The organism is Proteiniphilum saccharofermentans (assembly GCF_900095135.1).
Lineage (GTDB): Bacteria > Bacteroidota > Bacteroidia > Bacteroidales > Dysgonomonadaceae > Proteiniphilum > Proteiniphilum saccharofermentans.
In genome coordinates this window covers 1211098-1268768 of the sequence record NZ_LT605205.1, presented here as the reverse complement: position 1 = coordinate 1268768, position 57671 = coordinate 1211098, and the positions used below count along the sequence as shown (strand labels likewise).

Here is a 57671-nt window from a genome sequence, read left to right as displayed (position 1 = left end):
CCAGATCCATCTCACCCACTATCGCAATCTGCACAATGAACGGGATCAGTTTTTCTCCAATAAAAGTAAACCTATCCCCTATATTATCGGTATTGCCGGAAGTGTGGCAGTCGGGAAAAGCACCACTGCCCGGGTATTACAGAAACTGCTCTCGATGACGCCTGAGCAGCCAAAAGTAGAATTGATTACTACCGACGGATTCCTGTATTCCAATGATGAATTGCAGAAACGGGGGCTGCTGAACAAAAAAGGATTCCCTGAGAGTTATGATGCCAAACAATTGTTGGCATTCCTTGCAAGTGTAAAATCGGGACGTGACATATTTGAGATACCTGTCTATTCGCATCTCTATTATGATGTGATCAAGGGACAGATGCAAATCATTGAACGGCCTGATATCCTTATCGTGGAAGGGATCAACGTGCTGCAAGTCTCACCCGGCAAAAAAATACGGAAGAGAGTCTTTGTCTCCGATTTCTTCGATTTCTCTATTTATGTGGATGCGAGCGAGAAAGATTTGCGGGAATGGTATATCGAACGATTTAAAAAACTACAACAGACTGCCTTTCAGGATCCGGATTCCTATTTTCATCAATATGCTTCTTATTCGGAAAAAAAATTGCTGAAATTTGCCAACGAGGTATGGGATGAGATCAACTTACCCAATCTGCTGCAAAATATTCTTCCAACCCGTTTCCGGGCCGACCTCATTCTTGAGAAGGGAGAATGTCATTTTGTCAGAGGTGTCCGTATCAGGAAAATATAAAACAACTCACATCCGAAATATTAGAAACTAAAAAGATGAACCTCCGGGGAAGCCCATCTTATATTATTGTAGTGTAAATTTACGTTTCAGATCAAAATGCTTTGCGGATCTTTTCTGCAATTTCTTCGAATTCCTCTGCCGACAGTTGCAACTTCGGATTGGCAAGGCTCATATCACCCTCTTTTTGGATAGGAATCAGGTGAATATGCGCGTGAGGCACTTCCAGGCCGATTACCATCATCCCTACCCTTTTACAGGAAACCGCATTCTCTATCGCCTTTGCCACTTTTTTGGCAAAAACAGCCATATCACCCAAAAGGGTATCGTCCAGATCAAAGAGATAATCAATCTCCTGCTTTGGAACAACTAAGGTATGCCCTTTCGACATCGGACGGATATCGAGAAAGGCATAAAACCGGTCGTTTTCGGCGATCTTGTAAGAGGGGATCTCACCTGCGATAATTCTGCTGAAAATAGTCATCTTTTAGTGAAAAATTAAAAGTGAAATCTGCGAGTAAACAAGTGCAAAAACAAACTTGTTTGGATTTGCCGAGCGGGAGCAGATTGCACAAAGTGAAAAATCAAAAATCCACTATCCCTAGTCTTGGTTCTTGAATCCTGGTTCTATTCAAACCGATATTTCAACGACCTCAAACGTCATCGTGCCTGAGGGTACTTTTATTTCGGCTATATCGCCTACTTTCTTACCCATTAAACCCTGGGCAATAGGAGTACTGACAGCAATTTTACCGTTCTTCAGATCAGCTTCGCTTTCCGATACGAGCATATAGGTCATCAACTTTTTCGTTTGCAGATTCCTGATCGTCACCTTGTTCATAATCTGCACTTCATCCGTACCAATAGCACTCTCATCGATAAGGCGGGCATTTGCGATAAGGTTTTTCAACTGGGAAATCTTCGCTTCCAGCATCCCTTGCGCCTCTTTCGCCGCATCATATTCCGCATTTTCCGACAAGTCACCCTTGTCTCTTGCTTCAGCAATCTGGCGAGATATTTCAGGTCTCTGCACAGATTCCAACTCTATCAATTCTTCTTTCAATTTCCGAAGACCTTCTTCGGTCATATACGTTACAGCCATAGTCTCTTTTTTTATACTTTAAACTCGACGTAAAGAAAAAGAATTCCGGCCTTTACTACAAGACCGGAACCCCTTTTTTCCATGTTTATACTTTTACAAAAGTAATGCTTTATTCCAATTATGCAAAATTTTCAGGTATGTTTTACAACACCTTATCCAACTCGCCGGTCAACTGGGCATAGTTCTCGATCCGGGCTACAATGTCTCCTTCACGGTTAATAAGGAACGCCGTCGGTATCTGCCGCACATTATAAGTGGCTAATAATGTGGAGTTAACCGATCGCGAATCTCTGACGGTAAGCCAGGGGAGGTTGGCGGCCGATGTTTTCCAGAAATGTTCATCCGAATCGAACGATATCTGATATATTTCAAACCCTCTCGATTGATAACGGGCATATAGATTATTCAGATCCATATTGTGCTTCGGAGAGAAATCGGCACCATACACCACAAAGTCGAGTAATACTACCTTCCCGGTAAGCGATGACAACGCCATTTTACGTCCGTCCACTCCTGACAAGACTATATCGGGTAAACCCGCCCCCTCTTCCACCGGTATGTTCTCTAACAGTTTCGCCTGTTGTTCCTGCAGCCTCCTTGTCTTCAATGCATTCATAGTAAACTCATACAGATGTTTTGTTCTTTCTGTATCAGGATAATAACGGTTCCATGAAGTAGCTACAGCACCGAACATCGCATAATCCTGCCTGTTATAGGGATCAAAAATCAGGTAATTATTTATTTTTTGGAAAACCGCATAATAAGCCGTCGCACCAGAAGGATTTCCAAGGATCAACCGTGACACCTCTCTCTTATAGTCCTGCAATGCACTATCCAGTTGTTCGATAAAAGCCATTTCATCAATTAATCCGGATTTGTGGTTCTTCTCCAACTCGTCAATCTTACGAGCAGCCGATCTGGTAAGGAGGTCTACCTCTTTCATCTGGTCATTGGTAGGCGAGTCCTCTACAGTAAAAGAATTATACCAATCCGACGCATTAGCACTGATACGGAGCGTCTCTGTGGAATCCACGGCAAAAGCGGCAATCCGCTTCCCGATACGTAATTGATAGAATTCCGGATTTTCGGGAGCGGATTGCTTGAAAGCAAAAGCCCCGTCTTTTTTCAAGACTGTGGAATCAAGCGCTCTGACACCCGCCAGGGCCCGATGTTCCAGATACAATGTATCTCCTTCCGCAGATCCGATATTCCCTGTCACTTTAAATGTCTCTCCCTGTTTACAGGAGAAAAGTACTGCACCGACCAACAAGACCGGTAGCCATTTTCTCAATAAATTCTTCATATATATTTCCAAAAATTCGCAGCAAATTTACGTGATTTTCTTTTTAAACCGGCATGATTCGGATAAATTATTATTTTAAGTGTTTAATAATTGACCAGTCCAACATAGTTAATATTAGTTAAATTATTTCTCTCCGACCTGTCAGCGATATGATATGATTTTTTAACATAAAAAAACTATGGAATAAATGCAAAAAAAAGTCTTATCATTGTACTCGATTTTGACGCGTATTTCAATGAAACTATATATTTAAACTACCCGCCTCCACAGTCAGGGGGCTCTTTGTAGTGTCCACAGGCAATGCGCATGACTGAACTATTAAATATAAACTAAATTCACAATCAAAACTAAAACTAAATTGAATTGCATTATGGAGACAAAAAGACAATCAAAAAGTAAAGGAGTTTCAGCCGGTTTAATTATCCTTGGAAGTGCGATTATCGCTTCGGTTTTCTTCTTCTGGGTGTGTGGTCATCCAAGCCATTTCGACGACAAAGGCCATCCGCTGCAAGGGGACGTGTTCGGTATCCTTTACCAGGGAGGTTATGTAATTCCCCTGGTCATCACCCTGTTATTAACCGTACTGACCCTCTCCATCGAGCGTTTGTTTGCAATGAACAGGGCCAGCGGAAAGGACAAGAACGAACGGTTCGTATTACAGGCAAAGAAATTGATCGACAAGGGAGATATCAATGGGGCAACCGAACTCTGTGACGATCAGAAAGGCTCCATCGCCAATATCGTGAGGGAAGGACTGGTACGCTACAAGGACGTGGAAGACATCCCCAACATCACCAACGCCGACAAGGCCGAACTCATCCAGAAGGAGATCGACGAGGCCACCACCCTCGAGTTGCCATACCTCGAGAAGAACCTCAACATCATCGCAGCCATTTCCACGCTGGGGACGCTCTTCGGCCTGTTCGGTACCGTATTGGGGATGATCAGGGCCTTCTCGGCGATGGGACACGAGGGCGCGCCCGACTCAACTGCCCTGGCCGTCGGTATCTCGGAAGCACTGATGAACACCGCACTGGGTATCGGTACCGGCGCCCTGGCAATCATCACCTACACCTATTTCTCGGGAAGGATCCAACAAATGACCAATGCAATCGATGAAATAGGATTCGCCATAGGACAGTCGTTCGTCAAAACCCACGGGGGCTTGATTAAATAACATGGCTGTTTTATTTCGGGTTAAGTAATTAAAAAAACAACAATGGCTAAAGTAAAGAAACATAGCGTCTATATCGACATGACCGCCATGAGCGATGTGACGGTGCTCCTGCTCACGTTCTTCATGCTTACTTCAACCTTCCTCCCCCTGGAACCGGTAAGGGTCACCGCCCCGGCTTCCGTGATGGAGATAAAGGTCCCGGATTACAACGTGATCAATATACTGGTGGACCTGCGGGGAAAGGTATTCGTGAACATCGACCGCCCCGAGGTACGCCTCGAGGCACTGGAGAAGATGTCGGCAGAATATGGCGTGGCGCTGGACGACAGGCAGAAGAAGGCTTTCCTGGAACAGCCTTATATCGGGGTCCCGATGAACCGCCTGCCGGCTTTCCTGGACCTGCCTTTCGCGGAACAGGACGCGGCCATGAGGGAGTACGGCATTCCAAACGACAGCACCGACAACCAGTTCATCAACTGGGTACGGAAGGCAAGGGAAATAGACAGTGAAATGAAGATAACGATAAAGGCCGACCAGACCACCCCCTACCCCCTCGTGGAGGGCGTGATGAAGGACCTGGTGAAGATAAAGGCCAACCGTTACAGCCTGGTGACCGTCCTCAGGGGCGCGCCGGAAGGGTTTTAACTTTTATTTGAAAAGATATGGCAAGTATTGATACAGGCGGGGGAGAAGTAAAGAAAGGAAAACCCAAACAGGAGACCCTACGGGTCGATTTCACCCCCATGGTGGACATGAACATGTTGCTAATCACGTTCTTCATGCTCGTCACCACGCTTTCAAAACCGCAGGTGATGGAGATAGCGATGCCCTCCGACCAGAAAGTGGAGGACGAAGAGGCGCCAAAGGTGAAGGAATCGAAGGCGGTCACCCTTTTGTTGGGGGAAGACGACAAGGTATATTATTACTTCGGGAAGCTCAACGAGAGCGCCTACAGCGATTATACGGTCCTGAAGGAAACCACCTATTCGTCCAACACCTCCAATGAAGGGCTCAGGAGCATCCTGCTGGAAAGGAACGCGGATGCGGTGACCAAGATTCGCGACCTGAAACTCGAACGGGCGGAAAAGGGAAACAGGATGACGGAAGAGGAGTTCCGCGAACGCTCAAAGGAGATAAAAGGCGATGTGGACGCGCTCACGGTGATCATCAAGCCGATGGAGACGTCCAACTACAAGAACTTGGTGGACGCGCTGGACGAGATGCAGATATGCAGCGTCGGGAAATACGCCATCGTGGATGTGACCGAAGGGGACCTTTTCCTTGTGGAGAACTACAGGACCCAGGGGGCATTCGGCGACGCGAATTTAGCGCCCAGCAACCAATAAAAAAAGACACGATATGGATAAATTCATAAACTTAAACTCTCAGGAATGGTGCGACCTGGTATTCGAGGGGAGGAACAAACGGTACGGGGCGTACAGGCTGCGCCAGACTTCCTCCAAAAGGTACGCCTACGCATTTTTTGTTGTATTGGTCATTACGGCTATCGTCGCCATGCTGCCCCGACTGTACGGGGTGGTGGAGGACTTGACAAAAAAAGACCTCGGCCCCATGGAAGAAACGGTCGAGTTGTCGGTACTCCCGATTGAAGAGCAGGTTCCCGAGGAAAGCATTATCAAACAGGAAGATGCTCCCCCACCCCCTCCGATGAAGTCGACCATCCAGTTCGTACCGCCCGTGATCGCCAAAGACGAAGAAGTAACGGACAATGATTTTATGAAAACCCAGGAAGAATTGAAGTCTTCCACCCTCCAGATTTCCATCGCGGATGTCATGGGTACGGATGAGCAGCACGGGATCGATATCAGCGACTTGCGACAGACCAAAGTGGTAGTGGAGGAAAAGATCCAAGATGATAAACCGCTTGAATTTGCAGAGCAGGCGCCCTCCTTTCCGGGCGGACTGGAAGCTTTAAGTAAATTTTTGTCAGAAAATATCAGATATCCGGTCATGGCCCAGGAGAACGGTATCCAGGGCAAGGTAATCGTAAAATTCGTGGTCTCCAAGACCGGGGACATATCGAATATCCAGATCTTTCGCGGCGTTGATACTTCGCTTGACAGTGAAGCGGTCAGGGTAGTACAGGCAATGCCGAAATGGATCCCGGGGAAACAGAAAGGGAAAGCGGTTGCGGTCTATTTTACCCTTCCGGTAGAATTCAGGCTGCATAGTTAGCTTTTCATTGTCTGTTCAAAATTGATCAAAGGGTAAAGAACAAAATAATGCAAAACAGGAAACAGTCCGGTAATTTTAAGAGAGGCTTTTCACTGGTCCGGGGCATAATGATGGTCATCGTCTATGTATCGGTTGCTTATTTATTGGTCTTTACCCCTTTGTTCCGGGGAAGCATTCCTGCAGGGATAAGGATTGCATTTGGAGTAATCTTTACAGCTTATGGGATATTAAGAGGTTACAGGTTATGGAAAGAGCAATGAATCGCATAAAACCGGCACTTCTATTATTCTTAATTACCGGTACGCTTATTCTATCATCTTGCTATCAAAAGAATAGCAGATCCGATACGCCGACGTCAGGCATTGCCCAGATAGCGGTAGACGAGAGTTTTGCTCCCATTATTGAGGCAGGGATCAATGTGTTTGAGTCGCTGAACAGTGATGCTACGATCATCCCCGTTTATACTTCCGAATGGAATGCGTATGATTTGCTGATGCAAGACAGCATCCGGCTGGTCATTGGGACCCGTTTGTTAACGGAGCAGGAGCAAGCCATCCTCAAGGAACGGAAACAGCGGGTACGCAGCCAGAAAATCGCGATTGATGCTATTGCCCTGGTCACCCACAAAGAGAACAAAGACACTCTTTTGACGATCAACGATATAAGGGATATCTTGACAGGTAAGATCAAGAGCTGGAAACAGATAAATCCGGATTCCCCATTAGATTCTCTGACCGTAATGTTCGACACCCCTTATTCGGGTATGGTCCGCTACATACAGGACTCGTTTTGCGACAACCGTCCCTTCGGAAAGAATGTGAAGGCGTTGTCGTCAGACAGTTCGTCAGTCGATATAACCCGGGTACACTCACATGACAAAGTGATCGAATATGTCGCTTCGCACCCGGACGCGCTGGGATTTGTGGGTGTGAACTGGATCGCCAATCCTGTCGATACCACAAACCTCAGTTTTATCGATAACGTGAACGTCGTATCCGTGAGCGGTTCGGCGCAGGCTACTCCCGGCAACAGCCATAAGCCCTATCCTTACCAGCTGGCGCTGGAATTGGCGCACCGGGAATCCCCGCTTGAATTCCCGTCAGGCGGTTACCCGTTGATCCGCGATATATATATTATCATCACGGATGCTACCGGCGGCTTACCGTCCGGATTCTTTAACTTTATTGCCGGTGACCGGGGACAACGGATCATATTGAAATCGGGCATCCTGCCCGCAAACCGGCCAATCAGATTAATTCAGGTAACACAAGACTAAAATCCGCGACTAAATAGCGGTAAACATGCGCTATGGATCTATTTTTCTTTCATTTATCCGGTATATTGCCGGATAACTCTTTATTATTCCAGGTTCCGGCTGCGGCCATTACCCTGCCCACATTAAGCATATTTCCTTTTGAGACTTATTCAGAAAGAACAGGCTTATATATCGGGGCGCTCCTACTGTTGGTCATCACAATGATATTGCTACGTTTTTTTGAACGGATAAAGAGTAACCGCATGCTGCAACAAACAGAGCAGCGGCACAACGATATTTTCAAGAAGATCACCCATGAGTTCCGTGCTCCGCTCACCATTATCCTCGGATTAAGCAAACAGCTCCAGGAGCAGAAAGATTTCTCCAACAACAACTCGCTCACCTATCTTAATGCAATTGAGCGACAAGGGAGGTATCTCTCCGAGATGGTCAACCAGTTGCTCGATGTGGCCAATCTGTATGCGGCCGAAAAGACAGAAGAATGGAAAACCGGCAATATCGTCGCTTTTGTTGAGATGGTATCGGAAACCTTCCGTCTCTATGCCGGACAGAAGGAGATCGACCTGTACTTCTTCAGCGATGAAAAGGAGATCCAGACTGATTTTGTACCCGATTATCTCAATAAGATACTGCACAACCTTCTCTCTAACGCCGTCAAGTACAGCGACGAGGGTAGCCGTATCTATCTTATTCTGGAAAGGAACAAAAAAGACCGGAAAAAGGTAATCATCAAAGTGGTCGATCATGGAAAAGGGATCAGTAAGGAGATGCTGCCCCATATCTTTAAACTGCATTACACACGCCCGAACGTGGGCACGGAAACGCCCGCCGGCGAAGGAATAGGACTCGCCATTGCCAAACAGCTGACGGAAATCTCAGGCGGAACCATCCGTGTGGAGAGTGAAGAAGGGAAAGGGACGACATTTACGGTTGAAATGCCTGTCCGGAGAAACGAAAAGCAGCTATTCCCCCACTGGAAACCCGAAAAGGATACTCCTGCGACCATGGCCATTGTGAAGCCCCCGGTAAAGACGGAACACAAGGAACTTATCACACCCGAAGCCAATGAAAATGATCCCCGTCCTACCATCTTATTGGTGGAAGACAATAAGGATACTGCACTCTATATCCGATCCATGTTCCATCAGGAGCAATACAACATAATTTATGCCTCAAACGGGGAAAAAGCATGGAATATTCTGAATAAACAACTCCCCGATATCGTGATTACCGATGCAGTCATGCCGAAAAAAAGCGGTATTGAATTATGCAAAGAGATGAAGGCGTCGCCGCTGCTCAACCATATCCCCGTTATCATTATCTCCGCAAAAAACAGGGAATCCGATCTGATCGAAGGGTTAAAAAGCGGCGCCGACAGTTATATCCGAAAGCCTTTTCATCTGGAAGAGTTACAGGTACGTGTGGAAAATTTATTGGAGAATCGTCAACTGTTAAGGGAGAAATACCGCAGGACCGTGCTGAAAGAGGAGAAAGCAGCATCGTGCGACAATATCAATTCAGACTTCCTGATCCATGTTACCGATATCATCCACCGGGAAATGAAGAATCCGGACTTCACTTCCGTGAAATTGGCGCAGGAACTGGCCATCAGTGTTTCCCAACTGAATAGGAAACTGAACGCCGCCACAGGATATTCTTCCTCGGTTTACATCCTGCAGGTGAAGCTGAACCACGCCAGGAAACTCCTTTCCACGCAAAACAAGACCATCGGAGAAGTAGCGACGGAATGCGGCATCTACGATGTGAATTATTTCTCCCGGGTATTCAAAAGGCATATCGGAGTTACCCCCTCCCAATTCAAACGTTTGCCTCAAAATTAATGCATCAATAAACATTCACATTTATTATAAAAAACAGACAAAAAAGATTTTTATCGCTTAAAACGTTTTTTTCAAACAAAAGGGAAGATAGCACAAACATACAGTTAAATATCAATATATTATATTAAATAAATGCGCAAATCATGCTATAAACATTAAATGTTAAAGCGCATTCCGTCCTATATTTAACAAAATTAATCCTAACAATAAGCTATATAAAAATGTAAGTTTGCCATTGAATTATCAAGGCGCGGGTCAAGAGTAAATTTTGCCCCCCAACATTCGAAACATACAAAAAAACTATGTGGATAGCCGGGGAAAACGGTCTGAGTACAGAAAAAACCGGTTTTAACTTAACAAAAATGAAACATAAGTTAAAATAGGAGGCCATTATTATGCAATCTATTCGGGATTTGAGCATCTTATTTTTTAATATTTTTAAGACATTTATTAAAAATAAAAAGACAAATGAAGAGTAATCAAAGAAGCACTTCCAATCTGGATTTTTTTCGTCCGGGTCTGGTAATGATTATATCTGACAACAAATTACATAAATAAAGAGATCTATGAAGTACAAACTAATTCAAAAGCCCAATCCGCTTGAACCGAAAGTACAACGCAAGTGGTACGCCAGCCCTGTAAAAGTGGGTACGGTAAACAACTACCAGTTGAGCAAGGATATCGCCGCCAGGTCGCCCCTTACGCGAAGCGTGGTAATGAATGTGATAGAGAAGATGGGGGATGAAATTCCTCGTTATTTAACGAAAGGGTACAGTGTGAATCTGAGCGATCTCGGCACATTACGGCTTTCGCTCTCCAGTGAAGGTGTAGATACTCCTGAAAAATTCTCAAAAGAAAACATTGAGAACGTACGTATAATATTTACGCCCTCTCCCGAGTTAAAACGTACCCTGTTGAACGTGCAATACGAAAGGACGGAATAAGAAAAGCCGATTCAAAATGTCATACTAAGGAGATAAGAGGTATTTCATCCGGAACTTCCTACAAATTATGGAGTACTACACACTTTTAATACATAGAGGTTCAATATTTTAAATTAAATTCATCACTACAAAATGAAAAAAATCTATTTTAGTCTGATAACAATAACCATATTGTTATTTACGGCCTGCAACAACAATGATGTGCCGGGCAATGAGGAAACAAAGGAGACAGGAACGTTGAGGGCGACGATCTCCTTCGGAGGGGAAAGCGTCACACCCAATGCGCAAGCGACAACCAGAGCCGCTTCATCGACCGCGATTCCCACGGTCAGTTGGGCCAATGTGAACCAGATACAGCTGTTCCTGTATAAAGAGGACGGGGCAATCACATTTACCAAAACCCTGATACCGGGCGATGCTACAAATCCGGAAGCAAATGATGGGCGGGTTTTCGATATCCCCAACATCCCATTAGGAGACTATAAGCTGGCTTTGATTGCCAATGCCAGTAACAGCAAAGACAACGTGACAACGTCAATTAACGGGGGACAAACCTGGGGAACCGAATTTAACAGTAGTAATATCAATCAGGCCACAAAAATCGGCGACCTTCTTGTGGATTTGAAAGAAAAACAGTTGCCCTACCTGCCTGATACCCTTGTGGGTTTTACTGATCGAAAGGGATATGAAAAGCCATCAGAGATATTTACGGTTATTGACGTGCCAGTAAGTATTAAAGGAGGGCAGACGGCGGACGTGAAGCCCGGGGCACTCAAACGAGAGATATCATTGATGCGCACCCGTTTCGATATCACCACCGTACTTGATGGAACACCTGAAGAAGTGGCTTTCTATAAAGCCAACAGGGAAAAGGTTGATTTCGACACCGATAGCAGTTTTATTGTTGTACAGTGCCTGCCCAAATATTTCAGTTTGGCAAACGGCATGTCGGCCGAGTCGGATACCACAAGGATACTTGTGGCCGCTACCGGGGATAAGACTTATATGGATGCCGATCCTCAGGAAGGGTACAAGTCGAATGGCGATGGTACTCCTAAGATAATCGATGGTCTGTTCACCCGTTGGAATGACATCCGTATTTTCCCGAATGTAGCAGGTAGAGGCGAAAGTACGGACATAACGGACAAAGAATATTTCATCATTATCTCTGCCTGGGTTGACCTTGAGGAAGGCGAGACTTACACATACGCCGATGGCAAAAGAGCTTCCAAACCGCAACGTGTATTTTGGTGGGCAAAAATAAATGACCCATTTACCAGGAATGTGATCCGTGAAGTCAATTTAACGCTGAAATCGGCAGGGTATCTCGAATTCCCCGATGGACCGACTGAACAAGGTGGCCTTACTATCGAAATTGGCGCTCCCGAAGAATGGAATCCTATCATCGAAGATACCAATATGGATATCTGATCTTTTTATCGGAAGCGATAAAAAGCAGCGACAATTAACAATCAGCCTTTTCCTCTGCCCAGCCCGCCACCGCGCAGGTGGCTACCGTGCGGGGGAAAAGGATTTCACCAAGCCCTGGTCTGTCTCTAAATAAAACATTAGGAATGAATACGATAAAAGGGATCATCCTCATAACCAGCCTTATTTTCTTCGCATCGTGTACCTTCGACTATTTCGAAGATGAGACCAATTATATGATATATGCCCCCAAGGCATGCGCCGAACTGAGAACCGATGACTACAGGATAGAGGATATACATATCTATATTTATAAAGAAATGCTGGAGAAACAAAAGACAGCCTGTTTCCCCTTTCAGGAGAATCCCCGGATGAAAATGGGATATTTCAATTTCAGGCTGTACCCGGGATCGTATTTGAGTTATTGTTTTGCCGACACAGAGGGTCTCAGTTTCAATGATGTGGAATCTTACCGGAGCGCTGTATTCGGCCTGCCGGAATCCGATAACGGCGAGTACCACTATCCCGGTTCCCTTACCGAGTTTTCAGTAAATGTCATCAATTCGGAAATCGAATATCCGGCGCCAATAAAAACAGATACCGTCCTTTTCAACAAACGTTATAGCGGAAGAATTTGCATAGCATTCGAAAAATTGACGGATATCAATCCCCTATTGACGTATAATAATATAAGCAGCATAAAGATCGAAGCGACCGGAGTAGGCACCTACCAGAACCTTGCCTTATTGACCGATTCGATCCATACGCGTTCGGGCAGATATACCCCGTCGGATAAAGTGATGATGGAATGCATCCCCTACGAAAATCCGCTGGAAGGATATCTGGAAAGATATGATTTCGGCATAGACGGCTACTTTTTTCCCTCGCTGAACGATGAAGAGGAAGGCAGTAGCATCACTCTGTGGATGGATTTCATCGACCACGACGGGAATTCTATACATGCGTTCCCCTTAGGCGTTTCGGAAACACTCCACATGAATCAAACTATATATATAGGAACTGACGGAGTCAGCACCGTGGTATTGGAAATAGACGGTCCCGAACAATGGGATCCTGGAATAGAGCATGGCGATGGAGGCATGGGGATTTAAACAACAAATAACTAAATAAACATATACTTGGAGATGAAACATTTTTTACGATACGCTATATTATCGGGGCTTTTTCTTCTTCCGGTTTTAGCCGGTCAAACTATCCGTGCGCAAGCCATCAAAACCAACATCCCGCTCACCCTGACAGGTAATCCCAATATAGGCTTTGAGTGGTCGGTAGGACGGCAAATGACCGTCAATGCCGACGTCTTATGGGCTCCTTACATGTTCAAGAAAAACGAAGAAGTTTTCCGGGCATTGATAGGAAGCGTCGATTTCAGGTATTACATCAATCCCAGGTATTACTATACGAACGACCTGTGGGATGGATTTTATGTCGGTCCTTATGCTATGGCGGGCAATTTCAATATTGGGTTGAAAAGAAAGGATGAAAGCAAAACCAACTACCGCCATAAGGGATGGGGCGTATCGAGCGGGATTACCTGCGGATACAAGTTCTACCTGTCCGCCCGGTTCAGGCTCGATGTGAACATAGGAGCGGGTTACGCGCATCTTCAATATGATAAGTACCAATTGGGTGGTGAATACGCCAATTTTCCCCTTGAAATAAAAAAGACAAGAGGCTACGTCGGCCCTACCAAGGCCGGAGTACATATTATTTATAATATTTTTAAGTAAAGAAGCCGTATGTCTAACTATTATAGAACAATATCCGTCAGTAACGCTGTCTTAGTGGTCCTCCTTATGGTCATTTTCACCGCCAAGGTTCTGTCGCAGGACGAAAGAATGGCGGCAGAGGGAGACCGGAGAGCCCGTGGCATTGAAGCCAAAGCCGACCGCGGATTCGCCCGGCAGGATTTCGACAAAGCCATGCAGATCTATGAGACGGCATTCAAAGACAATATACTGAGCCCGGACTATTCGGCAAAATTGCACCTGAAAACGGCCCGCCTATACCTGACCCTGCTCGAGTATGTATCGGCAATACCTCACTACGATGCCGCCATGGCATTAAACGACGATCTGTTCGACACGTCCGATGTATGCAATTATCTGGATGCCTTGCGCTTTTCCGGACAAAAAATGAAAGCGATCGGAGTAGCCAGGAAATACGCTTATCGCGACGCGTATCATTCCGACCGGCGTTTCCAGAATATTTTACATGCGTTCGATTACGAAGAAGGATTCCTGCCTATCGGCGCACCCGAATTCAATGTGGAAGCGCTGGAAGAAATAAATACGGCCAACTCCGAATTCTGGGTCGGCGAAGTGAATGGCGAATATTTCTATGCGACCAGCAACAGCCGCTTCCATGATCCCCACAAAAAGTTTTACCATCGCACCCGGTATTTCCCGTTGGGCTCCAAAGCGTCAGGCGGTCCGGAAACAGGGAAAAGAGGTGAAAACTCACTGTTGGACAGGATCCCCCAGGCCATGCAAAACGGCGCGCTTTCTCTGTCGAACGACCTGGCGAGCATGATCATCACCGGCGTTCGTTACGAAAAAGGGGGAAGTATCGCTATCACCGATGAGGGAATTAACACCTTTCAGACAAAACTCTATTCCTCACGCTACAATACCAGGCGCAAGGGATGGTCATCGTTTACGGAACTCTTCCCCGGCGGCGAAAAACATTCTTATTCGCACCCGTTCCTGTTCAATAACGACCAATCGTTCCTGTTCGCCTCCGATATGCCGGGAGGATACGGAGGATACGACATTTACGTTATCCACTGGGATGAAGAAAAAAACGACTGGGGATTGCCGGTAAACCTGGGAGCCCACGTGAATACCGCAGGAGATGAAATTACACCCTCATTTTTTGAGAATTCACTCATTTTCGCCTCTAACGGCCACACCGGATTCGGAGGATATGACCTCTACGCCATAGAATATATGGACGGAAAGGTTACCGTAGGCAGTTTAATGCATTTCAGCTATCCGGTCAATACGGTTTTCAACGATTTCAACATGCTCAGGATCGATGAAAACAGCGGTTATATTATTTCAGATCGCAATCCTGCGAACAAAGATGACATCTATTATTTTGAGCGGAACATCAATTTCGGGACCTCAACCTCATCGTCCGCAATGTCGGATAGTAAGTTGATTTTAAGCAATCTGATCAATCTCCCGACCAACAACCTGCCTTCGGCCGCTCCCCGCGTGGAGGTATTGCCCAGGCATACCATTTCAGAGCTTGCGCTAAGCCTGTTCTTCGATTTTGACTCTTTTGAACTGAACAACAGGGCGCTGGTACAACTCAACGACTGGATTGCCCATGTGGACACCAGCCGTATAGACTCTCTTCTAATGGAAGGGTATGCCGATGAGTTCGGGGAAGAGAAATACAATGTGGAATTGTCGGAAAAAAGGGCAAACACAGTCGCCGCTTACCTGAATTCAGCCGGGATCAATGTCGACCTGAAGACTGTAGGAAAAGGCATGATACCCCTGTTGGACGATTTAAAGAAAGAAGAGGGGGAAACTTTCGATAATATCCCTCTGTCAATCGCATTGAAAAAACCGGTGTGGCTGACCAAAGAAGCAAGACGTGTAGATATAATAGCAACAATCAAATAAAAAGAAAAAAGCGATGAACTACAAAAAGAATGTGATCAGAGTAGCGTTTTCGGCAATCCTGTTTCTGTTTCTCTGCGGAAATGCCCGGGCGCAATACATGCCGATTGTTTACGACAGAACGTACGGCAATGATATGGAGTATCAACATACCTGTCCTGTTTCGCAGGGGGAAGTAGCGCTTGTCGGGAACAGCGACCGGCAAACGACCGTCACATGGGTGAAGAGAGACGGTGAGGTTTTATTTTCCCAGGCGCTTCCCAAAAGGTTTACCATCGTAAACAATGTTTACCATATCGGCGACAATAAATTGCTTATTATCGGACAGTCGCAGGATTGGACATCCCGCAGGACCGAAAAGAATATCTGCGGAAGAGCGGTCATTGTAGACAATACCGGTACCGTCCTGAATGATGTGTACGCTGGGAGCAACGGCAGTGAGTTCTTTTGTGGAGGCCAGCTCAAAGACGGGAACCTTATTTTAGGCGGCTATGAACCAAATGCCGCAGGCGTACGTCTGGGGATGCTGACCAAGGTCGATACGACAGGCCAGTCAATCTATAAATATGTTTCTGAAGAGAGCGGCCCGTGCATCGGGTTTGAAGTGCTGGGCAGTATGACCGAATATGTGCATGCCGTATTCACCTCCGCCGAAAGCACGGTCTCTTCGGTTGCAAGCCTCGACAGCAAAGGGAAAGTGGTTTTCGTCACCAAATTCCCCGAAGAAGGGCTTGCGGTCAACAGGATGATCACAACCCAGGATGATTTCCTCTTTCTTATCGGGAACAGCTATGTGAGCGGTGGGCGTGTCATCAAGATACGGCCGGAAGGGGATATCGTATTCAACAAGGAGATCGTTCCTTCCTCATCCAATACCACGATCGACCACCTGTTTATGACAAACAACGGCAACTTATTGGTAGGAGGCAACGGTGGCGACGGCAAAAGTTACTATTCCCTTTTACGTAACGACGGTACGGAACTGCAGAAATACATCGTTTCCGGTTCTATTTCCGGTATGGGGATCAATGCCGTTACGGGAGAATCGGTAATCGCGAGCTTCGACAACGCAACCGGAAGAGGCACCATCACCGGCCTGTCGAAAGACGGACGGCAGACATACCAGAAATCCACGGACGGGAACTTCGATGAAGTACATTTCACATCCAACGGCATCTTTCTGGCCGAAAGCCTTTCGGGACGGCTTTGCATGTTATCACCGTCAGGCGAGTTATTATTCGACCGTCATGCCACGGAAGAAGGTAAGACCACCTTCGAAGAGGTCATATTTGTTTCCAACGGAGATATTCTCTTTAAAGGGGTAAAGAACAGGCTCGTCAAATTAAGCCACGGGTTATATGTATCCGATATAAAGATCAATAAACCTGTTGATGGATATATCACCGCGCTGTTCAGCGTGACCCTCACGGGCTATCCCACTTCAGACCAGGGCGCACCAATGCCGGTACGCGTGGAATATTTCACGAAAGACGGGACGGCAAACCAAAAGGACCATTACAGCCCGGTAAAGGGAAGCCTCTCCTTTATCCCTGCAAGCGACGGCGCAGGACGCTATATGACCAAACAGGATATTGAAGTGCCCATCAAGACCAACAACCTGTTTGAAGGACAAAAGATGTTCGAATTGAACTTGGCCAATGTAGAACATAGCTATTTGGTAAAGCCGGTCGGCGTAGCCACGATAGAAGACCAGGAAGCTGTGATAAAACAGATAAACACGCAGAACGGACTGGAAGGACAAAAGGATGTGGTATATGAATTGGGAATATTCAAAACCAACGGCCAAAAACTGATCAATGCAACCGGGTCGGATATCATCATTGAAGGTAATTACGGGAAAGGTACAGCCGACAAACTAGACTTCGACATGGGCGTCGCCCCGAGGCTTGTCATCGGGAAAGGCGCTTCCAGCGGCTCGTTCCATGTAAACACGCTTATCGATACCCGGTACGAATTACCCAAATCGGTAGTAGTTGATTTCAACAATATACTCACGATCAATAATGTAACAATAGGGTTTGAAGGAACTGTGCTCAGTTGCCGGGGAATGATCATCGACCAGCCGGCCACCATCGGCATTACCTCGTTGGGAGACCACGGACGTATGAACAATATCGTTTCGGGATTTTTCAAACTCGCCCTCCTGCGGGCATCCGACGGGCACCCCCTGACCAATACGACAGGAGGAGATATCGGCATTGCATGTTCTATCCTGCCCCAAACAACGGCTGGGGAAGGAAAAGACTTCGTCCTTACCAATATGCATAATTTAAGGGTATTGGGTGACGGGAACCGCAGTGCGATCAATCTGGACGGTATCGTGTTGTTCAATCAGGAGAGTTCGGGTGTGAAGAAAATTGTGATAGGGATCGATTCCATCACCAAACCCGACAATGCGCCTGATATCATTGTAGCACCGAAAATGGCATCCGCCGAATTTTCGATTATTGAATAAATCAAAGAGGTAGAGCAAAACGAGTGGGGCGCCTCCCACAGAGGGAGCCCCCACTTATTTTTATCGGTACGCTCGTGTTCTATATGACTATTTTATTTTTTTGAAACCAAAACGTATTGCAATAATGAAACAACCCGGTAAATATATCATATATCTGCTTTTCGGCCTGTTTACCGCCTCAGCGCTCATGCCCTCCTGCACCGATGGAAACGGACCGGATGACCTCAAGCCGACGGATAGAGTTTCGCTATCCATCTCTTTTCATTCTGCGCAAACAAGGGCTGAAAACGGAGTAAGAGGGACTGAAATTGACGTAGAAAGCGAAAGCAAGATCTACAGCCTGGCAGTACTGGTTTTCAAAAGCGGGAGCGATGAATTGGATGGAAGCAAATTCATCAATCGGGAACTGAAAGACACGCAAGACGCCCAGGATAGGGAAGATTACAAGGAATTAGAAGAAATAAAGGAAATCGAGCTTACTCCCGGCGTACGGGATATCTATATCATCGCCAATGCCCCGGACGGGCATTTTAGTGGTGTTACCGACCGGACCTCTTTCAAGGCGAAACTCGAGGATCTGAGTGCCCAGAAAGTATATGGCTTTCAGGAAGGTGAATCATCCGGCGATACCCCAATAGGGGGTGAGGATCCGGTGGATCGCTATACCAATCTTGTGATGTCCCAATCGTTTATTGGGTTGACTATCGAAGGAGGCGAAAAGCAATATCTGGGTTACACTGAAGAAGAACTGCCTGAAGGCGCAACACCTCTCAACGAGGGGAAACCCGTTGAACTGGTACGCCTTGTGGCAAGGGTGGCCATCCAGAAAATAGCGTTCGAACTCCCGGCAGAATTGACATTTGACGGGATCAAGACAACTGATTACAACCAGTATGTGGATACCGTTTTCATGATAAATGCAAAAACTTCTTCCACCTATTTCCCGGGAGAAACCGGGTTCACAGGGCCGGACGGTTCTTTCGTGCACGGGAATATCCCTGGATATAATTTTCTGAAGGGTAAACTCTCCAATATTTCTGGCGAAAGTACCTATGCCGACTACCTCAGTAAGCCTGTCAATTTTCCGGAGTACGATATAGAAAATAATCAGGTGCCTCTGTGGTTCTATGCCTTTGAGAACAGCCAAAGCAACACATACCCTACCGGTTTTGTGATTGGTGTGAAATACCAGTACAAGAACACGCAGGATAGTGAATTGGAGGTAAAGAAAGCCTATTACGTGGTGACTGTCAACCGTGCAGGAGCAGGGTCTGCCAATCATAACTTTATCAAGCGGAACAACCAGTATGGCATCAAAGTAACGATAAAAGGGTTGGGAAGTTACGTGGGCGATTATCCGAGATCGGCAGGAATTGGCGCGCTTCGTGCGACGGGTTTTCTTTCGTCGCAAGATACGGATGGAGTAATGGAAATAGAGGAAACAGTCGGGCCAAACCTGTTCCCATGGACCGGCGACATATATAAATAATTCAGGAGATGATGAATACAAGCACATTCAAAACAGGCACACATCATTTGTATGTAGTAACCGCTTTGTTGTGGGTCGTCCTTACAATTTCCTGCAACGACCGGAACGTAGTCGATCCGCAAGAATCGGCCGAGTCGCGCCTGTCGTTACAAATGAGAGCGGCGAATGCGGAAACCTTTGCGGCCAATACCTCCCTTTATATGTTCAACGCCAGCGACAGATTTTGGGAGAAAAAACTGAACGTAACGCAAGAAGGGAACAAGCTTTCCACGGATGTAGCCATTGGCACTTGGAACATCGTATTGTTGACCTGCGATAAGGAAGAGTATATCCGGCAAAACATCACCTTGCCGTCTCCCCTATCGCCAATGGGAAGTGCAATCATGTGGCAAACGCCTGTCACAACAGACGGGCTATTTTTGTCCCAGACCCCTTCCGAGTTGAGGTATGGATTGCTGCGGGATGTTGTGATAAAACAGGATGAAGTCACTGAAAAAAGTACGCTCCTATACCGCAATGTGGCCAAAGTGCAAGTAATCCTGAAACACTACGAGGGTTTCGACCCGGTCACGGATGATAACAAGGCTATGGCGTATGCGGAACTATTGGATGTTCCCACATCATTGGCATGGACTGGAAAACTATATCCGAACGGGGATTCACCGGCTGTTTCGGATAAACCGATACGGGAAAATTTCGAGTTTGATGGAGCAGGTAAAGCCGACACGCTGAATTTTATCGTGCCGGCCCATAGGGGCGATGACGCTTTCATCACGAACGAAGAGGGCATATTGGTGCAAAATCCGGCAGCCGTGGATACCACGGAACACAAATTAAAGTTGCGTGTTTCCATGCCGTCAGGCGGTAAGGAATATTTCGGGAAAAGCGCCAATGGCATAGAAATCCCTATCGTGCCGAAAATCAACAGCATTATGCAGGTGAATGTGACATTTCATGGTAAAACCTCGCTGGATATCAAGATCGGTGTAAAACCGTGGGAAGACTGGATCATCCAGGAGGAAGAATTTCAATAATCACCGGATTTAGCGGGTATAAGTATTCAGAATTTTGATTTGGTAAACAAAGGAGATGTGGTTATGAAAATGAATATATTTCACAGAGCACTTTTTACAGGCCTGCTCACGCTGCTTTCTTTCTCGTTGCATGCGCAGGACTCGGATAATATGGAGTTTTGGTTCGTCGCTCCCGACGCGGCAGAAGCACATGAAGACCGACCAACATTTTTAATGATTACCACGGGTGACAAACCGGCTACAGTTACTATCAGCATGCCCGCGAATTCTTCTTTCGAACCAATTGATTCTATAATTCCTGCCTATTCGTATTGGAAATACGATTTCACGACTGAAGAGCAAATGAATCTTATCGAAAACGCTTATACGTCTTCCGGCACCGTCACTAAGAAAGGTATTCAGATAACATCAACTGCTCCGGTATCCGCTTATTACCAGATTGAGGGAACCAAAATATACCAAAGGGAAATATTCACCTTCAAAGGGAAGAAAGCACTGGGAGATGAGTTTTACATGCCCTTTCAGACAGCCTATCCAATTAATAATAAGGACGATTATAATAACCAACCTTATCGCCAGATACAGATTGTCGCAACAGAGAACGACACTAAGGTTACGATTACTCCTACGGGAGATCTGGCAATCGGAACAACTGAATCTATATCTGCGGGAACTCAGGTAACCAGAACACTTCAAAAAGGAGAGACCCTTTTGTGGAGGGGGCACAAGCAGGAAACGATCTTAACGGGTTCACATATTAAAGCGGATAAACCGATTGCAATAACATTATTCGAAGATTGTATCAAAGGAAACACCAGTGCCGATCCCATCGGAGACCAACTTGTTCCCGTAGATAAATTAGGAAAGAATTACATAGTCGTCAAGGGGTATTCAGAGTATAATAGCACCCATGATCCCGCTGTTCAGGATCATGCTCTTATTCTTGCCGTCAAGGATGGGACGGAGGTTACATGGAACGGACAAACAGAAACCCTTAATGCCGGAGAATCTTGGTCTATACCTTTGGGTGATAAAGATCATCAACCACAAGCCTATTACATAAGCGCGACAGAACCGGTGTATTGTATGCATCAATCAGCTGCCGGCACAGAAATAGGCGGAGCTTTAATGCCCAGTTTATACTCCATATCGGGACGGCGAATCACCTTTATTAAGGGAAAAATTGAGGAGGTAAATGCGATGTTCCTGGTTTTTCGTAAATCCGCTAATAGTGGCTTTACCATGGATGGCGCATCAATTCCATCCTTCAATCCCGTTGATATTGGATTTGATGATTGGCAATACGCGAAAGTAAACCTTGTGACTGACCCCACAAAAGAGCAAGTTTGTACTATTGAGAACTCAAAAGGCGCTTTTGCTTTGGGTTACTTTAACGGAACAAAGAGTGGATCATCTTTATACGGATATCTGTCTGCTTTCGGCACTTTTTCTTTCGGCGGCGATACCATCTATCATTGCGGAGACAGCTATCAGTTCGATGCGCCGTACGCACTTGAGTATAAATGGACAGTTCCCGAAGGAGTCGTTAATCCCGGAAATATTTCAACATTCGAAACGACGAAAAGCGGGCCCTATACGTTGGAGGTGAATCAGGATCCTTATGAGATCACCGATGAAACCTATCTTAAATTACAAAACTTCAACCATATTCTTGGCGCACCTGAACAGTTGCTCCAGGAAAAGCCGTACAACTTCTCCATCGAACTGAATCCCCAGAACGACAAGGATAATTACTATCCTGCGGCGTATGAATGGAAATTCTTCGATAGCGAGGATACCGGGGGGACACCGGTTGTAACCTCTACCGAACGTGTGGTGAATGTAGCCTATTCATCATCCGGAAGGAAGACGATTGAATTGACAGTCTGGAACCAGGATGCCAATTGCGATACGGTGATAACCCGGACTATTACGGTGCTTGATAAATCGGAAGGGGTGGTATTGTACTGGAGACCCGACACGAAAGACCACGACTGGAACAATGTGGACAACTGGGCAAAAGACCCGGAGGGAAATCATCCGATCGCTGTAGTACCGGCAGATTATACAAAGGTATATCTTCCCGGGAAAGCGGCGAACTATCCCTCCCTGACAGAAGAAAATACCGACTGGTCCCATTACGGACAGCCCGAAGCGGACGAGATCGTTTTCAGGTACGGCAGCGAATTGCACTATCAGCATAAGCTGAAATACAATAAAGCATACATTAATTACAACTGGGGGTATTACGGGGATAGTCCGGCAAGCGGACAACAACCTGGTCTGTCCTGGGAAAACGGGGTGATACTAAAGCGTAACATTTGGCACGCTCTTGCAGCGCCTTTGAAAAGGATGGCTTCAGGTGATTTCTCCTTGGGAGGATATCCGTTTTCATGGCAAAATATGTTTGAAGTAAACGTGGCAGGAGGAATCGTGCCGGAAGGTGGATTCCCCCACGGGCTTGCAACAAACGATATACCGCTTGAAGAAAACAATAACGCCATCGCGGTAAAAATGGCAGGTTACGAAAGTGGAAAAGTCGGTTATAAAGACCAAACCAACCTGGAAGGGCTTAAGGGTGTGATTGAAATTCCCTATTTTGGGAGCGATTCGCTGAAAGCGCATTACACCGCGCATAGCTATGATGTCCTTGCAAAGAAGAGTTATTTCTACTATTTCGACACCAAGACACTGAAAGTGCTCAACTCCCCGCTGGGATCAATGAACAGGGCAGGAGAGGCATACCGGTTCGTATATGAGACGGAGCAGAATGAACTTCCCGCAGGCGGAACTTATGAAATGCCGCTGAACACCGGAGATATGGGGGCTACCCTTGAAGTAATGGTCGGTAACCCGTTCCTCGCGCCCATCGACGCCCAGTCTTTTGCCGACGCGAATACGAGTGCAATAGTTTTCGATCAGGGTTTCAAACTTTTGTCTGAAGACGGATTGACATGGGAACAAAAATCTTTTGAAAGTGACACGATCCCTGCGTGGAAGGCGTTTATTGTTACGTTGAGCGGATCGGGGGTTTCCAGCCTGTCGTTCCCGTTGGAAGCCACGGTTTTCAGGACTGCACAAGTATCCAATCACACTCGTTCATCTAATAATACAAATTTGGCAAATGACGCCCTCTCCCTGCATATATTGAAAGCAGGGGTTGAATCGGGCAATTGTGCCATACTACAGAATAACCGTAATACGGACAATACCGAAATAAGGAAAATGATCCTGCCGGAGGGACACCAAGCGCCAGAAATATTTTTTATCTCCTCCGGCGGGGATCTTTCCTATTTGGTCCGAAATCTTGAACAGGACGAAAAAGAGGTTGCCATAGGGGTGAAAACGTCTGATACGCACTCCCGTCTCACCCTTGAGTTCCGGAATGTCGCAGCGTTTACTGCTGCCACCGGCGCAAAAGCAACCCTGGTGGACAAACACCTGAATGTAAGGCAGGACCTTGTACATAGCCCGGTCTATCGCTTTACACAACAAGCATCGGGTTTGGACAAACAATATGTCGATAAGAATCGCTTCGTGCTGCAATTGGGCGGCGAAACCGGAACAATCGGACAGGAAGATCCGGAAGAGGGGATCAATATAATGTACGGTTCGGGGATATTGAAAGTCACATCGGACGAAAACATCGATGCCGTCTCGGTGTATGACATATACGGACGAATAGTATTCTCGACCCGTTCGGTCGGCCTCACCCAATATATCCATCCGGTGGCGTTACAGGGAAAGCTATTCTTAGTCCGGGTAAAGACAACCTCAGGAAAAGTGAAAGTAAAAAAGATAATGGGTTATTGATCACTCTGACTTTAAAAGGAGGGTGAGGGTATGAGAGAAATTTGGTATGGTTAATAAAAAAGATGTGGTTATGAAGTTTGAAAATACTAAGAGCATAGGTTACGGAGACAGATGGAAGCATGTCTTTTCCAGAATGTTTCTTATGGTTTTCCTTGCTGTGTTTTCTTTCTCACTCTATGCGCAGGACTCTGATAATACTGAGTTTTGGTTCGTTGCCCCCGATGCGTCTAAATCACATGCCGACCGGCCAACATTTTTGATGATTACCACGGGCGACAAACCCGCTACGGTTACAATCAGTATGCCGAAAAATAAGTATTTCAAATCCAGAACAGATACGATAATGTCTATGGATGCAAAGTCTCATTGGAAATTTGAATTTAAAGATGTACAGGTAGATAGTGTTGAGAATACCTATACAAGTTCCGGGAAGGTGACAGACAAAGGAATTCTTATCACATCCACAGCGCCGATCTCCGCTTACTATCAGATTGACGGGGGAAATCAAAAGGAAATATTCACATTGAAAGGGAAGAAAGCGCTGGGAGAAGACTTTTATATGCCTTTTCAACAAGCTTACGTCAATAGTGGTGCTTCTTACAAAGAGGATGCTTTTCGTCAAATACAGATTGTCGCATCCGAGGATGAGACTGAAGTAACAGTGGTACCTGCCAATGGCAATCTGATAGATCTCAGCGACAACAGTATCGTGAATAGTGGGTCCTCGAAAACTAAAAAACTTAATAAAGGGCAGACTTTGTTGTGGCGGGGAGAAAAATTTGATACCCAACTGACAGGGAGCAGGGTTACTTCTACCAAGCCTATTGCGGTTACGCTTTTTGAAGATTGTAATTCAGTTGTGGGTCAATCGAGCATTGATCCTATCGGCGACCAAATGGTTCCGGTGAACAAGCTCGGACAAAATTACATCGTTGTGAAAGGATTCTCTTACGGGGGAAATGTTACCGATCATGTCGGTGTATTGGCTGTAGAAGACAATACCGTTATAAAAGTTGGCGATTTTGAGGAACAAACTCTTCAAAAAGGAAAATATTATTCTTGGAATTTAGGCGTGGGAGCTACAAATCCACAGGCATACTCCGTGACATCGAATCGTCCGGTATATTGTATGCACCAGTCAGCTGCCGGATCCGAAGTTGGCGGCTCTTTGCTGCCCAGTTTGTATTCCATATCGGCACGTCGTATCACTTTCTTTAAGGGAGACATGAATATCAACTCAATGTTTTTGGTATTTCGCGAATCGGCCAAAGATGGATTTGTAATGGATGGTGATTCCCTCAAAGTTACAGTTGGCGAGGTCGGCTTCGAAGATTGGCGATATGCCAAGGTAGACATCAAGGCAAGCGGAGGCAACAGGGTGTGTACCATAGAAAACGACAAAGGAGCTTTTTCGTTAGGATATTTTCTCGGAGCAGCCACTACATCTTCATTATATGGTTATTTTTCGGCTTTCGGGACATTCTCTTTCGAGAGTGACGTCATAGCACATTGTGGCGATAGTTATACATTTTCTGCGCCCTATGCGAAATCATATAAATGGCTGTATAACGGAGAAGAAATTTCTAATGAAGCTACGTTTGTAGCGACAAAAAGCGGAGAATACACATTAACTGTTGACCAAGACCAATATAAGATAACAGACAAAACGTATCTGAAACTGCAAAACTTCAGCCATATTCTTAGCGCACCTGAGCAGTTACTTGAAAACAAAGCATATAACTTCACGATCAAACTGAACCCGGATGACGACCCGGATAATTATTTCAGCACCACTTATCTGTGGAATTTCGGAGAAGGGGCATCAGTCCCTACCTCAACAGAAGCCGGGGTGGAAGTTTTTTATTCATCATCCGGAACGAAAAATATTTCATTAACAATCTGGAACCATGATGCCAATTGCGATACCACCATTACCCGGACAATAGAGGTCCTTGATAAATCGGAAGGAATAGTATTGTATTGGAGGACCGATACAAAAGACCGCGACTGGAATAATGTAAAGAACTGGGCGAAAGACCCGGAAGGACAGAACCCCATTGAAGTAATACCTGCGGACTATACGAAGGTGTACCTTCCGGGAAAAGCGGCCAACTATCCTTCGCTGACGCAAGAAAATACAGACTGGACCCATTACGGACAGCCCGAAGCGGACGAGATCGTTTTCAGGTACGGCAGCGAACTGCACTACCAGCATGAACTGAAATACAACAAGGCATACATCAATTACAACTGGGGGTATTACGGGGATAGTCCGGCAAGCGGACAACAACCTCCCCTTTCTTTGGAAAACGCAGAAATATTGCAGCGCGATGCATGGCATATACTTGCCGCACCTTTGAAAAGCATGGCCTCAGGGGATTTCTCCTTAGCGGGACGTCCCTTCTCCTGGCAAACACAGTTTACGGTAACGACTCCCGGAAGTGTGGCGGAGGGGGATCTCTCTGAAGCGTTCCCCACGAACGACGTGGCGCTCGCAACCACAAACAACGCCATCGCGGTAAAAATGGCAGGATACGAAAGTGGAAAAGTCGGTCATAAAGACCAAACCAACCTGGAAGGACTTAAGGGGGTGATCGAAATTCCCTATTTCGAAAACGAGTCCCTGAAAGCGCATTATACCGCGCACAACTATGATGCCCTCGCAAAGAAGAGTTATTTCTACTATTTCGACACCAGGACGTTGAAACTTCTCAATTCCCCGCTGGGATCGATGAGCCGCAGCGACGAGGCGTACCGATTCGTATATGAGACAGAGCTGAACGAACCGCCCTCCAACGCAGTGTATGAAATGCCGCTGAATACGGAAGGCATGGGGGACAGCAACGAAGTGATGGTCGGCAATCCATTCCTTGCTCCTATCGACGCAAAGGCATTCGCCGAAGAGAATACGGAAAACATAGATGATTCGCAGGGATATAAACTCTTGTCGGAAGATGAAAAGATATGGGAACAGCACTATTTTACAGAGGGCAGTATAATCCCGGCCTGGAAAGCCTTTATCGTGACTGTAAAACCGAATGTCACCACGCTTTCATTCCCGTTTACGGTAACCCTCCCGTCGCAAACGGAGAATGAGGAAAATGGTTTGGATGCGTCTGTAACCGGACTCCGCTCCGGATCGGCAGACGGCGCCCTTTCCGTGCATATACAGAAAGCGGGGATTGAATCGGGTGACTGTGCCATACTACAAAATAATCGCAATACGAACAATACCGAAATTAGGAAAATGATCCTGCCGGAGGGCCACGAAGCGCCAGAAATATTTTTTATGTCCTCCGGTGGGGATCTTTCCTATTTGGTCAGAAATCTCGGACAAGGCGAAAATGAGGTACCCATAGGGGTAAAAACTTCCGATGTACACTCCTGCCTGGCCCTTGAATTCCGGAATATAGCGGCGTTTACCGCTTCCACCGGCGCAAAAGCGATCCTGGTGGACAAACACCTGAATGTAAGGCAGGACCTTGTACACAGCCCGGTCTATCGCTTTACTCAACAAGCATCGGGTTTGGACAAACAATATGTCGATAAGAACCGCTTCGTGCTGCAATTGGGCGGCGAAACCGGAACAATCGGACAGGAAGATCCGGAAGACGGGATCAATATAATGTACCGTTCTGGAATATTGAAGGTCACATCAGACGAAAACATAGATGCCGTATCGGTGTATGACCTGTACGGACGACTGGTATTTTCAGTTCATTCAGTCAATCTTTCCCAATACACCCATCCTATAGCGTTACAGGGAAAGCTATTCCTGGTCCGGGTAAAAACGGCCTCTGGAAAAGAGAAGGTAAAAAAGATAATGGGGAATTGACGATGTGGAATTTGGAACATGGGATATAGTAATTGGTAATTGGTAATTGGTAATTTATCTGATTTGATGATTTAATAATATAAAATATGAGAACTAAACTGATTTTACTGACAGTAAGCGTTTTATTTACCAGTCTCTGTTATCCGGGGAATATACCGGACAGGCAAAAGAAAGAAAGAGGAAGTCCAAAACAGAAAATCCAGGTGGAAGAGTTTCACGACCGGAATACAGGTTGTAAGATACGCTACGAATATTACAAGGGTGCCGACGGGAGAAAAATCAAACACGGCAAATTTACCAGGAAATGGTCGATGGAGAAAACCGACCGGAGTATATGGTCGGGTTCGGAAAATATTACCGCCACATTTGTCAATGATAAAATCAATGGAACCGTAGTGATCAATTGCGAAAAATTCAAGTGGAAAAGAAAAAGCGAATTTATTAAAGGAAAAGGAAGGAAAATCACATGGACTCCCGTGGAAGCGTATGTAGCCCGCAATTTACGGTTAGAGGTCAAGAACGACACATTGGCCGGCTCGTTTAATTTTGCATTGGGAAACTACAAGTACGAAGCCATGGGATCGGTCAACGAAATGGGTGAAATGAAAGGCAAATATACGCTCTACCAGTTGAAAGAATCCGACGACCTCTTAAGGGATCTAAAGAAGGGGGAACAGGATTGGACTATTCTGGAGCAATTTCTGTGCGATCCGGATTATACGTACCAGGATGCAACCCCGACGGTCACGGAGGTGCAATTAGGATATCCCGGGACTTCAAGGGGAGAGCATCTACACATAAAGATACCCCGTTTGCGACTGAGCATGAATCCATTATAAAAAGATACAAGATACAAGAATCAAGAACCAAGATGTTCTAAAAGTTCAATAGAATAATCGTATGAAACGGGTGCACACCAATTGTTCCGGACTCATACACCTTAACGAAAAAAGATAGCATAATCGTATGAAGAAATATACTCCGTTTAATTTTAGTCTGTTATTTTTTATAATCGCGTTTACTTTTATGATCACGATCTCCCCATCGTGTTCGATAAAAAAGAATTACCGGAAGTTAGATATAGAACGGCTGTTCATGCAAACGACGAAACCCGAAATCACCTTTGCCGACCAGGGAGGCATAGAAGGACTGGATGGTTCCCGGTCGGTATCGGAAGAGGTCTCATTCTCGGAATACTCCGGTGACCTTTCCCAAAACGAGGTACTCGTCAATGAGATGGATAAACTGGATACGACCAAGACATACAGATTATCCGGTGTAGTGGTAAAAGCAAAATCGAATTTTGCCACGGAAAGGGACGGCAGGGTGCATGTGGATTTTGACATTATCGCCCCCGTAGACATACTCGACCCATACTGGCGGCTGACACTGGCCCCTTTCCTGATAGACGGGGACAGCATCACGCCGCTGGACACCATATTAGTAACAGGCGAAGGGTTCAGGGACAAGCAGTTGGGCGATTACGAGGCATACCAGGATTTTCTGAGCACTATCGTGGATCCGTCGGCTTATGACTCTTTGTTCGTTGACTGGAAAGGGATGAACAAGGATATCTACAAAATGCAAAGGCGCAACTACAATGATTACAGGCGCAATTATGACCTGATGATGGACTATGCCAACTGGAAGAAAATGAACGAAATGGAATTTCTCCGGATGGAGGCCATTGCAAGACGGCATAAAAAGCACATGCAGTCACGCTATTGGCGCAAGTCGGATAAGAAAGCCTTCAGGCAGTTGGATAAAAATAAAGGGATCGATACGCTGGGTATCTATGGGCAATATATGGACAAATACAAGAAAGACTACACAAGCTACCTTAAAAGGCAATTCTCTTTCGACTGGGTCGATTCGATCCACCCCGACATCAATATCCATGCCCACAAGGACAGCATAATGCGACGGAGCCATATCCCGCGAAAATACAGGGATATCCACCAAAAGGGATTAACCCTGCGGGACCTGAAGGCGAAACCGTTCACGAAAGAAGATTCGGCAAGAATAGCAAAGAGGCATTATCTGATCGATGAGATAGTGCTCAATGATATGAATATAGAGCGAAAAGGTGAAATATTTAAAGAAGTGGTCGAATTCCCTATCCCCGGGGAGGAAATGACCGGATTGAGACTGGATACAGTCATTACTGCTGAGTACGATTTCAGGTATCCCTATAAACAACCGTGGAAAATTGAGAAGAGCACCAAAAAATTGGAGGTCGTTTTAGCTGCGATGGTGGAAGGCATAGACAAGTCCACTTTCGTCTTTCCGCTGTCGGATACCCTGACATACTTCATCGCTTCGTTGGCTCAACTGGCTGATGAATCGCTGGTAACCGAACGAAAGATGCTTCATAAGAACATGGTGGATAATCAAAGCCTTTATCCGGATTACCGGACGAAAAAATCCCATAGATTCAGGGATATCAGAAATCCGGAGATATTTGACAAGATAGTGGAAGCATATCAGGTTTATAATAATGAAGCGGACCTGGTTGTCGACAGCATATCCATTCGCGCTTATACCGATCTCGAGGGGTTATGGCATGAAAACTACGAACTTTCACTTGAAAGAGCGAAAGAGGCGGCCGATTATTTAAAACAAAAAGGAGTGAGAAATCCGGTACCCAAAGCGGCGGGAGAAGATTGGCCTACATTGGCAAGACAAGTACAATCACATAGAAGTTTGTTGTACCGGCAAGCGATATTGGATTCCCTTACCAGTGCCATATACCCCGATATGACCGAAGAAAATATTAAAAGGGATTACCCGGATGATTATAAGATCATCAGAGATGAGATATATCCTAAGCTTGTACGTTTTGATGTAACACTCCATATTAATCGTCCAGGTATAGAAGAAAACACTTTGCAGGAAACTCATCGTGAAGATTATGCCGAAGGAATAAAACTGTTAAGAGACAAGGAGTATATGCTTGCTTTAGAGAAATTGGCTAAATATGCCGACTACAATACCGCGTTAACGTTAGTTTGCCTGGGATATAACGATAAAGCGCAGGAAGTACTGGAAGCATTGCCTGAAACCGGCAGAAACGAGTACTTACTTGCCATTATCAAAGCAAGAAAAGATAATAAGAATGAAGCCGCAAAGCATCTTCAAAAAGCATGTCAGCTGAGTCCGGAATTATATTCCCGCACCAGATTGGATTCTGAAGTAAGGGAATTGGCCGATGAACTCAATTTATGGGATACGCTGGAAAATTAGAGTTAAAAGTTAAAAAATTAAGGACTTAGAATGGGAAGTGGGAGATTATAGAATAGAATTTAAAAATTGATACACACTATATAAAACAACAATTATGGGAACAATCAGGTATTTATTGCTAACGACATGCATATTCATGTCATTCAACGGCTTTGCTCAATATCAACCCGAAGCAATAACGTCCGAATGGGAAATAATTTCTCAGGGAAAATTGCAGAAAAACCCTCGATTCAGAGACCCGATGATTACGGTAAGATTTATATATGAGAATGAAGCTCAATTTATGAACCTCTCTTTGAAGTATATGTTCACAGATGCCGTGTTTGAAGAAGCCGTCCCCGTGGAATATTTAAAAAATGAAAGGCTTGTAGTCGAGACAGAAAGCGGCAAATACGAATTAAGAGCCGCCCGGTATGCAAAAGCCCGCAGAATGAATACCGTGGCACAGAAGATTGCGGATATGAGGGTCGTATTCGAGGGAGATCTTTCTTTCCTGGCCAATAGATTGGTGAAGAAATTTGTCGTGCAATATGCGCAGGGTTACCAAACTATCGACCTCAATCCTCAGGAAGCCGTTTTGTTGAGAAAAGCATATACTAATTTTTTAGCGATTATTCCTGAAGCTGTTCCTGAACGGGTATCGCCGCCGCGTCGCCAGACACAGGAAGGAGATAAGAAGAGTGTAATAGACGAAGTCGACACCCAGCAGACTATTCCACAGAGAAAAGAGTCTATCGAAGAATTACGACAACGAGCCAAAAAGTGGAATAAGTAATGAAAGAGAGTAAAAAAGAAGTCAAACAGCCTTTACCCGTTATCACATGCCCTATCGTAAATTACCAAATACAGACAATGCCCGTATCAGGGCCTTGAAATCGGCAATTGAAAAAGCAGCCAATACCGATTTTCCGGAACTCTCGTTCTCAGCGGATATTCTTGATGAGGCCAAAAGTTTGTTGACGGAGTTCGAACAGTTATCGGCCCGTTACCGGCAATTGTACGATATACAGGTGAATGCCGGTCACTCTTTCGCTAAAACAACCCAGAACGCCCGTATCTATATCTCTCATTTCATTCAGGTATTGTATATGTGTGTGGTACGTTCCGAAATCAAAGAAGAACAACTGGATATATACGGTTTGGGAGACGCCCGCTTAGTCGTTCCTGATCTGACTTCTCATGAACAACTGCTGGAATGGGGAGAAAAGATCATCCGGGGGGAATATCAGCGTATCTCACACAGCGGCGTACCAATCTATAATCCTTCCATCGCCAAAGTGAATGTAATGTTTACTCTCTTCAAAGATGGCTATCAGACACAGAAACTGCATCAGAAGGCTACTGCGTGCGTCTTGCAGGAGATAGCCACCTACCGTGAAAAAGTGGATAAGATTATTCTTGAAATATGGGAAGAGGTGGAAAAGCACAATACCGGTTTACCCCCCGAAAAACAACTTGCCAGAAATCGCGAATATGGTATTGTTTACTACTAAGGAAAAGGAGAAATAACGGAAAAGAATCAGATTATTTTGTTACAATAACTCAGTCATCGTTTAAGAATATGAATAAAAAGTAATAAATTACATTCTTTTCCGGGAAACAGGAATGCCAGATTAAGGCAATTCCTGTTTTTTATAGTCCCGAATGCTCCAAGAAACCAAAACTTTATGTACCTTTGGGGGATTTTATGCAAAGAAAATAATAACTTATCATTTATGACGAATCCAATTGTAAAGCAGATCGAGCTGTCAGACGGACGCACGATTACGCTGGAGACGGGGAAACTGGCAAAACAGGCCGATGGTTCCGTCACCCTTCGTATGGGTGACACCATGCTGCTGGCCACCGTTTGTGCCGCCAAAGATGCAACCCCCGGAACCGATTTTATGCCGTTACAGGTTGAATACAGAGAAAAATTTGCCTCATCCGGACGTTTTCCGGGTGGTTTTATGAAACGAGAAGGAAAACCTTCCGATTCTGAGGTGCTGACCAGCCGGTTGATCGACCGCGCACTGCGTCCCCTCTTTCCCGATGATTACCATGCCGATGTTTTTGTAAACGTCATCCTCTACTCCTCCAACGGTGAAGATATGCCCGACGCATTGGCCGGACTGGCCGCTTCTGCCGCACTGGCCGTTTCGGACATACCTTTCAACGGACCAATATCTGAAGTACGTGTGGCACGTATTGACGGACAGTTCGTTATCAATCCTACATTCAAGCAATTGCAACAGGCCGATATCGATATCATGGTGGGTGCTACCATCGACAATATCATGATGGTGGAAGGTGAGATGAATGAAGTGTCTGAAGCTGAAATGCTCGATGCCATCAAATTTGCTCACGAAGAGATCAAAAAGCATTGCCGCGCACAGATGGAACTAACCGAAATGGCAGGAAAAACGGTAAAACGCACCTACTGCCACGAAGAGAACGACGAAGAACTCCGCAAACAAGTATGGGACAAATGCTACCAAAAAGCTTATGCAGTAGCATCTTCTCAGAATCCTAACAAACATGAGCGGATAGAAGCTTTCGAATCAATCCTGGAAGAATTCCTGGAATCGATCCCCGAAGAAGAAAGAGACGAGAAAAAACCATTGGTAGCCCGCTACTATCACGCTGTAGAGAAAGAGGCAATGCGCCGCTGCATCCTCGATGAAGGAAAACGTCTCGACGGTCGTAACTCTACCGAAATTCGTCCGATCTGGAGCGAAGTGGACTTTGTTCCCGGACCTCATGGTTCAGCGCTCTTCACCCGCGGTGAAACACAGTCGTTGACAACCGTCACACTGGGCACCAAACTAGATGAAAAGATTGTAGACGATGTATTGGTACATGGTACCGACCGCTTCCTGTTGCACTATAATTTCCCACCTTTTTCTACCGGAGAAGCCCGTCCACAACGTGCTACCGGCCGTCGCGAGATAGGACACGGCAACCTGGCGCACCGCGCCCTCAAACGGATGATCCCACAAGGCTATCCTTATGTGGTGCGTGTGGTGTCGGATATCCTGGAGTCGAACGGTTCATCATCTATGGCTACCGTTTGTGCAGGTACATTGGCACTGATGGATGCCGGAGTGAACCTCAAAAAACCGGTGAGCGGCATCGCCATGGGATTGATCTCGGAAAACAAAGGACAGAATTTTGCCGTCCTTTCCGATATCTTAGGCGACGAAGATCACTTAGGAGATATGGACTTTAAAGTGTGCGGCACCAAAGACGGTATCACCGCCACACAAATGGACATCAAAGTGGACGGACTCTCCTATGAGATCCTCGAAAAAGCTCTGGCACAGGCCAAAGCCGGTCGTGAACACATCATGGGAAAAATGATGGAGACCCTCTCGGAACCCCGTGCCGACCTGAAACCACATGCTCCGCGGATCGAAGTGATCGAGATACCGAAAGACTTTATCGGCGCTGTCATCGGCCCGGGTGGAAAAATCATCCAGGGAATGCAGGAAGAAACGGGTACCGTCATCACTATCGAAGAGATCGACAACAAAGGACGCGTGGAAATATCTGCCAACAACAAGGCTTCCATCGATGCCGCCATGGCGAAGATCAAAGGTATTGTAGCTATCCCCGAAATCGGAGAGGTATATGAAGCCACTGTTCGTTCCGTAATGCCTTATGGTCTTTTCTGCGAGTTCCTTCCGGGAAAAGACGGACTCCTGCATATCTCCGAAATCGAATGGAGACGGTTGGAGAGAACGGAAGACGCAGGTATCAAGGAAGGTGATAAGATACAGGTGAAACTGATGGATATCGACCCGAGAACCGGTAAATTCAAACTGTCACGTAAAGTATTGCTTCCACGCCCCGAAAGGCCTGAACGCCCCGAAAGAAGCGGCAGCCAGGGTATAGAGTATTAAACAGACAACATATTTATAGTAAAAGCGAGCCTTTTCCGGGTTCGCTTTTTTTTGTGTTTTTCCCAAACATAAATCCTGTTTATTGTTTGTTTATCTTAACTTTATCTTTTATTTTTGTACAAAATAGATAATTTAAAAACAATGAAAAAGAAGATCTACATCTCCGGGAAAAGAAGAAACACAGTCAGGGATCCTGAAGCTGATTATAAGGTTTCTTCCGAAACTAAATTCAGTACAAAGAAAAGAAAAGACAAACAACAAAAACTTTTCGATAAAACATTGACGCCGGAAAACTTCCCAAACAATTGTGTCACACTGGATACTTTTTTTAGTGACTTAGAAGATTATATCCATAAAAATGAAAAAATATAAAATCGCCATAAGTAATGAAGTGTATAGAGATCTAGAGAATATAGGCGATTTTATTCTTTCAAAATACACTCAAAACACAGTTGATAATTACCTTAAAGGTCTATATGAAGACATCTCAACATTGGAATATTTAGCCGGAGTTTTACCTTATTCTGAGTGGAAAACAGTAAAACAAATCAATCCGAAAGGCAAACGACTATTATCGAAAAATAAACACTGAAATATTGTATTCCATATCTCAGGAAATTATGTAATAGTAGATAGGATTTTAGCATCCTCTATGATAAAATGAATTCGGAAACATCCTAACGCAGAACCCCAATATAAAGATTGTTTCGGTCAAAATGAGGTATATTTAGAATCATTCTAATTTTGAAAATTTAAAACTTTATGGGCTTATTTTTTGTACATTTGCAACTTGAATCTTTGATTTTTGAATAAAAACACACTATTAGGAGGTTTTTTGTATAATTCACAATCTGCAAAAACCTACTGAAAAATATGTACAAACAACTATTACTGGGAGCCGAAGCCATTGCGCAGGCAGCGCTGGATGCCGGAATATCCGGGGTATATGCTTATCCGGGCACTCCTTCTACGGAAATTACGGAGTTTATACAACAGTCGGTACAGACCAACGGGATACAGGTACGGTCGGCATGGGCGACGAACGAGAAAACAGCTTTCGAAGCCGCACTGGGAATGTCATACGCAGGAAAACGAAGTCTGACCTGCATGAAGCATGTAGGGTTGAATGTGGCTGCCGACGCATTCATGAATGCGGCCGTTACCGGTATACACGGGGGACTGGTAGTAGCAGTAGCGGATGACCCTTCGATGCACTCGTCGCAAAACGAACAGGATAGCCGTGTATACGGTAAATTCGCCATGATCCCTATACTGGAACCTGCCAACCAGCAGGAAGCCTATGATATGGTACGCTACGGATTCGACCTGTCGGAAAAAACGGAATTACCCGTGATGCTGCGTATCCCTACGCGACTCTCCCACTCACGTGCAGCAATCATGCGCGGAGAAGCGCGGAAACAAAACGGGCTACATCCTTCCGGAGATAAGGGGAAATGGATACTCCTGCCTGCAAACGCCCGGAAAAACTACCAACGCCTGCTCGAAAAACAACAGGAACTGGCAGTTTCCTCGGAATTATCGGATTTTAACCGGATAACGGAAGGGGAAGGTTCCATAGCCGTCATCGCTTTCGGCATTGCTTATAATTACGCGATGGAAGTGATCAAATCGTATAACCTCCATATCCCGGTACTTAAAATATCGCAATACCCTCTACCTGAAAAGAAAATAAAAAAATTTTCAGAGAGATATTCCTCCGTGCTTATTGCCGAAGAAGGGTACCCCATTTACGAAGAATTATTGAAAGGATATTTCGGAAACGGAAAATTCCGTGGACGGCTGGATGGTGCGCTACCCCGTACGGGAGAACTCTCTCCCAACCTGCTGGCTCAAGCGCTGAAAGTGGATACGGGAGAAATAAGAACTGTGCCCGGAATTGTAACGGGACGGCCGCCCATGCTATGCAAAGGCTGTAGCCACAGAGACCTGTTCGACGCCATCAACCGTGTAATGGAAAATTATCCGGAGCATCATGTCTTCGGGGATATCGGGTGTTACACGCTGGGGGCCTTACCACCCTACAGTGCCATCAGCACCTGCGTGGATATGGGTGCGGCCATTACCATGGCAAAAGGCGCTGCCGACGCAGGAATACGACCGGCCTTGTGTGTAATCGGGGATTCTACCTTTACCCATTCGGGAATGACAGGGTTGCTCGATGCGGTGAACGACCGGTCGCCCATGACCGTCATCATATCGGACAACGGCGCTACGGCAATGACAGGAGGGCAGGACTCGGCGGGAACAGGCCGTTTCTATGATATATGTAGAGGAATCGGTGTGGAGGAGGAACACATCCGGTTGGTAGTACCGTTGAAAAAAAACCTCGAAAACAACGTAACAATACTAAAAGAAGAACTCGACTATGAAGGTGTTTCCGTGATCATCGCCCAACGGGAATGTGTACAGACAGCGAAAAAAGGTGGAAAAGTGGGAAAGTGATAAAATGGGAAGGTAGGATAACTTGTCCCGATTCTTCGGGAAGTAGTGAATAATTAAAAAAGAAGTGGAGAAGTCAAGAAGTTTGAAAATCTTGAATCTTGAATTTTGAATTTCCATAGTCTTGGTTTTTGAATCTTGTATCTAAAAAAATATATGCACAAGAATATCATTATTGCAGGTGTCGGAGGCCAGGGGATACTTACCATTGCGTCGATCATCGACCTGGCGGCCATGAACCTGGGACTGAACGTAAAACAAGCTGAGGTACACGGTATGAGCCAGCGCGGTGGCGCGGTGGAATCACACCTGCGTATCTCGTCGGAAGAGATCTTTTCGGATCTGATCCCGCTCGGCAAAGCAGACCTGATCCTGTCGATCGAACCCATGGAGGCACTCCGTTACCTCTCTTTCCTGTCGCCCACGGGCGTTATCGTCACCGCCACCGAACCTTATAAGAATATTCCCGACTATCCGGATGAGGAGAAACTGATGGAGACCATCAGGGAATCGACCGTATATCTTCCTGTAGAAGCCGGATCACTGGCAAAAAAGGCGGGAAGTCCGAAAACTTTTAATGTGGTTATGCTGGGAGCTGCTTCCCCTTATCTGGGGATAAAGGCAAAGGAACTGGAAAAAGCGATCGGGCTGTTTTTTGAGAGAAAAGGAGAAGAAATAATCGATATGAATATAAAAGCGTTCAGACTTGGTAAAGAATATGCGTCGGAATAATATGATTTGGAACCCCGAAAGAGAGTGTGCGGAAAAAGAACAGATGCACGCGCTGCAGAGCAGGCAACTCTCCGCCATGATACAACGGATGTATGACCACGTGCCGTTTTACAGAAACCAACTGAAAGAGAGAGGAATTGAACCGGGTGATATACAAAGCGTGGATCAGTTGAAATCGCTTCCGTTCACCACCAAGGCCGATCTGAGGGAGAATTATCCGTTCGGACTCTTTACCGTACACCAGAATGACGTAGTACGGATACATGCGTCAAGCGGAACAACGGGAAAACCGACGGTGGTAGGTTACACCCAACAGGATATCGATATCTGGGCGGAAGTGGTGGCGCGTAGCCTGACTATGGCAGACATCCACTGCGGGGATACCATTCAGATAGCCTACGGCTATGGTCCCTTCACAGGAGGCCTGGGACTGCACTACGGCGCCGAGAAAGTGGGAGCGACGGTCATTCCTATATCGAGCGGCAATACCAGGAAACAGTTGCAGTTCATGACCGATTTCAATGCCACCATTCTGGCATGTACACCGTCGTACGCAGCGCATTTGGGTGAAAGCATCCTGAAAGAGGGGATCTCACCGAAGGATATCAAACTGCGGGCAGGTGTCTTCGGTGCAGAGCCGTGGTCGAACGAGATGCGCAGGGAGATAGAAAAGTTACTGCACATTAAAGCATACGACATTTACGGTCTGAGCGAAGTGATCGGACCGGGTGTCTCTATGGAGTGCGAGTGCCAGTGTGGGAACCATGTCTTCGAAGATCATTTCATCCCGGAGATCATCCATCCCGAAACACTGGAGGTGCTGCCGGACGGGGAAATGGGTGAACTGGTATTCACCACGGTGAGTAAAGAGGCAATGCCGCTGTTGCGCTATCGGACACGCGACCTTACACGGTTGCACCGGGAGAAATGCGACTGCGGACGAACGCTGGTACGCATGGAAAAATGCCTGGGACGTACCGACGACATGCTGATCATCCGCGGTGTGAACGTCTTTCCCTCGCAAGTGGAATCAGTGCTGATGGAGATGTCCGAAACCTCACCACACTATCAACTGATCGTCCGCAGGGAAAATAATCTCGATACGCTGGAAGTTCTCGTGGAGATCGATGAAAAAAACTGGTCGGACAGCATCCGGGAACTGGAGCAAATCCGACGGCGCATCGACCATAACATCAAAAGCCTGCTGGGGATCAGTACGATCATCAGATTAGTGGAACCCAATAGTATAGAACGTTCCGAAGGAAAAGCAAAACGGATCATCGATCACAGGCAATAAAGGTGTGAGAAACAAATTATAAATGTTTTTGAATTCATTATCAAATCACCAAAATAATCAACAGGATGCATATTCAACAATTATCTGTTTTTCTGGAAGACCGGTCAGGAAGGCTTACCGGGCTAACCCGTATTCTGGCCGAACATGATATAAACATTACTGCGCTCAACCTGGCCGAGACAACCGACTATGGTATTGTGCGCATGGTGGTGGGAAGACCTGCACTGGCAAAGGAAGTACTGGAAAAAGCAGGATTTTCGATCGGACTGACCGATGTGGCCTGCGTGAACATACCCGATGAACCGGGCTCGTTGTACCGGGTCCTGAAAATACTGACCGAGGAGAATATCAATGTAGACTATATGTATGCTTTCTCAAACAGGGATGTAGCCCTGGCAGTGATCCGAACCGCAGATATATCCGGGGTAACGGGGATACTGGAAAAGAGAGGAGTGAAGCTATTGTCACAGCGTGATATTTATCAACTTTGATTAGATTCAAGATTTAAGAGCCAAGATTTAAGAGCCAAGACACAAGATTTGGGATCTGGGATCTGGAATGTCGGATTTGGAATTAAAAACTCCCCAGTCCCCCGGTCTTCCCAGTCTCTCTTTAGTCTCATTGGCACATTATTCATATTAGCACATTCAATCAACTATGACCCGATTCGCAAGCAGTGTCACAAATCTCCGCTCTTCGGAGATACGTGACCTGATGAGCCTCGCTACGGCTCCCGATATAATCTCTTTTGCCGGCGGCATGCCGGGAAATGAGCTGTTCCCACTCGAAACCCTTGACCGGATCTATCAATCCCTCACGGAAAAGGAAAAACAGACGGCGTTACAGTATGGGCCTACCACAGGGCTGCCTTCGTTGCTGGAGTCGTTGTCGGACTACCTCGAAAAAAAGGGATTGCCGGTAAAGAGCAACCGGTTGATGATCACCACCGGCTCACTACAGGCCATACACATCCTCGCAAAGGCATTTATCGACCCTGGGGATCCGGTTTTGGTAGAAAACCCTGGCTTTATCGGAGCACTCTCCGCTTTCCGTGCTTATCAGGCAAACCTGGTCTCCATACCGCTGAAAGAGGACGGGATGGATATCGATCAGCTCAAAAAGAGGCTCGAAACCACCCTACCCGCTCCAAAATTCCTTTACTATACGCCTAATTTCCATAATCCCGCCGGAATCATCTACTCACGGAAGGTGAAACAGGAAATGATGGCTCTGTTAAAAGAAAGGGAAATCCCCGTGATCGAAGATGACGCCTACAGCGAGCTCTATTTTTACGACGAGGATCTGCCGGAGATGCGGCTGATGAAGGCCACGGATCCGGAGGGGATCGATGTATGCTACACCGGGTCGTTCTCCAAGATATTGGGACCGGGATTACGCCTGGGATGGATGCTGGTGCCGGATGAGATCTACCGGAAATGCGAGTTGATTAAACAGTCGATCGATGCCTGTTCACCCAGTATATCACAAATGCTCGCCGATAAATTTATACGGCGGGGAGATGTCTACAATTATACGGCAAACATAAGGGAAGAATATAAAAAGCGCGGACTGGCCATGATCGGGGCGCTGGAGGCATTCCTGCCGGCCTATGTGACTTTCGAAAAGCCACGCGGAGGATTCTATACCTGGCTGCAATTACCCGAAGGTAGCAATGCTACCGCTATCCTGAAAAAAGCGATTGAGAAAGGGGTAGTCTTTGTGACGGGAAAAACTTTCGATCCCGATGGCATTAAGAATGATTGTATGCGGGTATCGTTCTGTAATACTGATGTGGAAACCATCCGGCGAGGTGTTCCACTGATCGCGGAAGCTATTAAAGAAATGTGCGGCCCTTGAGCCGCACACTATATAATTTATAATCAGCCGTTTTTTATCAACCTAAAAACGAGATCAATACACCTGCCGCAACGGCCGACCCGATCACACCGGATACGTTACTGGCCATACAGTACTGCAGGATATGATTCGACTTATCGTATTTCAAGGCCATTTCATTGGCTACGCGCGATGCCATGGGTACGGCACTCAGTCCCGTAGCGCCCACAAGGGGGTTAATCTTTTTCTTCGAGAACATATTGGTAACCTTCACAGCCACAATCCCGCCGGCCACCGACACTGCGAAAGCAAGGAATCCCCCTACGATAATGCCCAGCGTTTGTCCGGAGAGAAATACCTCCGATGTCATGGTAGCTCCTACAGTCAGCCCCAGGAATATGGTCGCTGTGTTCATGATAGGACCGGAAGCAGCCTCCGCAAGACGGCCGGTATTAGCACCGATCTCCTTCACCAGGTTACCGAACAGCAACATACCCAATAACGGTGCTGAAGAAGGTACGAAAACCGCCACGACCACTCCCAGCACGATTGGGAAAATGATCTTTACAATCTTCAGATGCTTGATATCATGCTTGGGTGGATATTGCTTATCCATCTTCTTCATATGAATTTTGAATTCCTTCTCGGTCATCAGTAACTTAGCCACCGCCGGAATGATCACCGGTACCAGCGCCATATAAGAATAGGCGGCAATGGCAATAGGGCCTAACAAATGAGGTGCCAGCTTAATGGTGGTATAGATAGCCGTTGGCCCGTCGGCACCACCGATAATTCCGAGGGAAGCGGCTTCCGGCAGTGTAAAGCCCATAATAACGGCGGCAAGCAATACCGAGAAGATACCGATCTGTGCCGCACCACCGAACAATGCGAGCTTGAGGTTACGCAGCATTGGCCCGAAATCGGTAAGCGCACCCACTCCCATAAAGATGACAGGCGGCAAAATACCGGTCTTGATCAATGCGTAATAGAGGAAATTCATAATACCGTACTCGCCGGCAATATCAAGTAAATTCATATAACTGCCGTCGGCATGTTGCACCAGGGCATTATCTACTATTCCAAGCCCTGCGCCAGGCAGGTTGGCCAATAACACACCAAAACCGATAGGAACAAGCAGAAGCGGTTCATACTCTTTAAAGATACCGAGATATAACAGGACAAATGCGATTACCCACATCAAAATGGTCTCCCACCCTATCATACCGAATCCGGTCATTTCTGTCAAACTGGCAAAGATTTCACTCATTTCTTATACCATTTTAATGAGTACGTCATCTTCGTCTACTGCAGCACCGTTAGCGAAGCAAATCTCTGTCACTTTACCGCTCTCTTCAGCAGCCACGGCATTATAAGTCTTCATCGACTCAATATAACCGATAATATCACCTGCCTGCACAGTATCCCCTACCTTCACCGCAGTTTCCGAAGAATCTTTGGTAAGAAAGAATTTCCCTTCCAGCGGCGAAACCACCTCTTTTACCTGTCCATTAGAAGAGAGTGGTGTCGCATTTACTGCGGTTGGTTGCTTTACAGGGGCGGTTGACTGAACAGCGGGTTGCGGCAGAGACGTTCCATCCCCGTTTCCGGGATAGGATATATTCACTACATACTCTTCATTATCAATATTGACAACCAGTGTTCTGGGTTGGAAACTATTGACATTGGTTGCCTCCGCTCTTGGAGGTACCGGAGCTACCGATGCTTCTTTTTCTGCTTTTTTATCAGCCAATTCGGCTTCGAAAGACTTCTTGGCATCACCCGACTTATAGGCTCTGTATTGTTCCGGATGCATGGCTAATTCAAACAACTCTTCATCGTCCTGTCCAAAATCCCAATTATTTCTCTTCATCTCTGCACGGAACTCATCCAACTGATCAGGATAGAGTGCCTGCGGATCGCCGGTATAGAACTCACGCCCCTGCTGTTTCGCCATCTCCACTATTTCCGGAGCTAGCTCGCCGGGGAGTTTACCCGACTTACCCAGGATCATATCCCAGATATTATCAGCGATCATAGTCCAGCGTTCTTTGCCTTTTTCAAGCTGTAATACGTTCATCAGCGCCAGGTTCTTGACATACTGGCTGAACGGCGTGACAAGCGGTGGATACCCTATCTTGGGCCATACATAAGTTACTTCATCAAACAGTTTGATTAACAAATCGTCCTGCGTGAGTTTCGGCTGTCCGTGCTTCTTCTTCCACTTGTTGAGGGAAGAAAGGTTATTCTCCAGATCGGCCATCAGGCTGCCCATCATACCGCCGGGTAATCCTGGCGCGATCAGCAGTGAATTATTCAACCGGTTTTTTGGGTTGATGTAATAACCGAGAAAATCATCAATATACTTCTGTGTGAGAGAACGCACTTTCATATAAGCTTTCATATTGATCTCCGGTACTTTGAAACCGGCATCCTTAAGCATAGCCTGTACTGCCAGCACGTCAGCATGTCCTGTTCCCCAGGCCAGCGGCTCCATACCCACATCAATATATTCCGCACCGGCATAGGCAGCTTCGAGGATGGAAGCCATCTGAAAACCGGGACCGGCATGGCCGTGGTACTGGATAGGAATATCAGGATGTCTCTCTTTGATTTTTTTGATGATCTTACCGATGCTTGCGGGACGCCCCACGCCAGCCATATCCTTGACACAGATCTCGTCGGCACCCATTCCTATCAGGGTATCAGCCAACTCAGTGTAATATTCTACCGTATGAATGGGCGATACCGTCAGGCTGAGCGCAGCCTGGGCAATCATCCCTGCCTCTTTGGCGAATTTAATGGAATTCTCTAAATTACGGGGATCATTCAGTCCGTCGAATGAACGGGCAATATCGGTTCCCTGTTTCTTCTTCACCCGGAACATCAGCCTGCGCACATCGGCCGGTACCGGGCTCATACGTATTCCATTCAATCCCCGTTCCAGCATATGCGTTTGTATACCCGCATCATTAAAGGGCTGTGTCCATTCACGTACAGCTTTGTTGGGGTTCTCCCCGAACAGCAGGTTGATCTGCTCAAAACCACCGCCGTTTGTCTCCACCCTGGCAAAACAACCCATATCAATAATTGCAGGAGCTACCTCCGTGAGCTGCTCTACAGTGGGAACATATTTACCGGACGATTGCCACATGTCCCTGTACATAAGACTGAATTTTATCTCTCTTCCCATATTAAAAATGTATTTTTTGATTTATTTCTTCCCTATGGATTCCACATTGGCTTTTCCCTGTGTCACCACATCCACGGCTGCCACAATGGCTGCAAGTTTCTTAGAATGAACCCTCTTTCCTGCAGTACCTCCATTTCCGGGCTTACCTGCCGACGGATCTGCCACCGGAATAAAACGATTGGTGAGGCGAATCACCAAATTACCAATCACTACAACCAGCCAAAGAATAATAAAGACAGTAACCATTCCTACCACCAATAGGCCTAATGCCGTATTCAGATTTTCCATATATACCTTTTTTTAACCCAAAAGATGACAACCTAACAAAATTAAATTGAAAGGATTAGGGCAGATTTAACACAAGAATGTAAATTTCGAATTCCAAAAATACGAAAAATATCTGATTTATTGCACAAAAAACTACACTTTGCGCAATTTAAGGATTGTTTAACGTGATTTTAATATCCTCAAGGAGCATACAACCCGGGGTATATGTATGCTACCAAACCGGAGACATTGGCACATTGGTACATTGGCACATTAATTTCAATATTCGTCTTTACTGTGATTGAACTTCATCAGTTTCATCAGTTCTACCACAACAATAGGCACCAGAGAAAGAAGGCCTACATAAAGCCAGTGAGTGCCATCCATCGCCGTTACACCAAAAATTTCCATTACGCCAGGTATCACCAGTACAGCAAATAGGAGTAGAGCCGACAAGAAGATTGCTCCTAGCAATGACTTGTTACTGAATATACTTGTTTGGAAAGAAGAACGTCTGTTGGAATGCAGATTGCGTACATGTAACAATTGCGAAAAACCCAGTACGGCAAAAGCCATAGTCTGTCCTAAAGGTTGACCTCCATCCTTAAAGCCAATAATATAAGCAGCCAATGAGATCAGGCCGATAGTAGCTCCCTGGTAGCCTATTCTCCGGATCATCCCTCTGGTGAAAAATCCCTGTTTGGGATCCCGCGGTTTGCGGGTCATCACATCCTTATCGGCAGGATCCATACTCAATGCCAACGCAGGAAGACTGTCTGTGACCAGATTAATCCATAATATAAGGATAGGGGTTAACGGATTGCCGATATTGGCAATAGAAGCGATAAAGATCAGTAATACCTCTCCCACATTGGCTGACAGCAGAAACTGTATAGCTTTTAGTATATTGTCATAAATACGGCGTCCCTCTTCCACAGCGCTCACGATGGTCGCAAAATTATCGTCCGTCAGGATCACATCGGATGCTTCCTTGGCTACTTCGGTGCCCACCACTCCCATCGATACACCGATATCTGCCTGTTTGAGCGCCGGCGCATCATTCACCCCGTCACCGGTCATCGCCACGATATCATCATGAGATTGCCAGGCTTTCACTATCCTTACCTTGTGTTCAGGAGCTACACGCGCATATACCGAATAGGCCTCTACGTCCCGATAAAGCGTATCATCGTCCATCTCTTCCACATCGGTACCGGTAACGGCTTTATCCCCTTCATTGTAAATCCCTATCTCACCGGCAATAGCGACTGCCGTCACCTTGTGGTCACCGGTGATCATCACGGGACGAATGCCGGCCGTCTTACACTTTTTCACCGCTTCCACCACTTCGGGACGGGCCGGATCGATCATACCGAGCAGCCCCACGAAGATGAGATCCTTCTCAATCGTTTCCGTACTTACTTCATCAGGGAGGGTATCCATATCTTTGTATGCGACGGCAAGTACACGTAATGCCGATTGTGCCATCCGCTGATTTTCCTCTTTGATGGTCTCAATATCTTCTTCGGTAACAGGACGCACCTTTCCGTGGATAAGTATCCGGGTTGAAACCGCAAGCACCTCATCCAGCCCCCCTTTCAGGTTTACGCGGAATTTCCCGTCCGCCATGCGGTTAATGGTCGACATTCTTTTCCTTTCAGAGTCGAACGGTACCTCCTCCACGCGAGGGAAGCGGTTGTCCAGTTCATTTTTATCCATTTTCAGCCCGAGAGCAGCATCCACAATAGCAGTTTCCGTAGGATCCCCGGCAATCTCATGTTCTCCGCCTGACAACATTTTCAGATGTGCATCGGTACAGAGCAAAGATGATTGCAGCAACATCTGCTCATCGCTATCGAGTTCTTCGGGAAGCGGTGGATTGCGGAAATCGATGCGGTTGCCACCCGTCCATCCTTCCACGACGGTCATTTTATTCTGTGTAAGCGTACCGGTTTTATCGGAGCAGATCACCGTGACACTCCCCAATGTCTCTACTGAAGGCAATGTACGCACGATGGCGTTCAACTTCACCAGGCGCTGTACGCCAATAGCCAATACAATAGTGGAGACTATCTGCAATCCTTCAGGGATAGCCGCTACTGCCAGGCTGACAGCCATCATCAGCATCTCTAACCAGTGATTGCCGTACAAGACGCCTATAATAAATATAAAGACACAGATCCCCAGCGCTACATAACCCAACACTTTACCGAGTTGTCCGAGACGTTTACTCATCGGCGTTTCCGTATCCTGCGTATTTTGGAGCATATGGGCTATCTTGCCCACTTCGGTTTCCATTCCGGTACCGACCACCACTCCTTTACCACGTCCGTACGTTACAGTACTGGTAGAAAAAGCCATGTTATCCCGGTCACCCAAAGGAAGTTCTTTCGCCTCCAACACTTCCTCACTCTTCTCTACAGGTACCGACTCACCAGTGAGAGCCGATTCCTGTACTTTCATATTCACCGCCTCTATCAGACGCAAATCGGCAGGGATAATATCGCCTGTATCCAACACCACTATATCGCCGGGCACAATTTCGGTGGATGTGATCTCTGTCACCTGTCCTTCCCGTAACACTTTCGAATGAGGTGAACTCATCTTGTTCAACGCATCCAACGATGATTGTGCCTTTTTCTCCTGTACCGTACCGATCACCGCGTTAATCACCAATATCGCCAATATCACAAAAGCTTCTACCAATCCTTCGCCCTCCATGACGCCGATCACTCCCGACACGACGGCAGCGATAAGTAAAATAACTACCATGATGCTCTTGAATTGTTCAAAGAACATCATCAGGAGTGTTTTCTGTTTTTGGGATTGGAGTTGATTGGGGCCATACCGGGTAAGCCGTTCTTTCACTTCATCTTCCGAAAGTCCTCTATCTGATGAAACTTTTAATTGTTGCAATATCTCTTCAACCGGTTGACTGTAATAGCGATCTTTCATTCTTTAATCTTTTAAATATAAACGTGCGTCTTCATGGCTGGAGTAACCCTCCTGAAACATATGCAGAATAAACAAACGGTAGAAAAAAATGTTTATCCCTTCCCTACTCCTCTTTAGACAATTCACTCCACTATATGTTATATAACATAATTATGGAATCACTGTTTGTCATACGTTTTTTATATATTGCGGCGCTGTTTTGGATAGCATGACTTTGCCGGTATTTATACCACGGCAAAGTCTTTTTTCATACAATTAAAAATTAGGATCAAGAACTAAGACTATAGAAATTCAAGATTAAGATTCAATATTCAAGATTTTCAAACTTCTTGACTTCTTTATTAATTAGTCTTATGGGCATATTAATAACATTATAATATTTTCTAATCATGAAACGAGCAAGAGAACTATTCTCACACGGACACATGATTATTGCGAGTTCAAACAAATTTAGATATTCACTCGCCATGGTATAGCTCAAGTAAACTTGGCTCTGCCCATTTGGCTTAACGCGAATATTCCATACACATCAACAAAAAAAATAAAAAAGCGTATGAAAGTTTACAAAACAAACGAAATCAGGAACATTGCCCTCATTGGCAATGCAGGCTCAGGTAAGACCACTCTCGCAGAAGCCATGCTTTTCGAGTGTGGTCTTATAAAACGACGCGGTACGGTAGACGGAAAAAATACCGTGAGTGACTACTTCCCTGTAGAAAAGGAATATGGATATTCCGTCTTCTCCACTGTTTTTTCATACGAGTGGAAAGAGAAACTGATGAATTTTATCGATTGTCCAGGCTCGGATGATTTTGTGGGAGGAGTTGTTTCAGCCCTCAATGTTACGGATATGGCACTGATGCTGATCGATGCTGCCAACGGGATAGAAGTTGGCACCGTCAATCAGCTCCGCTATGTGGACGACCTGAATAAACCGCTCCTTTTCCTGATGAATCAGATGGACCATGAGAAAGCAGATTACGACAACACCCTTGCAAGCCTGAAAGAACAATATGGTAACAAAGTCGTACCGGTACAATATCCTATTGGCAGCGGCAGTTCTTTCGACGGGATCGTGGATGTATTGAAGCAAAAGCTGTATAAATGGAAACCGGGTGCTACAGCCCCCGACGTATTGGAAATCCCCGATAGTGAGAAGGAAAAAGCGGGAGAATATTATCAGACTTTGTTGGAAGCAGCAGCCGAAAACGATGAAGGTCTGATGGAAAAATATTTCGATCAGGGTTCCCTTACCGAAGAAGAGATGCGAGACGGTATCCACAAGGGAATGATCAGCCGCAGCCTCTTCCCGCTCTTCTGTGCGTCAGCAGAAAAAAATATGGCTGTGCACCGTATCATGAACTTCCTGAGTATGGTGGCGCCCTCTCCGCTTGATGTCCCTACCCCTCTTAACAGCGAAGGGGAAGAAGTGAAACCCGATGCATCAGCCCCCACAAGTTTGTTTTTCTTTAAAACAACGGTCGAGCCCCATATCGGGGAAGTTTCCTATTTTAAGGTAATGTCAGGCTCGGTGAAAGAAGGCGACGATCTCGTCAATGCTAACCGCGGTTCAAAAGAACGCCTCGTACAGCTTTATACCGTGGCCGGACAGATCCGCAACAAAGCGGAAGAGTTACAGGCTGGCAGTATCGGCGCAGCGGTAAAACTGAAAGACGTGCGTACAGGAAATACACTCAACTCAAAAGATACCGAGAACAAGTTTGACTTCATCCGTTATCCGGAACCCCGTTACCGCCGGGCGATCAAGGCTGTCAACGAGTCGAACTCCGAAAAGCTGAGCGAAGCCCTCACCCGCATGAAAGAGGAAGATCCCACTTGGTTGGTGGAAAACTCCAAGGAGCTGAAACAGACTATTGTCTCCGGACAAGGCGAATTCCACCTGAGAACATTGAAATGGCGGTTGGAAAACAACGATAAGATCGAGATTGAATTCCTGGAGCCCAAGATCCCTTACCGCGAAACCATTACGAAGTCGGCGCGTGCCGATTACCGCCACAAAAAACAGTCGGGAGGTGCCGGCCAGTTCGGTGAGGTGCATCTTATTGTAGAGCCTTATACCGAAGGGATGGCTGTGCCGGAAGTTTATCGTTTTAACGGGCAGGAATACAAAGTACAGAACCGCGATACACAGGAGATCAACCTGGATTGGGGCGGCAAACTGGTATTTGTGAACAGTATCGTGGGTGGAGCCATTGACGCCCGCTTCCTGCCTGCTATCCTGAAAGGGATCATGGCCCGTATGGAGCAGGGGCCCCTTACCGGATCGTATGCCCGCGACGTACGCGTGATTGTGTACGACGGCAAGATGCACCCTGTGGATTCCAATGAAATCTCTTTTATGCTCGCAGGACGCAATGCGTTCAGTACCGCCTTCAAAAATGCAGGGCCCAAGATCCTCGAACCTGTCTATGATGTAACGGTATCCGTACCGGGTGAATATATGGGCGATGTGATGAGTGACCTGCAGGGACGCCGTGCCATGATCATGGGTATGGAAAGTGAAAAAGGATTCGAAAAACTGAAGGCGAAAGTGCCCCTGAAAGAAATGAGTTCCTACTCCACATCGCTGAGTTCCATCTCCGGTGGAAGGGCTTCTTTTTCCATGAAATTCTCGAGCTATGAACTGGTTCCTTCCGATGTACAGGAAAAACTGTTGAAAGCGTATGAGGCACAGGAAAAGGAAGAGTAACAATAACCACACACTACTTCAACATCAGGGGCGACCGTTTGGCCGCCCCTGTTTGATTATTCTCCCAATGTACCCGAAAATCGTTCTATATATTCACTCGGACGCATATTGAATTCCTTCTTGAAGCAGGAACTGAAATACTTAGGATCGTTGAACCCCACAGCATAAGCCAGATCCGATATCCGGATATTCCGGTTTTGATCCATGATCCGGCAGGCCGCTTTTAACCTGATATTCGTGATAAATGCCGAAGTATTCAATCCTGTAAGGGTTTTCAGCTTATTATACAGCGTGGACTTGCTTACGTTCATCTCTTCCGAGAACTGTTGCTGGTCAAATTCCGTATTATCTAAATGCCGGTTTACGCAATCGATCGCTTTTCGTATGAATTCTTCGTCGAGATTGGTGAATTCCAGGTCTTTCAATTCAAATACCAGCTGGTTTTTAAAATCCCGTGCTATGCGTTCCCGGCTTTTTAAGAGATTTTTGATACGCGCATGCAGTACGTTCAGGTTAAAAGGCTTACTGATAAATGCATCGGCTCCCGACTCATAGGCATCGGCTCGGTCTTTCTCATCGGTTTTGGCCGTCAGTAAGATAATAGGAATATGACTATATTCAATATTGTTCTTCAGCGATCTGCACAGTTCCACGCCATCCATTTCCGGCATCATAATATCCGAAACAATAATATCTATTTTTTCATGTTCGAGAATAAGCATCGCCTCTTTTCCGTTTGTAGCAGTCAATACATGATAATCCCTGTTTAACAACCGATGAATAAGCTGCAATATCTCCGCATTGTCTTCCACAACCAATATGGATGATGTTTTTTGTTTTTTCGTCGTAGGTACGTTTTCTTCTGCTATCGCAGGGGCTTCAACGATTGTCGGCTCCCGGACGGTTTCAAATTTATTCGTATCGATTTCTGAATCCTCGAAACAGGAGACATCGATGGGAAGAATGACCGTGAATTCAGTCCCTTTACCGATCTCGCTTTCCACCTGTATCGTCCCGTGATAGAGGTTGACAAGGTCTTTTACCAGTGATAATCCGATGCCGGTACCAGTAGTTTTGTGCCGACGGTAATTTCCCTCGTAGAACCGTTTGAATAATGTTTGCTGGTCTTCTTTCGAGATTCCCGCTCCATCATCTTTTACCGATACCAGGATATGGTCTTTTTCTTCATCCCGGTATGATAGCGTTACCCGTATGGAGCCCCCTTCCGAAACATATTTGGCAGCATTTGAGACCAGATTGTAGAGAATCTTGTCCAATTTGTCAATATCAAACAATCCCTGGATATTTTCCGGATCACTCACGTAGGAAAAATGAAGTTTCTTTTTCCTGATCAGCGGATAAAACGACTCGATAGCGTTCCTTATAAATTCGGAGATATTACCGTATGCAACGCGCAATCGCAAATTCCCTGACTCGGCTTTCCTGAATTCCAGGATTTGTTGCAACAACCGGGACAACCGGTTGATATTCTGCCCCATAGTCGCATACAGGTCGTCATTCCGGGGTGATATTTGTTGCAATTCGTCCACTGTAGCCGAAATAATGGTGAGCGGTGTCAGGAATTCATGCGTGATATTCGTGAAAAACTGTAGTTTGGCATGGTTGAGTTCTTCTGCTTTTTCCTGTTCTATCTCTTTATACCGTAATTGATTACGAAGATGTATGCGATTCAGGATATTCCGGTAGATCGCATAACCGATCAGCACGAAAGTACAAAAATAGATGACAAAAGCCCACCATGAAAGCCAGAACGGGGGCAGCACATTGATTCGCATCTCTTTAATCTCATCGTTCCACACGCCATTCTGCGTAGTCGCCCTCAATTGAAAAACATACTGTCCCGGCGAAAGATTATTGTAATAAGCCACATTTTGTTTCGAATCGGCATATGTCCAGTCCGGATCAAACCCGGCCAGTTTATAGGCATATCTGTTCAGTTCGGGATTTTTGTAATTGAGGGTCGCAAAATGGATACTGAAATTGTTATACTTATGCGGAATCGTGATCCGATCAGAGAAAGAAGGGACTTTTTCAGATATTTTGCCGGTTATTTCCTTATCCAGGTTATAGAAAGAGGTGTTCAATACCCTTATATCGGTTATATAAAACGGTGTCGGATTGATCTCTACCTCTATATTATCGGGATTGAACCTTACCAATCCTTTATACCCCCCAAAAAACAACTCTCCGTTATGATTACAGGATGATTTCGATATGAAAAAGTTATCGCATAACCCATCGGCTGTAGTATAAACCCGATAGCTTGTCAGTTCGGCTGTTTCATTGAACGAGAGCCTGGCAAGTCCGTTGCTTGTACCGATCCACAGATTTCCCTGCCGGTCTTCCCTGATGGAACTAATCAGGGTTCCCAGAATAGAGAATTGGGGCGATTTGTCGATAAACGAGTCCGACACTTTGTCGTACAGGTACAACCTTCCGTTTTCGGCTCCCGCCCATAAACGTCCGAAGGTATCATAATGCAGCACATTGATGGTGTGAGCGGATATCTTTCCATTTTCAGCAGTATAGTTCCTGAAAGTGAGTCCTTCTTTACGCCAGGGATCACCTTCCACCGATATTATACCATTACCGATCGTTGCAACCCATATTCTGCCGGTATCGTCTTCCGCGATATCGATCATACTTGACGGCTCCAGGCGCTTACCATCGATAATGATCTCATCGAAAGTAACTCCTGTATTATCGCTGAGCCAGACACCCAGCCCATATTGCGTTCCAAGCCAGCAATTCTGCTGTCGGTCGATGTAAATGCTCCGTATACGATTATCACTGATGAAACTGCAATTCTCTTCAGTATACGTTTTGACAGGTTTTCCTTTTTCATATACCCATAACCCGCCTCCATACGTACCGAAAAGTATTTCGCCGGTATTACGCTGCTTGATATCATACGTTGTAATTTGACCCATTCCGTTGAATTCAGGCAAGGCCAGTTGCGAGATAGTCTTTCCCGATTTTTTATCATGCAGGACAACTCCGTATGTACCTACACCCATCCACATATTATCATCATTATCTAAAAAAACCGACCGTATCGCTCCGGTAGGTATCTCCGGAAGATCTACACCAAAAAAATTGAATTTCGACTTTTCCGTATTTATAAACAAGACACCTCCGCCGATAGTACCGATCCAGATATTTTCCTTGTTATCCCGGATAATGGAATTGACCTCGTTGGAGGGAAGCTTATTGGTCTTATGAGTTGTACTCCAATTGATAAATCCGGAAGGGTTATCATATTCCAGCATACTAAGGCCGCTACGGGTACCTATCCATAAGGTATTCGTGTGGATATCTTCGCAGATATCATAGACAAGGTTATCCGACAAACTCTCCGGGTCGTTGGTATCGTGCCGGTATGTCTTCAACCGGAGGTTCCCCATATCACGGGGATTTTCAAGCAGATGAAGACCTTCACCCCATGTTCCTATCCAGATATTTTTCCTACCGTCTTCATAAATCGCATGCGCCGAGTTGCGCTGATTCAGTTGCGGATAAGCGTAAAAGATATTTTTAGAGGGAGAATACCGGTATAATCCGCTATTCCACGTGCCGATCCATATTTCACCGGAGGTATCTTCAATAATAGATTTAACCGAACCGGTTATGGTAATATCGCCAATTCTTTGCAGGCTATGGTGGGTAAAGGTATTCTCCCGGGGATCATATCGGAATAGTCCGTCATCCAACCCGATCCAGACCTCATTATTTTGGGTTACGAGAATACAGGAGACCACCTTGTTGCTTGTATTCCGGATCTCAACCGGCTCAAACGTCCCCGACCTCTTATCGAACCGGTTCATCCCGTTATACGTACCAACCCAAAGATTTCCGTGGTCATCATCTGCAAGACAATAAATATTATTGCTCGTCAGTACAGGCGATTTAAGGTGGTTGGAGCTATAGACCGTTATCTGGTATCCGTCGTACCTGCACAGTCCGTTTCTCGTGGCAAACCACATAAATCCCTCCCGGTCCTGGTATACTTTCTGTATTTCATTGGTGGGAAAACCATCCGTCGTACTCAGGATATTAAAATCCAACCCAACGCTGCTCTGTTGAGAATACATAAAATCTGTACAGCCGAACAGTAAAATGAAAACGGCGTAAAGTAATGTTAAATGACCGGGTAGAATATCTGGTGACAACTTCTTCATCAAAATCAGATTTTTCACAAAAATAGCGAAAGTCGAATGCAGAGCCAAGTTTACTTGAGCTATGCTGAGGCGCATCTTATATTCTACAAAAATAAGAAAACTCAACTTGGTTCAGAAAGAATTTATGTGAAAAGATAACTTATCAGGAAAAGGAGCCTACCAATAAACTTAGCTAATTATTAAAGGATTAGCGGTAAAACGCTATGTTAAAATAGAGTTGTCTTCATATTTTTCCACCTTTTTGAGTGATAATTAGAGTTGATTTATACCCCGCCGGTCTACCTTTGCCCACTGTGAGTCTTAAATAATATTTTAATATAATTAAATGAAATTTGCCTATGAATAAAAAGCCTGAGATCTTTAAAAAAATTTGATTTTATAGAGAGATATTGATTTTATTGTAAAGATCAACCTTGAAAGCTTAAAAAGTTCAAAAACCTACTAGACATTATATTGATTTAAGAGTAAAATGCCGATGATCAGGCATCTAAAAACCTTATTCATATAAACTCCAATGTAATATCATTACTAAATTATTAATCTATGTACAAACTAAAAACATTTATTACATGTATCGCCTTATGCTTATGCAGCATGACGGTGTTTGCACAAACCAGCGTAACCGGTAATGTTTCCGACCTGAATGGCGAAGCAGTTATTGGTGCGAGTATACTGGAGAAAGGCACTACCAATGGTACCATAACTGATATCGATGGTAATTTTACCCTGAACGTATCTCCGGGAGCCACCCTTCAGATCAGCTATATCGGTTATATAACACAGGAAGTACCTGTAACCGGCCGGTCATTGGCCATTATCCTTGAAGAAGACACCCAAACCCTCGATGAAGTGGTAGTTGTAGGTTACGGTACGCAGAAGCGTTCGGACATTACCGGTTCGGTTACCTCAGTGCCAAAAGAACGCTTGAGCAACTTGCCCGTGCAAAACATTGCGCAGTCCATCCAGGGTGTGGCTGCCGGTGTGAACATCACCCAGACTTCATCCGTGCCGGGTGATGCCGCAAGTATCGTTACCCGCGGTAGAAGTTCGGTAAACTTGAGCAATTCCCCGCTGATTGTGGTGGATGGTGTAGCCATGTCGGTGGATGCCTCGCTTAACGATGTCAATCCCAACGATATTGAATCTATCGAGATTCTGAAGGATGCTTCCTCTGTTGCTATCTATGGTGTGCAGGGTGCCAACGGTGTAATCCTTATCACTACCAAGCGTGGGGCTTCTGCCAAACCGACCGTCCGCTACGGCGGTTGGGTCGGGTTCTCCGAAATTGCCCACGTGCTTGAACCGGGTTCGACCGACCAGTTGCTTGAACGTTATGCCGAATATGCGCGTATCCAGAATAAACCGTTAAACCCCGATTACGGTGGTGTGCAGTATGCTTACGAGGTGGATAACTTCAAGGCAGGTAAGACAATTGACTGGATCGACGAAGTAACCCAGCAGGGTATCATCCAGAACCATAACCTGAGTATAAGCGGAGGCGACGAAGCAGCCAGATACTATGTAGCCGGTGACTTTATGGATCAGCAAGGTGTTGTGAAAGGTTATAACTACAAGCGTTATGCCGTCCGCAGCAACATCGACGTGAAGCCCACGAAATACGTCACCATCGGCTCAAGTCTTTCCATTACGGCTCACAACCGCGACGGCGGCCGTGCCAATTTGCTGAATGCCGCCGCCATGTCTCCCTATGCCAGGATGTATGAAGACGACGGCGTGACCTACACCCACTATCCTATGTATTCAGAAACATTGTGGGCAAACCCGTTGCTGAATACTACATTGAACCCCGAACGCCGTTCGTTCAACATCTCCATCAACGGTTATGGCGAAATAGACTTTGGTAATCTGCTGAAACCGCTTGCCGGCCTGAAGTATCGTTTGAACGGTGGTTATACCTATATACCTACCCGCAACAATTATTATGAGGGTAAATCCGTCTACAACGAAAACGGCTATGGATACATCTACAACTCCGAATCGCAGTATTACCTGATTGAGAACATCCTTTCTTATGCGAAGGACATTCAGCGGCATCACTTCGACTTTACCGGACTGTTTTCGGCCTCGAGCAAGTATTGGCAGGAAGCTTATGCCTACTCCCGCATGTTCCCGAATGACAACCTCGGCTGGGGCAACCTGGAGACCGGTTCCACGCAATCTGTCTCATCCGAGGCCGACCTGCGTCGTCTTCAATCCCTTATGGGTCGCCTTAATTACAACTACGACAGCCGCTACCTGTTTACCGCGACAGTCCGTCGCGACGCTTCTTCCGTATTTGGAGACGATACCAAGTGGGGAAATTTCCCCTCCTTCGCTATCGGTTGGAATGTAACCCGGGAAGAGTTTGCCCAACCCATCACCCACGTGCTCAACAGTTTGAAACTCCGTACTTCCTACGGATATTCCGGTAATGCTTCGCTGCCTGTTTACAGCTCGTTCTTCAAGTTGACATCGAACACTTTGGCTATGGATGGCAGTACTACCACTACCATGAAGGTAGGCACACGTATGGGTAACTCCAGTATCCAGTGGGAGCGCACCAAGTCGATC

The 57671-nt window shown here is 46.0% G+C and carries 40 protein-coding genes (2 of these 40 only partly in view); 32 read left to right on the top strand and 8 right to left on the bottom strand.

Going from position 1 to position 57671, the window contains the following annotated elements:
• Window positions 1-766: the 3' portion of a type I pantothenate kinase gene (coaA, locus tag PSM36_RS04895; RefSeq protein ID WP_019537763.1), read on the top strand. 185 nt of this gene lie to the left of the window's left edge; 766 of the gene's 951 nt are visible here — the last part of the coding sequence; the start codon falls outside the window, past its left edge; its stop codon occupies window positions 764-766.
• Window positions 767-857: 91 nt separating this feature from the next.
• Here coaA and PSM36_RS04890 read toward each other — a convergent pair whose 3' ends face one another.
• The 3 genes from PSM36_RS04890 to PSM36_RS04880 form a co-directional block, all read right to left on the bottom strand.
• Window positions 858-1247, bottom strand: coding sequence for an HIT family protein (locus PSM36_RS04890; protein WP_019537764.1), 390 nt, complete (start codon window positions 1245-1247; stop codon window positions 858-860).
• 147 nt (window positions 1248-1394) lie between these two features.
• Window positions 1395-1865, bottom strand: a complete 471-nt coding sequence (greA, locus tag PSM36_RS04885) for a transcription elongation factor GreA (RefSeq protein WP_019537765.1) — start codon at window positions 1863-1865, stop codon at window positions 1395-1397.
• A 142-nt stretch (window positions 1866-2007) separates the two neighbouring features.
• Window positions 2008-3168 carry a TlpA disulfide reductase family protein gene (locus PSM36_RS04880; protein WP_019537766.1) on the bottom strand — a complete coding sequence of 387 codons (1161 nt, stop codon included), beginning with the start codon at window positions 3166-3168 and terminating at the stop codon, window positions 2008-2010.
• A 370-nt stretch (window positions 3169-3538) separates the two neighbouring features.
• Here PSM36_RS04880 and PSM36_RS04875 point away from each other — a divergent pair, with 370 nt between their 5' ends.
• The 29 genes from PSM36_RS04875 to PSM36_RS04735 all read left to right on the top strand — a co-directional run bounded on the left by PSM36_RS04875 (window position 3539) and on the right by PSM36_RS04735 (window position 41800).
• Window positions 3539-4345: a MotA/TolQ/ExbB proton channel family protein gene (locus PSM36_RS04875; protein ID WP_019537767.1), complete on the top strand. Its 807-nt coding sequence runs from the start codon at window positions 3539-3541 to the stop codon at window positions 4343-4345.
• 42 nt (window positions 4346-4387) lie between these two features.
• Window positions 4388-4990, top strand: coding sequence for an ExbD/TolR family protein (locus tag PSM36_RS04870; protein ID WP_019537768.1), 603 nt, complete (start codon window positions 4388-4390; stop codon window positions 4988-4990).
• A 17-nt stretch (window positions 4991-5007) separates the two neighbouring features.
• A complete protein-coding gene (locus PSM36_RS04865; RefSeq protein ID WP_019537769.1) occupies window positions 5008-5691 on the top strand; it encodes an ExbD/TolR family protein in 684 nt (227 codons plus the stop codon).
• 13 nt (window positions 5692-5704) lie between these two features.
• On the top strand, window positions 5705-6541 hold the full coding sequence (locus PSM36_RS04860) for an energy transducer TonB (RefSeq protein ID WP_019537770.1): 837 nt from the start codon (window positions 5705-5707) through the stop codon (window positions 6539-6541).
• A gap of 47 nt (window positions 6542-6588) precedes the next feature.
• Window positions 6589-6801, top strand: a complete 213-nt coding sequence (locus PSM36_RS04855; protein WP_019537771.1) for a hypothetical protein — start codon at window positions 6589-6591, stop codon at window positions 6799-6801.
• On the top strand, window positions 6798-7817 hold the full coding sequence (locus PSM36_RS04850; RefSeq protein WP_019537772.1) for a PstS family phosphate ABC transporter substrate-binding protein: 1020 nt from the start codon (window positions 6798-6800) through the stop codon (window positions 7815-7817). The genes PSM36_RS04855 and PSM36_RS04850 overlap by 4 nt, the downstream gene beginning before the upstream one ends.
• A 32-nt stretch (window positions 7818-7849) precedes the next feature.
• Entirely contained in the window at window positions 7850-9658 is a 1809-nt protein-coding gene (locus PSM36_RS04845; protein WP_076929340.1) for a hybrid sensor histidine kinase/response regulator transcription factor, read from the top strand.
• 566 nt (window positions 9659-10224) lie between these two features.
• Window positions 10225-10602: an HU family DNA-binding protein gene (locus PSM36_RS04840; protein ID WP_019537774.1), complete on the top strand. Its 378-nt coding sequence runs from the start codon at window positions 10225-10227 to the stop codon at window positions 10600-10602.
• A 132-nt stretch (window positions 10603-10734) separates the two neighbouring features.
• Entirely contained in the window at window positions 10735-12033 is a 1299-nt protein-coding gene (locus PSM36_RS04835) for a FimB/Mfa2 family fimbrial subunit (protein ID WP_139224121.1), read from the top strand.
• 143 nt (window positions 12034-12176) lie between these two features.
• Window positions 12177-13142 carry a hypothetical protein gene (locus PSM36_RS04830; RefSeq protein WP_019537776.1) on the top strand — a complete coding sequence of 322 codons (966 nt, stop codon included), beginning with the start codon at window positions 12177-12179 and terminating at the stop codon, window positions 13140-13142.
• A gap of 33 nt (window positions 13143-13175) precedes the next feature.
• On the top strand, window positions 13176-13781 hold the full coding sequence (locus PSM36_RS04825; RefSeq protein ID WP_019537777.1) for a DUF3575 domain-containing protein: 606 nt from the start codon (window positions 13176-13178) through the stop codon (window positions 13779-13781).
• Window positions 13782-13790: 9 nt separating this feature from the next.
• On the top strand, window positions 13791-15686 hold the full coding sequence (locus tag PSM36_RS04820) for an OmpA family protein (protein ID WP_052319797.1): 1896 nt from the start codon (window positions 13791-13793) through the stop codon (window positions 15684-15686).
• 13 nt (window positions 15687-15699) lie between these two features.
• Complete coding sequence (locus PSM36_RS04815; protein ID WP_019537779.1) at window positions 15700-18159, top strand: Calx-beta domain-containing protein; 2460 nt, start codon at window positions 15700-15702, stop codon at window positions 18157-18159.
• 124 nt (window positions 18160-18283) lie between these two features.
• Complete coding sequence (locus PSM36_RS04810; RefSeq protein ID WP_019537780.1) at window positions 18284-19648, top strand: fimbrial protein; 1365 nt, start codon at window positions 18284-18286, stop codon at window positions 19646-19648.
• Between the two features lie 8 nt (window positions 19649-19656).
• Entirely contained in the window at window positions 19657-20682 is a 1026-nt protein-coding gene (locus PSM36_RS04805) for a FimB/Mfa2 family fimbrial subunit (RefSeq protein ID WP_019537781.1), read from the top strand.
• Between the two features lie 63 nt (window positions 20683-20745).
• Entirely contained in the window at window positions 20746-24495 is a 3750-nt protein-coding gene (locus PSM36_RS04800; RefSeq protein ID WP_076929338.1) for a T9SS sorting signal type C domain-containing protein, read from the top strand.
• 70 nt (window positions 24496-24565) lie between these two features.
• Window positions 24566-28330, top strand: a complete 3765-nt coding sequence (locus PSM36_RS04795) for a T9SS sorting signal type C domain-containing protein (RefSeq protein ID WP_026326969.1) — start codon at window positions 24566-24568, stop codon at window positions 28328-28330.
• A gap of 86 nt (window positions 28331-28416) precedes the next feature.
• Complete coding sequence (locus PSM36_RS04790) at window positions 28417-29169, top strand: hypothetical protein (protein ID WP_019537784.1); 753 nt, start codon at window positions 28417-28419, stop codon at window positions 29167-29169.
• A gap of 127 nt (window positions 29170-29296) precedes the next feature.
• Complete coding sequence (locus PSM36_RS04785; RefSeq protein WP_076929336.1) at window positions 29297-31573, top strand: OmpA family protein; 2277 nt, start codon at window positions 29297-29299, stop codon at window positions 31571-31573.
• A gap of 94 nt (window positions 31574-31667) precedes the next feature.
• A complete protein-coding gene (locus PSM36_RS04780; protein ID WP_232001518.1) occupies window positions 31668-32348 on the top strand; it encodes a hypothetical protein in 681 nt (226 codons plus the stop codon).
• A 46-nt stretch (window positions 32349-32394) separates the two neighbouring features.
• Window positions 32395-33066, top strand: coding sequence for a hypothetical protein (locus tag PSM36_RS04775; RefSeq protein ID WP_076929332.1), 672 nt, complete (start codon window positions 32395-32397; stop codon window positions 33064-33066).
• A gap of 222 nt (window positions 33067-33288) precedes the next feature.
• The gene (gene pnp / locus PSM36_RS04770; RefSeq protein WP_076932053.1) at window positions 33289-35454 is read left to right on the top strand and encodes a polyribonucleotide nucleotidyltransferase; all 2166 of its coding nucleotides are present in this window, start codon (window positions 33289-33291) and stop codon (window positions 35452-35454) included.
• Between the two features lie 141 nt (window positions 35455-35595).
• Window positions 35596-35826 carry a hypothetical protein gene (locus tag PSM36_RS04765; RefSeq protein WP_076929330.1) on the top strand — a complete coding sequence of 77 codons (231 nt, stop codon included), beginning with the start codon at window positions 35596-35598 and terminating at the stop codon, window positions 35824-35826.
• A complete protein-coding gene (locus tag PSM36_RS04760) occupies window positions 35813-36046 on the top strand; it encodes a hypothetical protein (RefSeq protein ID WP_076929328.1) in 234 nt (77 codons plus the stop codon). Before PSM36_RS04765 ends, PSM36_RS04760 begins: the two co-directional genes overlap by 14 nt.
• 281 nt (window positions 36047-36327) lie before the next feature.
• Window positions 36328-37917, top strand: coding sequence for a thiamine pyrophosphate-dependent enzyme (locus tag PSM36_RS04755; protein WP_076929326.1), 1590 nt, complete (start codon window positions 36328-36330; stop codon window positions 37915-37917).
• 153 nt (window positions 37918-38070) lie between these two features.
• Window positions 38071-38646: an indolepyruvate oxidoreductase subunit beta gene (locus PSM36_RS04750; protein WP_076929324.1), complete on the top strand. Its 576-nt coding sequence runs from the start codon at window positions 38071-38073 to the stop codon at window positions 38644-38646.
• Window position 38647: 1 nt separating this feature from the next.
• A complete protein-coding gene (locus PSM36_RS04745) occupies window positions 38648-39943 on the top strand; it encodes a phenylacetate--CoA ligase family protein (RefSeq protein ID WP_076929323.1) in 1296 nt (431 codons plus the stop codon).
• A gap of 65 nt (window positions 39944-40008) precedes the next feature.
• Window positions 40009-40434 (top strand): ACT domain-containing protein, encoded by a 426-nt coding sequence (locus PSM36_RS04740; protein ID WP_076929321.1) that lies wholly within the window; start codon window positions 40009-40011, stop codon window positions 40432-40434.
• Window positions 40435-40600: 166 nt separating this feature from the next.
• Window positions 40601-41800, top strand: a complete 1200-nt coding sequence (locus PSM36_RS04735; RefSeq protein WP_076929319.1) for an aminotransferase-like domain-containing protein — start codon at window positions 40601-40603, stop codon at window positions 41798-41800.
• A 37-nt stretch (window positions 41801-41837) separates the two neighbouring features.
• On the opposite strand, the gene PSM36_RS04730 is transcribed toward PSM36_RS04735, so the two are convergent.
• The 4 genes from PSM36_RS04730 to PSM36_RS04715 form a co-directional block, all read right to left on the bottom strand.
• A complete protein-coding gene (locus PSM36_RS04730; protein ID WP_076929317.1) occupies window positions 41838-43046 on the bottom strand; it encodes a sodium ion-translocating decarboxylase subunit beta in 1209 nt (402 codons plus the stop codon).
• Between the two features lie 3 nt (window positions 43047-43049).
• On the bottom strand, window positions 43050-44969 hold the full coding sequence (locus PSM36_RS04725) for a biotin/lipoyl-containing protein (protein WP_076929314.1): 1920 nt from the start codon (window positions 44967-44969) through the stop codon (window positions 43050-43052).
• A 21-nt stretch (window positions 44970-44990) separates the two neighbouring features.
• Window positions 44991-45257 carry an OadG family protein gene (locus PSM36_RS04720; RefSeq protein ID WP_076929312.1) on the bottom strand — a complete coding sequence of 89 codons (267 nt, stop codon included), beginning with the start codon at window positions 45255-45257 and terminating at the stop codon, window positions 44991-44993.
• 258 nt (window positions 45258-45515) lie between these two features.
• Entirely contained in the window at window positions 45516-48191 is a 2676-nt protein-coding gene (locus tag PSM36_RS04715) for a calcium-translocating P-type ATPase, PMCA-type (RefSeq protein WP_076929310.1), read from the bottom strand.
• A gap of 553 nt (window positions 48192-48744) precedes the next feature.
• Between PSM36_RS04715 and PSM36_RS04710 the strand changes: the two genes are divergently transcribed.
• Window positions 48745-50901: an elongation factor G gene (locus tag PSM36_RS04710; RefSeq protein WP_076929308.1), complete on the top strand. Its 2157-nt coding sequence runs from the start codon at window positions 48745-48747 to the stop codon at window positions 50899-50901.
• Between the two features lie 56 nt (window positions 50902-50957).
• Here the strand turns inward: PSM36_RS04710 and PSM36_RS04705 are convergent, their stop codons facing one another.
• A complete protein-coding gene (locus tag PSM36_RS04705; protein WP_076929306.1) occupies window positions 50958-55100 on the bottom strand; it encodes a hybrid sensor histidine kinase/response regulator transcription factor in 4143 nt (1380 codons plus the stop codon).
• Window positions 55101-55643: 543 nt separating this feature from the next.
• Here PSM36_RS04705 and PSM36_RS04700 point away from each other — a divergent pair.
• Window positions 55644-57671, top strand: the 5' portion of a protein-coding gene (locus PSM36_RS04700; protein WP_232001517.1) for a SusC/RagA family TonB-linked outer membrane protein. 1011 nt of this gene lie beyond the right edge of the window; the window shows 2028 of its 3039 coding nt (coding positions 1-2028); it begins with the start codon at window positions 55644-55646; the stop codon falls past the right edge of the window.

What these genes read in the sequence shown, in the direction of transcription:
- PSM36_RS04820 (WP_052319797.1), top strand. Translation starts at nt 13,791, where the DNA reads ATGTCTAACTATTATAGAACAATATCCGTCAGTAACGCTGTCTTAGTG.
- PSM36_RS04785 (WP_076929336.1), top strand. Translation starts at nt 29,297, where the DNA reads ATGAAGAAATATACTCCGTTTAATTTTAGTCTGTTATTTTTTATAATC.
- PSM36_RS04855 (WP_019537771.1), top strand. Translation starts at nt 6,589, where the DNA reads ATGCAAAACAGGAAACAGTCCGGTAATTTTAAGAGAGGCTTTTCACTG.
- PSM36_RS04730 (WP_076929317.1), bottom strand. Translation starts at nt 43,046, where the DNA reads ATGAGTGAAATCTTTGCCAGTTTGACAGAAATGACCGGATTCGGTATG.
- PSM36_RS04845 (WP_076929340.1), top strand. Translation starts at nt 7,850, where the DNA reads ATGGATCTATTTTTCTTTCATTTATCCGGTATATTGCCGGATAACTCT.
- PSM36_RS04805 (WP_019537781.1), top strand. Translation starts at nt 19,657, where the DNA reads ATGATGAATACAAGCACATTCAAAACAGGCACACATCATTTGTATGTA.
- PSM36_RS04715 (WP_076929310.1), bottom strand. Translation starts at nt 48,191, where the DNA reads ATGAAAGATCGCTATTACAGTCAACCGGTTGAAGAGATATTGCAACAA.
- PSM36_RS04710 (WP_076929308.1), top strand. Translation starts at nt 48,745, where the DNA reads ATGAAAGTTTACAAAACAAACGAAATCAGGAACATTGCCCTCATTGGC.
- PSM36_RS04735 (WP_076929319.1), top strand. Translation starts at nt 40,601, where the DNA reads ATGACCCGATTCGCAAGCAGTGTCACAAATCTCCGCTCTTCGGAGATA.
- PSM36_RS04795 (WP_026326969.1), top strand. Translation starts at nt 24,566, where the DNA reads ATGAAGTTTGAAAATACTAAGAGCATAGGTTACGGAGACAGATGGAAG.
- PSM36_RS04720 (WP_076929312.1), bottom strand. Translation starts at nt 45,257, where the DNA reads ATGGAAAATCTGAATACGGCATTAGGCCTATTGGTGGTAGGAATGGTT.
- PSM36_RS04840 (WP_019537774.1), top strand. Translation starts at nt 10,225, where the DNA reads ATGAAGTACAAACTAATTCAAAAGCCCAATCCGCTTGAACCGAAAGTA.
- PSM36_RS04860 (WP_019537770.1), top strand. Translation starts at nt 5,705, where the DNA reads ATGGATAAATTCATAAACTTAAACTCTCAGGAATGGTGCGACCTGGTA.
- PSM36_RS04760 (WP_076929328.1), top strand. Translation starts at nt 35,813, where the DNA reads ATGAAAAAATATAAAATCGCCATAAGTAATGAAGTGTATAGAGATCTA.
- pnp (WP_076932053.1), top strand. Translation starts at nt 33,289, where the DNA reads ATGACGAATCCAATTGTAAAGCAGATCGAGCTGTCAGACGGACGCACG.
- PSM36_RS04810 (WP_019537780.1), top strand. Translation starts at nt 18,284, where the DNA reads ATGAAACAACCCGGTAAATATATCATATATCTGCTTTTCGGCCTGTTT.
- PSM36_RS04875 (WP_019537767.1), top strand. Translation starts at nt 3,539, where the DNA reads ATGGAGACAAAAAGACAATCAAAAAGTAAAGGAGTTTCAGCCGGTTTA.
- PSM36_RS04790 (WP_019537784.1), top strand. Translation starts at nt 28,417, where the DNA reads ATGAGAACTAAACTGATTTTACTGACAGTAAGCGTTTTATTTACCAGT.
- PSM36_RS04750 (WP_076929324.1), top strand. Translation starts at nt 38,071, where the DNA reads ATGCACAAGAATATCATTATTGCAGGTGTCGGAGGCCAGGGGATACTT.
- PSM36_RS04825 (WP_019537777.1), top strand. Translation starts at nt 13,176, where the DNA reads ATGAAACATTTTTTACGATACGCTATATTATCGGGGCTTTTTCTTCTT.
- PSM36_RS04870 (WP_019537768.1), top strand. Translation starts at nt 4,388, where the DNA reads ATGGCTAAAGTAAAGAAACATAGCGTCTATATCGACATGACCGCCATG.
- PSM36_RS04800 (WP_076929338.1), top strand. Translation starts at nt 20,746, where the DNA reads ATGAAAATGAATATATTTCACAGAGCACTTTTTACAGGCCTGCTCACG.
- PSM36_RS04880 (WP_019537766.1), bottom strand. Translation starts at nt 3,168, where the DNA reads ATGAAGAATTTATTGAGAAAATGGCTACCGGTCTTGTTGGTCGGTGCA.
- PSM36_RS04705 (WP_076929306.1), bottom strand. Translation starts at nt 55,100, where the DNA reads ATGAAGAAGTTGTCACCAGATATTCTACCCGGTCATTTAACATTACTT.
- PSM36_RS04740 (WP_076929321.1), top strand. Translation starts at nt 40,009, where the DNA reads ATGCATATTCAACAATTATCTGTTTTTCTGGAAGACCGGTCAGGAAGG.
- PSM36_RS04835 (WP_139224121.1), top strand. Translation starts at nt 10,735, where the DNA reads ATGAAAAAAATCTATTTTAGTCTGATAACAATAACCATATTGTTATTT.
- PSM36_RS04890 (WP_019537764.1), bottom strand. Translation starts at nt 1,247, where the DNA reads ATGACTATTTTCAGCAGAATTATCGCAGGTGAGATCCCCTCTTACAAG.
- PSM36_RS04765 (WP_076929330.1), top strand. Translation starts at nt 35,596, where the DNA reads ATGAAAAAGAAGATCTACATCTCCGGGAAAAGAAGAAACACAGTCAGG.
- PSM36_RS04815 (WP_019537779.1), top strand. Translation starts at nt 15,700, where the DNA reads ATGAACTACAAAAAGAATGTGATCAGAGTAGCGTTTTCGGCAATCCTG.
- PSM36_RS04755 (WP_076929326.1), top strand. Translation starts at nt 36,328, where the DNA reads ATGTACAAACAACTATTACTGGGAGCCGAAGCCATTGCGCAGGCAGCG.
- PSM36_RS04850 (WP_019537772.1), top strand. Translation starts at nt 6,798, where the DNA reads ATGAATCGCATAAAACCGGCACTTCTATTATTCTTAATTACCGGTACG.
- PSM36_RS04745 (WP_076929323.1), top strand. Translation starts at nt 38,648, where the DNA reads ATGATTTGGAACCCCGAAAGAGAGTGTGCGGAAAAAGAACAGATGCAC.
- PSM36_RS04725 (WP_076929314.1), bottom strand. Translation starts at nt 44,969, where the DNA reads ATGGGAAGAGAGATAAAATTCAGTCTTATGTACAGGGACATGTGGCAA.
- PSM36_RS04865 (WP_019537769.1), top strand. Translation starts at nt 5,008, where the DNA reads ATGGCAAGTATTGATACAGGCGGGGGAGAAGTAAAGAAAGGAAAACCC.
- PSM36_RS04830 (WP_019537776.1), top strand. Translation starts at nt 12,177, where the DNA reads ATGAATACGATAAAAGGGATCATCCTCATAACCAGCCTTATTTTCTTC.
- PSM36_RS04780 (WP_232001518.1), top strand. Translation starts at nt 31,668, where the DNA reads ATGGGAACAATCAGGTATTTATTGCTAACGACATGCATATTCATGTCA.
- greA (WP_019537765.1), bottom strand. Translation starts at nt 1,865, where the DNA reads ATGGCTGTAACGTATATGACCGAAGAAGGTCTTCGGAAATTGAAAGAA.
- PSM36_RS04775 (WP_076929332.1), top strand. Translation starts at nt 32,395, where the DNA reads ATGCCCTATCGTAAATTACCAAATACAGACAATGCCCGTATCAGGGCC.